Here is a 57,671-nt window from a genome sequence, read left to right on the forward strand (position 1 = left end):
CTGCGGTTTTCCTTCCTCTTTGAACTCCTGCCTTTCCCTTATTAGATAGTCTGGCGCAGACCAGAGACCGGCGACCGCTCCGAAAGAGGGGAACGGCAGTCGGGTTACCGCAGCGTTTGTTTTGCAACCTATTCGCAGTTCACAGACAGCGTACTGCTACACATAGGGGCTACTCTGCGCAGAGCGCGGCATAGCAGTGCCGCGCAAATCCTTGGCACGTTGTACCGCACGGCACCTACGAATTTAGACGTTTGGTACAATTTATCCTCGTAGGTGCTGTCTATCATAACGCGCTAACGAATTGCGCGGCACGGTCATGCCGCGCCTGCGTAGAGTAAACCACCTGTGTAGCAGTAATCTATCTGTGAACTACGAATATTTCACGAAAGACACGCAACGGTAACCCGACTGCCGTTCCCCCATTTCGGAGCGGTCGCCGGTCTCTGGTCTGCGCCAGACCCTCTAAGGGAAAGGGGAGATACACAAGAGGGTGGAAACCGCAGGTGTCTATCCTCTTGTGCGCCCGCGCGGCGTCAGCGCACATTTCGTTCGCTTCTCAAGCGGCGGCTATATATAATAGGAATAGGCGAAGAAAAACACTTGAAATTTCCACACAATATGATATAATGGAAAAAATTGAAATTTCAATGCCTTGCAAGCTTATGCTCGCAAGGCGTTCTTTTTTTGCCTTGCGGCATAGACGGTGCAGAAAAAACAATCCAAGTTAGACGAGTTAGGCTTTCTGCTGGCGTATCCGCTGCGGATTTTCGTGGTCGGTCCGTTCTGCTGCGCCGCATTCCGCAGCCGCATGGGCGCGCGCACGCACGCGGCTGATGAGGAGGAACAGGCGATTTCGGAAGGATTTGCTGAATAATGTCAGAAAATAGCGAAACTGGCAGAGTGCACAGAGATTGAATGCGCTGTTTGGTAATTTCGTTCAAAATCACGGAGTAAAAATTGAAATCTTAGCTGGTTCTTTGCGCGAAAAAGAGTATAATATTCTATGCAAAAGGTTATCACATTAAGAAAGGGTGGGAACAATGTCATATGACTTTCTGTTGACGATTGCGATCATCATGTTGTTCACAAAGGTATTCGGCCTTACTTCGGAGCGCGTGCATATGCCGCAGGTTGTCGGTGCACTGATTGCTGGTGTGCTGGTCGGCCCGAGCTGCCTCGGCTGGGTAGGCGAAACGGATTTTCTGGTAAAGGCTGCTGAGATCGGCGTAATCATCCTGATGTTCAACGCAGGCATGGATACCGATCTGGACGAGCTGAAAACCACCGGTTTTGCGTCCTTCGTTATCGCGCTGATCGGTGTTGTCGTGCCGCTGATCGGTGGCGTTGCATGCTATCTGGCGTTCGATAATGATCCGACCGACCCGATGAACATGTTGAAGGCTGCTTTCATCGGTGTCGTTCTGACCGCTACCTCGGTTTCGATCACCGTTGAGACCCTGCGTGAGATGGGCAAGCTGAAAAGTAAAGTCGGCACGGCCATTCTCGGCGCGGCCGTTATCGACGATATCCTCGGTATCGTGGTACTGACCGTCCTGACCGCACTGACTGACCCGTCGGTAAAGCCGGTTCTGGTGCTCGGCCGCATCGTTGCGTTCTTCGGTTTTGTGCTGGTTGTTGGTATCGTTATGTACCGCGTATTCCTCAAGATGGAGGAAAAGTGGCATCGTCATCGCCGTATCGCGATCTATGCGGTTGCATTCGCATTCCTGATGAGTTACGTTGCGGAGCGTTACTTCGGTATTGCAGATATTACCGGTGCATACTTCGCAGGCATCGTAATGTGCCGTCTGTCCTCTGCGCGCGACTATGTTGCAAGCAAGACCAACGTGCTCGGCTACATGCTGTTCTCTCCGCTGTTCTTCGCTTCCATCGGTATTAAGACCAACCTGGAAGGTCTGACCAGCACCATGGCGATCTTCGCAGTGGTACTGACCATCGTTGCAATCCTGACCAAGATCATCGGCTGTGGTCTCGGTGCCCGCGTCATGGGCTTCCAGACCTATGATGCATTCTCCATCGGTCTGGGCATGGTATCCCGCGGTGAGGTTGCGCTGATCGTAGCACAGAAGGGCGAGCAGGCCGGTCTGATCGACCCGCACATGTTCCCGCCGATCGTACTGGTCGTTATCGTTACTACGCTGGTAACGCCGATTCTGCTCAAGCTCGGCATGAGCAAGCAGACTCCGGCAAACACGGAGTTCAATGCACAGGAAAAGGTGCAGATGCCCAAGGTAAGCCAGCACTGATTGCTGTCGCAGAACCACGGCTCCGCCGGCAAGCAGGAACGGACCGCAGGCTGTTCCAAAGTTGTCTGAAAGTTCCCGTACGGAAATTTTCTCCCTCTCAAAGTCAAAAATCCTGCGCTATCCTTGCGCGGCTTCTCGGCCGCGCTGCGCCGGTACATGCTCCCGGATTTTTGGAATTTGCACGGCACAGTCTATTGAACACGCGCAATGCGCGAAACAACCGTCTGTTTTGAACAGGCGGTTGTTTTTATATGCAAATATCAATTATTCGCTGTATTGAAGCCTTGCGGCAAGTATGCTATAATAGTAGCGTTTAATACTATCTCTTACTGGAGGAAACAACATGAAAGCAACGAAGCTTCTGCCGATTCTGGCGGTCGTGCTGTGCGTTCCGGGGATTGCGCTGCGCGCGCTGCACCTGCTGAACGGTTTTGACGTAAGCACCGGCTTGCCGACGGCAGGCGATAAATGGATCTGGTTCGTGATCGCGCTGTTCGCTATCAGTGCAATCGTGTATGCTGTGCTGGCGCTGCCGCTTAAGACGCGCAATAAGGTACCGTTTGAGCAGCTGCTCGGCACGAAGGAGGCGCTGTTCCGCATGGCGGCTGTCGTTGCGGGACTGATTGTAGCGGGGGGCAGTCTGGGTTACCTGTATCTGACCATCACCACGGCAGAGCAGGACGTGGCTGCATGGGCGCGTGTTCTGGAGATCGTCTACGCAATCATGGGCGTGCTGACCGGCGGCTGCATGATTGGTCTGGCCAAGGCACAGGGCGTACAGATGACGGAAAAGAGCGCCGCAATGACGCTCGTACCGCTGTTCTGGAGCTGCCTGCATCTGCTGGTCAACTACCGCATGACCTGCACCGATCCGAAGCTGGCGTCGTTTGGCTTTGGACTGGTAGCGGATGTGATGATTGTGTTGGCGTTTTATGAGCTGGCGCGTCTGCTGTTTGGCAAGCCGGCTCCGGCTATGCTGGCGTTCTTTACCGCAGTGGCGGTCACCATGTCGGTGTCGGATATCGGCGGCTACGGTCTGGCTATGCTGATGGGCATCCCGTCCATGTGGTCGATCAAAATGGTGCTGCGCGGCATTCTGGCTGCAGCAGCGTGCGTTATGCTGGCTGCTGAGCTGTTCTGCCTGTGTCGTTCGAACGTGGCGCAGACGGCAGCTGAGGATTAACAGAGGAGGACAACGAAATGCTGTTTGTATGCTATCCCAAGTGCTCGACCTGCCAGAAGGCGAAGGCGTGGCTGCAGGAGCGCGGCGTGGCGTTTGACGAGCGTGATATCAAGCAGGACAATCCGACCGAGCAGGAGCTGCGTGCGTGGCATGAAAAGAGCGGTCTGCCGCTTAAGCGGTTCTTTAATACGAGCGGCCTGCAGTATAAGGCGCTGGGACTCAAAGACAAGCTGCCGGCCATGACCGAGGACGAGCAGTATGCGCTGCTCGCGACCGATGGCATGCTGGTCAAGCGCCCGCTGCTCATTGGAGAGGACTTTGCTCTTCCGGGTTTTAAGGTAAAAGAGTGGGAAGAAAAGCTGAAATAAGGCACAAAAACAGACGAACCCTTGTGGTTCGGCTGTTTTTTTGTTGGCAATATGAGTTAAGAGTGGAGAGTTAGGAGTGAGGAGTTGGAAATTGAGAATTGAAAATGGAGAATTAAGAGTGGAGAGATTTAACACCGAGCAGTGATTATACCCGCAGGAAATGGATAATCTGCACAAACCAACGAGTTGCGCGGCACTGTCATACTTCAGAGTACTTTCTCTTGCCCTTCGGGCAATTCACCTTGTGCCGCGCCTGCGTAGAGTAGCCGACCTGTGTAGCAGTACGGTAAGCGAAATGCGAATATGCGGATACAACGCGGAAGAAAAAATCCTCTGCCGTACTCCTTTTCCTGCTTACGCAGTCTACCATCTGCACCCAAGGTAGGCTACCAAGGGAAACGGGTGTTCAAAGAGGGTAGAAACCGCAGGTGTCTACCCTTTTTGCTCCCGCGGCGAGCGTCGCATCTCTGCATGAAATTGTGATAAGAAAAAAGTGAGAACAAATGTTCACATATGTGTTGACAAACACGAGGATCTGGTGTAAAATATATCTTGCTTATCGGGCAAGATACGGAACGGTATCGAAGTGGTCATAACGAGGCGGTCTTGAAAACCGTTTGTCCGAAAGGGCGCGTGGGTTCGAATCCCACCCGTTCCGCCAATCACGAGATTGCGCGCGGAGGGTTCGATCGAGAATAACTCCGCGCACAACTTAACACCTTGACATGGAGACATACCCAAGCTGGTGAAGGGGCTCCCCTGCTAAGGGAGTAGGTCGAGAAATCGGCGCGAGAGTTCAAATCTCTCTGTCTCCGCCATGGAAGCTGCACTTTTTATTGCGAAAAGTGCAGCTTTTCTGCATTTATAGATAGAAAACGATAACTTTTAGAATGACTTAATTTTTCTTGACAGCAATCGTGACAGCAATGGGCTAATTTACGGCTCCCAAACTGGAGATCAGCTCCTCCATACGGGCGGCACTGCTGCGCTGCATTTGGTCACTGACATGAGCGTAGGTTTTCAGCGTAAACGAAGCTGTACTGTGACCTAAATTCGTCTGCACGGTCTTAATATCATCGCCGTTTTCCAGCGAAATCGTAGCGAATGAGTGGCGCAGAGAATGAAACGTATAATCCCCCATACCGCAGGAACGCAGCAGACGCTTGAGGTGCTTGTATACGGTCTGGTGGTTGAGTGCGCGGCCAAATTCATTGGTGAAAACCAGATCAAACGGATTGTTCCACAGCGGTCCGGCGGCTAAACGCTGACGCTGCTGCTTGGTGCGCTGCTTCTGAAGCGTAAGCATAGCCGTTTCCGCCAGAATAATACGCCGCTGCTTGTTCTCTTTCGGGTCAATGAGCGTATAACTGTAATCACCTTTCTTGCATTTCTGCTGGAGCTGCTTGCGTACAACAAGGCTGTTCCGGTCCCAGTCAATGTCAGCCCAGCGCAAGCCGAGAATTTCGGACTGGCGCATACCGGAGAAAATATCGAGGAAGAACAGATAATAGAATTCGTCCTTGCGAATCAGATCGAGAAACTGATTCAGCTCGGCAGAGGTGATCGCTTTGGCGCGGGTTTGCGTTACACGCGGCAGAGAACAGAAGTCGGCAACATTGCGCTGTAAGATCTCATCGCGCTGTGCAGCGGTCAACAGGGCGTGCAGCGTGCCGAATACGGTGTGTACAGTCTTGGGGGCAAGCCCTTTACCGCCTGCGCCTAAAGACGAAGCAAAGCGCTGTACCTCGCGGTGGGTGAGGTCGGTCAAACGGCGAGTACCCAGTGCGGGAAGAATATGCAGCCGAAGATTTTTCTCGTAACTGCGCTGTGTGGAATCGGTCAGCGTGGCAACATGAGTTGCCATGTATTCTGCGGCATATTCGGCTACCGTGATTTTACGCGGTTCCTGAAAGGCGCCGTTGTCAATACTGGAGGTTGCAGCACGCAGTTTCTCTGCGACTTCTTTCTGTGTTTGGCCGTAAATGGTATGACGACGAGGCTTTCCGGTTTCCGGATCGTAACCGGACACATACTGACCCTGCCAGCGGCCGTCTTTCCGCTTGGTAATAGAGCCGCTTCCGGCTTCACGCTTTTTATTTTTTCGTGCCACAAGTAAAAGAATACTCCTTTCCGGCACATACAGTTCGGTTGTATGTAAATAGTATAGCACAGGTATGCAAGTTTTGCACAAGCTGGGGATAAATGCTGTGCGTGAGATAAGATGAGGGTAAGGTTTTAGACCTTGCCCTCTGCTGCATATTCAGGCACTTTTCTTGGCGGCGTCCTCTTTGAGCCATTGCATCAGTGCATCGTGTGTTACAAGCAGGCGGCGGCCTATTTTGAGTGTTGGGAAATCCTCGCGGTGAAAGAGCGCATAGGCAGCGCTACGGCTTATGCCGAGCAGTTCAGCCAGATCACGGGCGGATAAGGTGATACATTTTACTTGTGCTGTCATAGAATCAGACCTCCGTATTGCCTAAGTACTGCTGCATGAGCGACCGGACCGTGATAATACGGCCAAGCGGCAGTTCGAGTGGAATAGGAAGACCGGGTGCAATCTCTCTTAGGTGGTTCAGCGCATCGTGCTGTGCGTCTAAGTAAGAGCAATGTGAGATTTGACGTTTAGGAGAGCAGATGTACTTCTGGAAACATTCGTTTGCCTGATCCCAGTTGTAGGCGATCATAACGGCATTGCTGCCCTTGAGAACATAGTAGCGGCCATTTTTGCTTTTATAGTTATTTTTATGCTTACCCATAATTTGTTTCTCCTTATTGGTTCGATAGTTTAATTCCAATGTACCCATTGTGGGTCTTGTCACCGATCCGTATTTTTTTCGGCTCGACTTTATTCGCAAGCTGGCTGCGCAGTATGCGCGAAAAGCGTGTCCGATCGGTTATGATCGGCAAGTCGTGTTTCACGCAATAGGCGGTGCAGGCTTCATGCAGGTCTTGTGTAGAAGTAAAGCTGTTGTCACCGGTCAGGATACAGCAATCATTTAGAAATGCAGCGATATTATGGTTCTCGGCCACAGGCGATGCATAGGACTGGGATAACAGTTGATCGACTAAAGCCTGTCCTGCAAAAATGTACTTGTCCGCAAGCAGACGGTGATATGCGTGGATTGCGCGGAGAAAGATGCCGTCCCGCTCGGCGAGGATTTTCTGCGTGAGTAGATGATCCTGCTGTTCCGTAGGGATAGAGAACCGAAAAGGTATCACCACCATGCGGGATAACAGCGCCGTATCTTCTTCGGCCATCCGAATCGGAAAGTTCGATGCGAACACGAGATTGATCGCTGGTGCCATGGTTGCAAGCGGCTTATACTTTTCCTCCACTGTCATAAGATCGCGTCCTGTGATCTGTTTAAGCGTTGCAACGGCCTGTGCCGAGAGCGTACGATTAGGAAGATCACCGCAGATATTGAGCTTCTTTTCAATCAGGGCTGCACCGGAAAAACGATCGCCAAGACGGTAAAGATCAAGTGTGCTCACAGCTTCGGGATTGAACATAGAGCGCAGCAGCTCAAGCAGCACGCTTTTGCCGCTGTTGCTGACACCTTGCAGCAGGAAGAATACCTTACCATCGGTATCACAGGCAAAAATATAGCCGAGCATTTGCCAGATACGCATTTGCAGAGCGTAATCATTTCCGGTGATAAAACCTATGAAATTGTCAAAGTGCGGCGTACCATGGCACAGAGTAGGCAGCGATACATTCAGACAATGCGTGAAAAAGCAGGCAGGAGTATGTGGTGATATGGTGTTCGATACCATATCATAGATACCGTTCTGGATGCAGAGCAGCGAATGGTTGCCTGGTGGTTCAGCAAGCAGCTTGGAATTGCTGAGCAGGAAGACTTCGATGTCCTCGAAAACCCGCTTGCTGCTGTGTTTTTCAATGTCGGCAGTACAGAGAGAACGCATCAGGCGGCGCAGTTCACCGGTCTGCAGCAGATGATACCAGCCGTTCTCGTACCAGTAAACGTGCTCTTGATAGATTCGGATTTTACCGGTCGAGTCGATGCGTTTGGCGATTGCCGCTGCATTAGCCGCTTTGGGACGCTCTATTACGGGTGGACAAACGGCTGTTTCCGTTGGCGCAGGCTGATTCTGTGGAATCGAAACTGCTGCCTGCTGTGCAGGTGCACAGGAAACTGGTGCCAGAGCGGGAACGGATATAGCCTTCTCGGGACTGTCTGTATTGTTGGCACACTCCTGTTGTGATATAGTAATATCAGAGGAATTGGAACAAAATGCAGACAGGACATTGTTCATCACATCTTCTGGCGATGCTGTCGGTGAATCGGCGGGTATTGCTTTGTTGCTTCCGAAGTTGATCGCATCAAAGAGGATGGGAATAGCGTATCCGTTTTTGTCCAGTGGGTAATTGTTTGATGTCGTAGGAATACCTCCTTGTTTTGGTGTTAGAGGCCTCTTCGTGCTATATATTACATGATGTGATATGTGGTTTGCAAATTGTGAAAAACGCGAAAAACGATGATTTTTGAAACTTTTTTGGATGTGTGCGGCGTGTGATAAAAATAAAGTGGCAACAGTAATAATTGTGATGCTCAAAAAGTTTACAGTGCTCGCATAAAAGGTAATTTTTTTAAAAGTTGAAGGAAGCTAAAATTATGCTGGGTAATGAAGAAGAAAAGCAGAAAATGGCAGATAACGGTGAGGGCGATAAGTGTCAGAATAGCGAAAAAAATGCTGTCAATCCAGATGAGATTATTGATGACAGCGAGATGGAAAACAAGCAAGATGCGGCAGAAAGCGAAGCGGCTGTTGATGAAAATAACGAAAAAGGAAAACCTTGTTTAATACCAGAATTACAAGCAAAGTCGCGTAATATAGGAGTAGCGGTTCCGACAAAATTACAGATTGATGCAAAGACTTTTAGCGAACGGTACAGGATGTTAAGAGAAGAGAAAAATATCTCCAATGACAAAGTTGCGGCGAGGATAAAGGAGTTATCGGAAGAGGAGAAAAGGGTTGATGCATTGAAGCAGTCGTTGTGGAAGGTTGAACAGGGGAAGAGTAAATCTGAATGGATATGTCGTGGGGCTGCAAAGGTATTTGGGGTTAGTGCTGAATATCTGGGAGGACAGGTAGATTGTCCTCGTGTAGTTCGTACGAATAACGATGATACTATTGAAAGAAGTGATATATTACTGTTTGAGCCTATTATTGTTTCAGGTCGACCATCGGATAAGGTAAAAGAGGAGCAAAGGAAGAAAGAACAGGTTACTATTCAAGAATTTATTGAGAAAGAGGATGGTTTAGTAAATACTCAAGGGAATAACGAAAAAGTAGAATCAATATATTCTGATATTTTTTATCATATAGCGCACGCAGAACTTGAAGAACAGAAAAACTTTATTAAGTGTTGGAAATTGCAAAAGAAATATACCGATAATCCAGAGCAACTTACACCGGATGAACAAAAAAAGTTTAAGCGCAGATTAACATTTCATAAAAAAACTTCATTAGCTGGAGAGCATAAATATCATGTCATTTGGGATTTGATTTTTAGCAATGAAGAGTTGTTTGAGGTGTTGTATGAAATTGCTTCTGATCCGCTCAATAAAGAGCAGTTGCGTGATATGATGATAAGAAATTATGAATATACGAAAAAACAGTTCCAATAGTTCTTAAAGAATAAATTTGTTCCGCGTTCTGCGTTCCGCATAGATACTTTTTCCACAGTGTATAATAAGAATAATAGTAATAATAAGAATAATAGTAATAATAAGTATAAGTGTAAAAAGTATACCGTCAGAACGCGGAACGCGGAACACAGAAGATTTACCCCATTTATGTGTGCATAAATGGGGGATTTGTACTATTTCTGTAAATAAGCGTATTTTCAATTATATATTATCTCCATGAAGTATCAATAACCCAACAAATACTGAATGGAGGAAACCAAAATGAAAGATACTCGAATTTGTGCCAACTGCGGTGCTGAGCACCCGATCAGCAAAATGTTTGAGGTAGAGGGCGACTGGCTCTGTGAGGACTGTGTAGATCGTTTGACAGTAACCTGTGACCGCTGCGGCGATCGCATCTATCAGGAAAGCGCCATTGAGGACGATCATCACACGCTCTGCGAGGGCTGTTTTGACGAGCACTATGTCCGCTGCCACGACTGCGGCTGCATCCTGCGCAGCTACGATGCTTACTTCGATGACGACGATCATTCCTATTGCTCGGACTGCTGGGACGGTCACGAAGGCGCGATTCACGACTACAACTATACACCTGATCTTGTGTTCCACGGCAAGGGCCTGCGGCACTTTGGCGTAGAGCTGGAAATTGACGAGGGCGGCACGGTGAACAGCAACGCACAGAAGTTGCTCGACATTGCCAACGCAAACGCCGAAAACTTGTACATCAAAACCGATGGCAGTCTGGATGAGGGTCTTGAACTTGTTACACATCCCATGACGCTGGAATACCACCTGAACGAAATGCCGTGGGAACAGGTACTCTGTAAAGCACAGCGCATGGGGTATCTCAGCCATGCCGCCGGCACCTGCGGCCTACACGTTCATATTTCGCGCTTGGCTTTTGGCTGTACTTACGAACAGCAGGAGGCCGCGATCGCCCGCCTGCTCTACTTTGTAGAGAAATTCTGGGCTGAGCTTCTGCGGTTCAGCCGCCGCACGCAGTCGCAGATGAATCGCTGGGCGGCACGGTATGGTATCCGTCTTACGCCGTCCGAGCAGATGAGCCACGCGAAGAACTCTTGCGCCGGACGTTACACGGCGGTCAACCTTACGAACTCTGACACCGTAGAAATCCGGATGTTCCGCGGAACCTTGAAGTTAAACACACTGAAAGCCACCTTGCAGATGGTAAATCATCTGGTCGAGGTGGCTGTTTCTTTGTCCGATTATCAGGTGCAGGACATGAGCTGGTTTGACTTCCTCGACGAAATCAAGGAACCGGAACTCATTCAGTATCTCAAGGAACGCCGCCTGTATGTCAATGAACCTGTCACCGCAAGCGAGGAGGAATGAGTATGTGCAGTCTGTTCGGCTTAATCGACTTCAAAGGTGTGCTCAACACCCATACGAAAAATAAAATTCTGAATACTCTTGCAAGAGAGTGTCAGGTGCGCGGCACGGATGCGACCGGCATCGCGTATAACTTCAACGGCCGCCTGCGTATCTACAAACGTCCGATTCCCGCTCGGAAAATGAAAATCCATATTCCGCACGGCGTGAACGTTGTCATGGGACACACCCGTATGACCACACAGGGTAATGCACAGTTTAACCAGAATAACCACCCGTTCCTTGGTCATGTTGACAGCGGTGCTTTTGCACTCGCGCATAACGGCGTTCTCTGGAACGATAAGGAACTCCGCGCTACGGAAAATCTTCCGCTGACGAGCGTAGAAACAGACAGCTACATTGCCGTCCAGCTCTTAGAGAAGAACAAGACCCTCGACTTTGACAGCCTGCAAGCTATGGCTGAAAAGGTCGAGGGTTCTTTTGTGTTTACGGTGCTGGATAAGAACAATTCTATCTGGTTCGTAGTCGGAGATAATCCGCTGTGCATCATGTTTTACGACGGCTACCTACTCTACGCTTCCACACAGGAAATCCTGTGCAAGACCATCAAGAAGTTAAAGCTGACCGCACCCTCTGACATTCTGGAGCCAAAGGAGGGCGAGATTTTGAAGATCGACCGATTGGGACATATCACTACTAGCAGCTTTATGCCGAAAACCAGCTATGAACATTGGTGGCGACATTATCCATATTACCGCAGTTACTACGAGGACACGCCTGCGAACCACGATGATCTGTTCAGTGTAGCAAAGGCGTTCGGCATAACGGCGGATGAAATTCAGGCATTACTCGACTACGGCTGCTCCGAGGAAGAGATTGAAGAAATGCTCTACGATCCGACTCTGCTGCACGAAATGACCGGAGAGCTGTTATACGCATACTAAGAGAGGAGGGCGAACAACATGGGCTTATTCAGTGTAATCTGGGTACTCGGTGAAGTGCTGGAAGCATTGGACGATCTGCTCGATCTGACCGATGATGTGTAGTTTCAAAAACGCCTGACTTTCGGCACATTGATTTTGAAACGAGTTTTGGAACGAAAACTGCCCTCGGAATACCACATTCCGAGGGCAAATTTTTTTGTTTCATAAACGAAGATTTTTGCAACAGGAGGACGATATGAAGCACTATAAATTCGGATATGCCCGTGTCAGCACCGAACAGCAGAACCTTGCGCGGCAGCTTGATATGCTGACACAGTACGGCGTGGACTACATTTTCAATGAGAAAATGACCGGCACCAAACGCGACCGTCCGGAACTGAACAAACTGCTAGATCGCATGATGGAGGGCGATACGGTAGTAATTGAGAGCCTGTCCCGCTTGGGCCGCAGCACGAAAGACCTGATCGAACTGGTGGAGCTGTTCCGTGAACGCGGTGTGCATCTGGTCAGCCTGAAAGAGCAGATCGACACCTCCACACCGGCGGGAAAGCTGCTGTTTACGCTGATGAGCGCCGTTGCACAGTTCGAGCGTGATGTGATTGCAGAGCGCACCAAAGAGGGTTTGGATGCCGCCAGAGCACGCGGCCACATCGGCGGCAGACCGCGCACTAATGCACAAAAAGTCAAGCAGGCCGTGAAACTCTATCATACCAAACAGTATACCGTTCGGGAGATTGAGGAGCTGACTGGGGTGAAGAAGGCAACGCTGTATCGCAGCCTGCGCTCACTCTAACAACGGCTGGTTCTGTGCCTCCAATTTGGTATTGCACGCAATGATGCCGCATCGCTGATACAGGCACTCTATAATGACCACATCACGCGCATTGCGAGGATACAGAACGGCATGGCCTGCGGCTTTGAGAAGCATCTGCGTTTCCTCTACTGTAAGCTGAAAGCCAAATGCAAGCTGTATCAGCTTGTCCCGTGTCGGTGTATAAGTACCGTCAAAAAGCTGGTAGCCATAGGTACGCGCCAAGCCTGCCGCACGGATTACTGCCGCTCTTGCCAGCTGTTTACGTTCCAGCAAGTCCGCTAACAGCTCCGGTATGGTTTTATTCTGCAACTCGTCAGCGTTCTCCCGAACAAAGGCTGCTGCATCTGGCTTGCTGCGCAGAATATCCATCAATTCGCCTGTGGTCTTTTCCATCTGTATCACCGTTTCTGTCATCTATTGATTCCCATTATAACACAGAACCTTTTCCGCTTAAAATCAAATTCTAATCTGATCTGAACTCATCAGTAAAACCGCATCGGAGGCATTACAGATGAACAACAATAAGAAGACTAAGAAAAAGCGTCACAACGGTGAGGGCAGTATCCGCCAGAAACCGAATGGACGCTATGAAGTCCGTATCTCCGGCCGAGATATGGAAACCGGTAAATCGACTCGTATTTCCAAGTACGCCGATACACTTGATGAAGCTGTTGATATACAGCACGCTTTGAGTGTCGCTATGGTGCAGACACCGCAGTATTTACAGAACAATACGACCGTAGGCGAATGGCTGGATAACTGGCTGACGACTTATATGCAGCACACGCTCAAGCAGTCCACCTATAAGAGCTACGAAACCTATGTCCGCAAGCATTTCAAACCGTCGCTCGGCACTATCAAGCTGAAAGAGCTGACCCCGCGTACGCTCCAGATATTCTACAACTACAAGCAGGAGCAGGAGAACTTATCTCCCAAAACCATTTCCAATCTGAATATGTGCTTACATAAGGCTCTCGCACAGGCACAGTCAGAGGGACTGATTCTCTCCAATCCGTCCGGCAGTGTAAGCCTGCCGCCGCTCATCAAACCGCATATTGAGGTTTTGACCCGTGAACAGCAGGCCCGCTTGGTGCAGGCAAGCTATCAGTTCCGGTATGGCGTATTCGTGCGGATGACCTTGGTGACTGGCTTGCGATTGGGTGAGGTCGTCGGCCTGCGCTGGTGTGATATTGATTTCTATACGAATATGCTTCATGTCAACCAGACACTCAATCGTTTACAGCGCTATGATGATGACGAGGCCGACAGCAAAACCGAGATCGTTACGCAGACACCGAAATCGCAGAACAGCATCCGCAGTATCCCCATGCTGCCCGAACTAGTGATGGACCTCCAGAATTGGCGAACCGTGCAGATGCAGGATGCCGCTACGCTGGGCACTGCCTACTTCGACAGCGGTCTGATTGCTACGCAGGAGAACGGCCTCTATGTCGAGCCGCGCCTCATGCGTGAGTATTATCAGAAGATGCTGGCTGCGGCCAATCTGCCGAACTACAACTTTCATGCACTGCGGCACACCTTTGCGACCCGTGCAATGGAACAGGGAATGGATGCGAAAACGCTTTCGATCCTGCTGGGACATTATTCTGTTGGATTCACGCTGGATACCTATGCTCATGTGCTGACCGACCAGAAATGGACCGCAATGCAAACGATGGCGAATATGTATAATATGGAGCCGCCGCTGCGTCAGCCGATCCGGTTCTTTTGAGAGAGAAATAAAGCTGCCCGAGCGGGCAGCTTTATTTTTTTTGCCTAAATCTTATAGTAATTTCTTCAGCAATCGATCCATCTTTTCATACTGTCCTGCAGAATCTATTCCTTCTATTAAGGGGAATATTTCTATAAATGGATAGATTTCAGTGCCTAATATTTGCTTATCATATGCTGTTTGCAGTCGTTCCTTAGACTTGCATTTACCATACATAATACAAAGACCGCATACTAATTCATTTTCCTCGATTGGACTAATTGAAAATAAATACTTAAACACCAAATCTTTTACATAATAGCGTCGTACACTACTATAATCACTAAATTTTGCATCTACGATCATATATCGGGAATCGCCATTTTCTTCAATTTTAATCAGAAAATCTGGCACATAGTAATGACCGCCTTGCCTACAGTCATCTTCATTACCCGCATACACAGATATAGAATTATTTCTATACAACCCGATACCATTTACAGAGCGCTGATCTGTATCAAAAATTACAGGCTGATAATATAAAGTAATCCTTTTCTGACCATTTTTTAATACAAATGTATTTCGTACAGAAGTATTTTTGTATTTCCATCGTTTTGATACCGGATATACGCAACGTCTAGAAGACTCCAATGAATACCCTCTATCTCTGAAATAGCAAAGGAATTTCGCCAAAAGATAACTTTCATACAAAGCTGAAATTTTAATAAAGGAGAGCATAAAATGTTCTTTAGAAAAATTATATATTCCAAAACTAAACCATTGATGAATTCTAACGAATATTCGATTATATTGTGGAACGGAGAGAAAAATTGCAGTCGGTCTAGGGGGTACTATATGTTGATCTAGGGGAATACGAAGAATATCACTATACATTCCCCATAAATATGTAAATTTTTCAGACAATTTCTCCAACTGAGTCTTTCCATCTTCTATCATTTTTCTTGTTTCAGAAAACATAAAAAATGATGAATAAATGTACTCTGAGCTATAATCTTCATCATTGGGGATTTTACTTAATAGATTACAGCAATATCCTTGCAAAGATTGTACCGAATCAATCATATTCCTTAGAAATGCTAAAATCACTCTATTCTCATATATATCATATGAGCGTGTATTTTGAACAGTTTCTGTTTTCTGTGGTTGATACACACGATTTCCAATAAATATACCTTGCGTACTATTTACTTGCCGCAAGTACTCTGGATGCGTTGCTGTATATGACAGCGTTCCCTGCGTCACATATTGTATTCGCTCTAGTCTCTCAATTACAGACATCTTTTCCAACTTGAATCTGCTATTAGCTTTGAAATATCCATAACTACTCTCATATATAGCTGCAATCTCTTCTGCTAACAAAATCTGTGTCGCAAGACTACGGTACCCATTCTCTTTAAGCCCAGATGGTTTTTTCGGTTTGAGTTCTCCATTTAACAAAAGCCATTCTTGATTATTATAAACAAATCTAGCCATTGCTTCTACCGAATTATTAAGTTCCTCTCGTCGCACCAAAATCGGTAAATACTCTGAATTCAGCGTACATTCTTGTCCATCTACTAATATAAGCGTAATAGACAACTCCGCAAACCCATAACAATCTAGAAAAATTCGTCTATTGCTTATCCCTCGACTAGGAAAATAAATTCGTCCATTATTGTAAACAGAGGACTCAAGCACATCATTGACATATACACGAACATCAGCAATTCGGTTCAAATCTTCACAATTCAATCGCATTTCATAACTTAAATCAGCGAAAATTTTATTGTTATTGCCCGTAGAATTCTCTATAATATGCTCTAGTCCAGCTTGGCGATTATCTATCCACCTACAAACTTACCCCCAGAGAACTTGCAATGAAAATTATCCTGGATGTGATCGAGAATACCGGAATTACAGCCACCGCAGGTATTGGTACGAATCTTTATTTATGTAAAGTCGCAATGGATATCTTGGCAAAACATATCCCTGCGGATGAGAACGGCGTGCGCATCGCAGAGCTGGATGAGATGACCTACCGTCAAACCATGTGGTCGCACCAGCCACTCACCGATTTCTGGCGGGTTGGACGTGGATACGCCAAGAAGTTAGAGGCACACGGAATGTTTACCATGGGCGATGTTGCGCGAATGTCGGTATGCAATGAGGATCTTCTTTACCAGCTCTTTGGGAAAAACGCTGAGTTGTTGATTGACCATTCGTGGGGCTGGGAACCCTGTACCATCCAAGCGGTTAAGGCATATCATCCCAGTGAAAACAGCCTTGGTTCCGGTCAGGTTCTGCATTGCCCGTATTCCGCAGAAAGGGCTCGGTTGGTGCTGAGAGAAATGGCAGAGCAACTGGCACTGGATTTGGTGAGTAAGAAGCTGATGACCGACCAGATTGTTCTGACGGTCGGCTATGACATTGAGAACCTAACTGATCCGGCACGGCGAAATCGTTATCATGGCCCAATAGTCAAGGATCACTATGGCCGCTCGGTTCCAAAGCACGCCCATGGAACCGAGCGCCTGAACGATTATACCTCCTCTACAAAGAAAATCATGGGGGCAGCTACAGCGCTCTTTGATCGTATTGTGAATACCGACCTCATGGTGCGGCGACTTAACATCGTTGCGGGTCGGGTGATTTCAGAGAGTGAGGCGATGACCAGAGAGGGCGAATTTGAGCAGATGGATCTGTTCACCGATTATGCTGCCGTTGAGGCTCGTCGAAAACAAGAGCAAGCAGAACTGGATCGGGAGCGAAAAATGCAGGAGGTTATGCTCACTATTAAGAAGATGGTGCCCATACGAACTATGAATTATCGGCGCATAGACCGCACGGTTGCAGGACATATTCGACCCATCCGTTACATCTGTACCCTCAGTCTGTGAGGGGGAACATCGTATAGGAGAAGGCGGCAGCGGGATGAATCTGCTGTGGCTGCAGATAAACTTTGCGCGCTTCCAAGCTGAGGAGTTTACACTGAATTTGGGATGGCCGCTATGCCCGTGTCAGCCTGCCCAGTGGAAACTTCAGCAGCACACACGCTTCTGTAACGGCTGTGTCGGCTGACAGAAGCGTGGAATGGGCTGGAACTTTAATCAGTTTTTGTGGATACAGTGGTCAAAACATCCATAGACTCCCTTGAGCCGCTGGCGGCTCAAGGGAGTTTTTTACGATAAATTCAGATTCCTCGATAAATCTCGATTTGCCCTTGCATAAAGAAAAAAATAAATGTATAATTATTAGACACTTGATTGTGAGGAGTGCAGAGAAGAATGTCCATTGAAACGTCGAAAAAGAAAAAAGGCATCCAGATGCCCCACACGTACATTATTCTGTTTCTGATCGTGTTGGTTGTCTGCCTGCTGACCTACGTGATTCCTGCCGGCCAGTTTGAGCGCCAGGAGGATGCCAGCGGCCGTATGCTGATTGTACCGGGTACATACACTCAGGTGGAATCGTCACCGGTTTCACCGCTGGAAATCCCCATGGCTTTTGTGAGAACTCTGGGCAGCTCCAGCGTAAACGAGATCATCTTCTTTATTTTCATCATCGGCGGCGCCTTTGAGCTGATTATGCAGACAGGGATGATCACCGCCTTTTGTGCCAAGCTGGGCAAGATGTTTGCGGGAAAAGAAAAGCTGCTCATCCCCATCTTCATTACGGTCTTTGCCGTAGGCGGCTTCACCATGGGAATGTCTGTGGAGGTTCTGGTGTTTGTGCCTATTGGGATTGCAGTGGCCAAGGCAGTGGGCTATGGTACCATCACAGGTACAGCCATGATCGCCATGGGCTCCATCGTGGGCTTTACGGCGGGCATCTATAATCCCTTTAATGTGGGTGTGGCTCAGTCCATCGCGGGTGTGACTCCCATGTTCTCCGGAGCCTGGTATCGCTGGATTATCCTGGTGGCGTTTATTGTTGTGACCAGCCTGTATATTATTCATTACGCGGAGAAGGTAAAGAAGAATCCCTCCAAGAACCTGATGGGGAACGAGGATTCCAACCTGGAGGATGTGGATGTATCTGCGATTGAAGTGACCGGACGGCACAAGCTGATCCTTCTGGCCGTTGTCATCGCGTTTGCCGTTTTGATTTACGGCGTGGCCTACTTGGGATGGTTTATCACCGAAATGGCTACTTTGTTTTTGGTGCTGGGTGTGGTATGCGGTATTCTGGCCGGGTTCAGCGGCAACAAGATCTGCGATCTGTATGTGCAGGGCATGGCCAATATCACCTTCGGTGCGATGATTGTGGGAGTGGCCGGTACGATCAATACCGTTATGGTGGACGGCATGATCATTGATACCATTATCAATGCCTTGGCCAATGCGATTGTGGCACTGCCCAGCTCGGTAAAGATCATCGGTATGTTCCTGGTGCAGAACATCATCAACCTGCCCATCAACTCTGGTACGGGCCAGGCGGCAGCCACCATGCCGATCATGGCGCCTGTGGGCGATCTGGTGGGCCTGACCCGCCAGAGCACTGTGCTGGCCTTCCAGCTGGGTGACGGCCTGACCAATGCCATCTACCCCACTTCGTCCACCATGCTGGGATTTTTGGCTGCGTCCAAGATTCCCTATTCCGTGTGGCTGAAGTACGTCATTAAGCTGGTGATTTTGCTCAGCCTGGTTTCTATGGCCTTCCTGGCTTTGGCTGTGGTGATCGGTTACTGATCCGTTTAGAGCTGGCCGCCGCAACTGCATGGCGCGACGGCAGGATATTATAAATTTCAAAGATATAGGATGGGACATGCCATGGAAGAAATTCAGAAGCAAATTGCGAATATCGTTTCAGAGCTGATGCCGCAGCTGTGCGCGCTGAGCGACGAAATTTTTGATTACGCCGAGCCGGGCTATGAGGAGTACCGCTCCTCAGCTGCGCTGACAAAGTGGCTGCGAGCCCACGATTTTGAAGTAACCATTCCCTACGCCGGGCTGGATACGGCTTTTTGTGCCGTGTACCGCCACAAGGGAGGGCGGGCTGCCGGAGGGCGCGCAGTAGGATTTTTAGGGGAATATGATGCGCTGCGGGGCCAGGGACATGGCTGCGCCCACCATATGCAGACCCCTGCCATGATCGGCGCGGCAATGGCCCTGCGGGGAGTGCTGGAGTCTTCGGACCAGCCCTTTGAGATCCATGTGATCGGGACGCCCAGCGAGGAGTCGCTGGACGGAGGCAAAAACGAGATGGCCGCCCACGGCGGGTTTGACCATATTGATGTGGCCTTCATGGTGCACGGCAGCACATTGACCCAGCTGGAGACGCCCTCTCTGGCTCTGATCGAGATGGATGTGGAATTTCACGGCAAAACCGCCCACGCGGGTATTGCGCCTTATGCTGGGCGCAGCGCAGTGGATGCGGTGACCATGCTGCAGACAGGGCTTGGGCTCATGCGCAATCACCTCAAGGATTCCAGCCGGGTGAGCAATATTGTGCTGGCTGGGGGGACGGCAGTCAACTCCGTGCCCGATTTTGCCAAGGTTAAGGTAGAGATCCGCCACTCCTCCATGGCGTATCTGGAGAGCGTGGAGCAGTGGACCCGGGAGATTGCCCAGGCTGCTGCCATGGCTACCCAGACACAGGTACAAATTACCCCTGTGGCGCATATTTACAACACCACCATCAATGATGCCATGGGTGCGCTGCTGATGGAGTGTGCAGAAAAATTTGCGTGTGACGGAATTGCTCCGCCCCGGAAGGACTGCGGTTCTACCGATTTCGGCGCGGTGACCCACCGGCTGCCCAGCTGCTGCCTGCGGGTAAAGACCATCGAGACAGATGATCCTCCTCACACGGACGCATGGGTAAAGACCGGGAAAGAGGCGCGGGCTCATCAGGGCATCTATGACGGTGCTGTGTGCTGTGCACTGGCTGCCTTCCGCCTTGTGACGGATGAGGCTGCCTGGCAGGATGTGTACCAGTGTTTCCTTGCGCACCAAAAGGAGAATTGAGGAATGGAAGAACTCTCACGGGAATGCCTGATGGAGACACTGGATGTGTTTTCCGGGCTGAAGCGCATCGGCGGTTCGGAAGATGAGCACCGTGCCTGCGGCTATCTGATCAAGAAGCTGCAGGAATGGGGCATTCCATGCCGCGTGTATGAGTGTGACGGATATGTCTCCACTCCTATAGAAGCGTCAGTTACTGTAGAGGGGATGGATCAGACCTTTGAAGCCCTTCCCCGTTCCTTCTCCGCCCATTGTCCGGACGGAGTGACCGCCCCCTTGTTTTATGATGTCCATGCCCACGACCAGCTGAAGCCCAGACAGGAGCAGGATTGGTACGCGGGGGCGCGGGGCTGCATCGTGATTGGGGACAATTTTTATGAGGACTATGTTCAAAAGCTGCGGGGATACGGTGTAAAGGGCCTGATCCATCTGTGGACCAGCGAGGAGCCTGTGCTTCACTACGAGACGGTCAGCCCTGTGTGGGGCACCGCGGAGCCTGAAAACGGAAAAACCTATCCTGATTTTCCGGTGGTGGGCCTGAGAAGCTGTGACAGAGAATCCATACTGCCCTTGCTGACGCCTGGAGCCTGCAGCCGTACCGCGACGGTGCGCAGCGTACTGCAGTGTGGATGTGTGCGTCTTCAGATCCCTGTAGCCGAGCTGGCCGGTGAAACGCCGGAGTATGTGCTGGTGGGCAGCCACTATGACTCCTGGGATTATGGTGTGACGGATAATGCCACCGGGAATGCCGCTGTGTTGGAACTGGCACGGGTACTGTCCCAGAAGCAGCTGCGGCGGGGTGTCAAAATCGCGTGGTGGCCGGCCCACTCCAACGGACGGTATGCCGGGAGCACTTGGTACTGCGATGAGCAGTTTGAGGACCTGGATGCCCGTTGTGTGGCGCTGGTCAACATGGACTCTCCCGGCTGTATGGGAGCGCAGGAGATCGGGTTTTCCACGTCCGGTGTGGCAGGGGATACCCTTGGGGATATCCTGCGTCGGTGCACCGGGCAGGCTGAGGTGGTGATCCGCCCGCTGGGGCGGGGATCAGACCTGTCATTTTTCGGGCCGCGCATTCCCATCCAGGTGTCCTTTGACTTTTATCAGACGCCGCCCAACCGTGGCCGCTGGCACTGTGCAGGCAGCGGCGGAGGCTGGTGGTGGCATTCCGTGGAGGATACCATGGATAAGGTGGACCCCCAGCTTCTGATGAGGGATACACGGGTGCTGGTGGAGCTGGTAAAAGAGTTTGCTGATGAAGCGCATCTTCCCTTTGACGCGGCAGGGTGTCTGGCGCAAATGAGAGATACTGTGGCAGACATCCGGACCCATTGCGGCGATGACTTTGATTTCGCTCCTGTAGAACGGGCACTGGAGGAGCTGGACAAGGCCTGTGCCAGGCGTATCTGCTTTTCCAGTGACAGACAGGCGAAGGAGGCAGGAGGCCGGCTGACGAGACTGCTGTGCAGTGCCTGTGATGAATATCACTTTGACAACACATTTGCAGTGGGCCTGCTGCCCGGTCTGCAGCTGGTCAGGGGCAAGCACCGCAACGACCTGCCACCTCAGGAATTTTTGTATTGGCGGACAGCCTTCCGCCGGCAGGTGAACCGCTTTGTATCTGAGTGCACAAGCATTGTCCAAGCACTGAACAGCGACGCGGACAGTGTGGTATGATAGAGAAAGGGGATATGGATTATGCAGACCAATATCAAAGAGTATGACGAATCGTTTGATCTTACCCAGGCACTCCAAAAGAAGGGCACCAAGGAATATGGTTTTATTCATTTGGCCCAGCGGGCCAACGGTTCATGGGTGAATATTCCCATTATGCTGGCGGTGGGCGCCCAGGACGGTCCCACGTTGGTGGTGGATGCCTGCAACCACGGCGACGAGTATGAGGGTACTGAGGGAATTATCAAGACCTTTGAGGGGCTGGATGTATCCAAGATGAAGGGAAGCTTCATTGGAATCCCTGCCCTGAATGCAGAGGCCTTTGCCGAAATGAAGCGCTATAATACCCTGGACTTTGTGCCCCAGGATCTGAATCGCATCTATCCGGGCGGAACCGGCCCCATGACGGCTTATGTGTGCAGCTGGTACTGTGAGAACATCATCAAGAAGGCTGACGCGGTGATCTGCATCCACGGCGGCGGCAACAGCGAGTATCTGGAGCCTGTTGTGCTGTACTGCGGAGAGGAGTCTCCTGTGGCGTATAAATCCCGTGAAATGGCCCAGTGCTTTGGCTTTAAGGTCTTGTGGAAGAACACCCGCTACGCGGAGAACAGCGGAATTGAGGATGAGTATGCCTATCAGATGGGCATTCCCTGCATTACACCCGAGATCGGCGGACAGTGCACCCGCATGTATCAGCGGGATGAGCACAAGCAGATGTTGGAGACCGGAATTCGCAATGTGATGACCCTGCTGGGGATTCTGGAGGGCAGCGTGCCCGCCAATGAGGGCGTACACCACTATGACATTGATTATATCTATAACCGCAACGGCGGGATTCATGTGCCTGTGAAGAAGGCAATGGATTCTGTGCGTAAGGGCGACACGCTTTCCATCATTACGAACCTGTTCGGAGAGGAAGTGGATCGGGTCATTGCTCCCTTTGACGGTGTGGTCATCGGGTACTGGACATATTCTGTCTGTCCTCCTCATGGCTGGGTATACATGGTTGGCAAGCCTGTGGATGGGGAGTAAAGCGCCCAGATCCATGCATCCTGCAAATCGAAGTGCCAGTTGAGTATCCTAGATACGAACAGGGCAGAAGCAGAGTGGGCTGTACATGGCCTGCAGAAATGAAAAAGGGCACCCTTTTGGATGCCCCAGTCTGTCGAAAAAGTCCAGCGAAAGCTGGGCTTTTTCGTTTGTAAACGGGAAAAATGAGTGGTGAGGGATGCTGAAACGGGGAAAAATGGAGCACAATGACCGGGTGTCTGGACATGCTGACAGCCAGCTTAGCTGGTGGTTTTGACTTGAGCTTATGCAATCAACAGCTTCTTATTGTTGGATAGACAACTTGATTTTCTGATAGGTGTTCCAATCAATGAGGTTTTGTTTGCGAAGGACCTCATTGAAGTAATCAAACCAGATTCGTTTCGTCAAAGCCTCGCGGCTTGGTTTTCTCATACGCAGGCCCCCTTTGCTACAGTATGCCTGATCTTTTGGGCGGTCATACCTGGCATGATGATAAAAAATGAATCTGCTCATTTTCCAAGGAGCAGGGCCTGTGCGAGGGTAATTGGGCCCCTTTTGGTGATCGACTGCACTGAGATTGTTCCGTAGGGTAAGGTTGTATCTCATATACCGCTCTTGTTGCTTTGTGGATGGCGATGGAACATATATTCCAGATCTGGCTCTTTTGTGGACAGGATTCCCGCTTGTAATCTCTGGTTGCTTAACATATGCCAAAGCGACGAGCAAACGGGGAGGGAAATATCCGCAAACGAAAGGACGGACGCTGGGAGGGTCGGTACACAGTCGGTCACGATCCAGAAACAGGAAAGGCCATCATTAAAAACGTCTTTGGAAAGACGCAAGCGGAAGTCAAGGAAAAGCTGAAGAAAGCCATCGAGGAAAATGTGGGCATCGACTACGGACGGGCCAAGACCTACACCGTGGGTAACTGGTTAGAAGTGTGGTATGAGAACTATGCCAAAATCAAAATGCGCCCATCCACCTACCTGACCTATCATGGCTACATCGAAAACCACATCAAGCCGCAGCTCGGCAAGATCCCGTTGAATGATCTGACGACGCTGCATCTGCAACAGTTCTACAAGAAATTGTTGGCAGAAGGGCGGATAGAGCGAATCGAAGCACAGAAGCAGCCCAAGGGACTGAGCGCCAAAACAGTGCGCAACATCCATCAAATCATTTCCTCTGCCCTGAAGCTGGCAGTCGAGCAGCGGCTGATCGCCCACAATCCGGCAGACGGCTGTGCACTGCCGAAGGCGGAGCGCAAATCAGATTTGATCTTATCATCAATTCCGTTGATAGAATCTATATTTGTAGCTTTAGAAATCCAGCCTTTTGATTTCAGATATTCATAGATTTTCTTTTTAGTGACTTTGCCTTTTTGCTTGGAAACAGGGTGTATGAACATATCTTTAATCAACTGCTTTTTATGCTCTGTAGAAAGCGGTTGACCATCAATTTTTAATGGATTTAATTCGTTGAGCAACATATACTCGCTATATAGTAAAGAATCCTTAGGCAGAACAGGGTCACCTGTGTAAGTACAGCGACCGATTAAATTGACGAGAAATGCTTCAGCTGAATGATCAAGATCAATCAGTTGATTAAAGTTCCACGGATAAATTTTTTCTTTGCTATCAGTGTTAGAACGAACAGCCCAGTGATGTGCTGCTTTATCATTTAGTGGACCGACATAATACGGAACACGGAATTCAAATGTTTTTCTAATCTTCTCAGCGGGAGTGTAACCATCGCATTGCTGTTGTGCTAGAAATGGTAAATATAAAGAAGCGTTTTTCAATATTGCATCTAGTTCGCGCAGTTGAAGCTGATAGGGGATAACTCCATTTTCAGAGCTTCGCAAACGCGGCAGAAAAGAACCATCAACGATTTTTTGATATATAGTTGCAATGACAGGGGATTTGGATTCCGCCATTTCAGGCAAAGACTTTTTTAGGAATTTGCAAAAAGCCTCCTGTGAGCAAGTGTAATCGCCGCTTTTATGATGATATTGGCTATAGGCAGCATAATTATCAAGCTTGTCCTCTTTGTCACAAAAAATAGAGTTATATCGTTCAATGCAGTGCGCCTTAATATAATCTTTAAGTACTCTTAAGTCAATGTTATTTTGCTTATATACAGCAATTTTGGCATCGCAAAGGTATCTGTGCGTACCGATAATTTCCGCAAAGCGTGCGGCATCGTATACATCTTTGGCAGCAGTAACTACGGATATATGATCATCTAATACCTCACAAAGTTCATTGTAATTTGCGTCAAGATCATTTTGCAGCGTAATTTTCTTGGCATCTTTAAATCGGTCATCACCAAACAGATTGGAGAGTGCAACAGACCTTCCTGCCAGCAATTCAGAAATGTAAAAGGGAGAAATTCCGGCTTCATTTTTGCTGGGCTTCTTTAGACCTTCGGTAAGTAAAGCTGCCTTTTCCGTAACTCGCATATTAGGAGTTTTCAAAATGTTTAGATAATTATCCGTATTGTGCGGAACAAAATCCAATCCGTATGCATCTGATAAAAGAGTACAAAAATCATCGAACTTATCCCTTAAAGATGAGTCATTGTCCGATGTTTCCGATATTTCGTAGAGGAAATGTCCCCGTGATTTCATCAAATGATGTAGTGCAAGATAGACAAGACGGACATCATGCGAATCTGTGGAATGTGCTAATTCACTGCGAAGATGATATGTGGTTGGATACTGGGCGTGATAATCGCAGTCATTAAAATTGGAATCGGAGAATAGAGAATATTTAGAATTTATACTTTTATCTTCCTGCCATAAATCACTCTCATGCATACGGGCTAAAAATTGAGGATCCTTTTCATTTAATGCAGGAGCAAAGAGCATTTCTAAAATATCAAGACGTTGTTTTCTGCGCTGCAAGCGACGCCTTGCAGCACGATGAGTACGGCGCTCTGCAGCAGTTGATGCATCGGGGAACAGACGAACACCCCACATGGCTTTTCCTTTAGTTTTTAGAACATGATACATTGTATCCGTGACGGCCCAGCCGATAGAACTGCTGCCGGCATCTATTCCGAGATAATAAGGAATCTGTGTTTTTTCTTTCATTTTCTTTATCTCCCTGATTGACAAATTGATGATTGGGGTGGATAATAATAGTGTACCAATGATTTACTACCATTAGGTATTACACTACAAGTTCAAATAAGCTTTTAGCGCAAGCGCCGTGTATGCGGCTCCACAGTGTGTGGAACAAGAGATCTCTTAGGAGATCTCTTTGTATTTTGTCCAATTATTTTGCGACAATTTAACTTTTATTGGTTTAATATTACCACAATGGGCATCGAATAGCAATGTTTTACAATGTGTATAAACTACAAAATATAAAAGACTGACTGATACCACATAAGTATATCAGTCAGTCTTTTTGTTTTCTTCATCAAAACGGCGGCGGAATATGCGAATGATGCGCAGTATGTCCTTCTGCTCGTCCAAAGTCATGGAGGACAGCTGTGCGTCGATTTTCCGTTTGATCTCATTGGTTTCCGGTTGTTTCTGCGGGACTTCCTCGACCGAGCCGATCAGTTCATAAAACGATATGTCCAACGCAGTGGCGATACGGTTCAGCGTTTCAATCGTCGGATTGCGCAGACCGCGTTCGATTTGTCCCAAGTGTGCAGCGTTCAGACCTGCTTTGAAAGATAATTCTTCCAAGCTGATGCCCTGTGCGTTGCGGAAAGTCCGGATTCGTTTGCCGATTGCAGCCGAAATATCAGTCATTGGCAACACCTCTCATACCATCATAGAGGTAGTTGTTCCAATCGGCAAATTGATATATACACTGATAAATAGTGGTTGTTATATCATTTACAAATGAGGCTGGAAATGATATACTGTGCATAAGAAAGAAAGGGGGGAGAGGATCGCGTGAAGTGTCCAAAGTGCGGTTCGGAAAATACGCAGTATGTGGCTGTTCATCATTCTGGCAGCAGCGGATCGTTTACAGATGCCTGCTGCGGTATGATGATTTTCGGGCCGATCGGCATATTGTGCGGCCTGTGCGGAGCAAGTCCGGGATTTACCGATGATTACTGGGTGTGCCATTCCTGCGGTAAAAAGTTTCAAGCGGGGACTGCGAAAGCAGCGGAAAAGGCTCGGCAGGAGAAAATTCAACAAGAACTTAATGCAAAAGCCAGGCGAAAAGCATTGCTGTCGGCAGCGAATCCAGTAATACTCCAGAATATCGACAACGAAGTGATAGAAGCTGAAAACCGCTATAAGGCTTTGAAAGCTCGCCTGAAAGCGGATAAGCAGGCATTTTTGCAAGAGTACCCGGCGTGTAAGGTACAGAATACATTCCGGATGATTGGGAGAGGAATCATCATTGCATTGATGGGCTTTATAGCATTTCTGGCTATTGATATGGACGAACTGATTACGATAATTATCTGGTTTCTTGCTGCAATGGTGATTGGAGTAATGTGCATGATGCCGCCGTATTACATAAAGCTATCACCAGCCTTAACCGAGTTAAACGAAGCAGTCGAAAATGCAAAGAAATATCAAGAGTATTTGAGTAAACTGAAAAAGGCTCGTGATGAAGAAAACGGTGTATGAATGGCTGATGGCAGTCGGCCATCGAGCAGGCTGTCATCAACGCGCAGACAGGAGCTTTTACTGGAAAGGCAGGAAGTTTCCGCTGTGTGCCCGATGCACAGGCGTTCTGGTGGGATATATTCTTGCTGTGCCGATATATGCGGTCTGCAGAAAGAGCATGAGCGTGTACGCCGTCTGCTGTATTCCGCTGGCGATAGATGGTTTAACGCAACTGTTGGAGTGGCAGGTATCTACCAATCGCAGGAGATTTGCTACAGGCGTTTTAGCGGGATATGGTATAGGCTCTATGGCGATTATGCTGCTGTTGTTCGTAAAAAAATTAATACTAAGGAGTTGGTAAAAGATGTTCTGTCCAAATTGCGGTACGGAAATTAAGGAGAAGAAAACATTTTGTCCGAAATGCGGCTCTCCGCTGGGCGTAGAGGCAGTTCAAGAGGACACAAAGACGGTGGAAGCTGCTGCAAGCACAGAAAACGTTCATGAGAATGTAATACCACCACAGGGAGCGCCAGTACCATCGAAAAAGGGCGGTAAAAAGAAGTTTATCATCGGCGGTATTGTGGCGGTTGTACTGATTTTGATTGCAGTGATGATTGGTACGTCTGGTGGTAATACAGGCTCGACCAGCACGGACACTTATATCGAAACCGTACAAAATGGCTATCTCGGCGAATTTACCGATATGACGGTGCAGAAATTGCTCAGCAGCTACTATGAAGATCTGCTGGGGTGCACAGCCGAGTGGGACGGCGGAGAGAACGATGATGGTCAGCAGATTGTTGAAGTAAAATATACAGATGAAACTGTGGGCGACACAACGATTCAGTTCAAAATGCTGGACGAGCAGGTGTTCAAAATTTCTGCTTTTCATGATCCCAATACAGAGATTGAAAAGGCAAGCGACCTTGCGGCAGAGTTAAACAGTCTATACTTTATGGCTTACACCACAAAGCATGAAACAGAACTCGACAGCGCAGAGAAGATGAAAGTCTTTATTGATCAGCTGGATCAGATCTCCGGTTCTGCAGTGTTGTATGGTGCGGCAGCAAACTATACGGGTGATCGCGCACAGCTTTGCACGCTGTTTGGTGAGGACACACTGGAAACCTCGGTTTCGTGGGTACTGGATGCGTATGGCTATCTGGATATGAACGACTATGCACAGCAGGACACTGCTGATACGACAGCAGTAGAACCGGCATCGACTGCGGATGCTTCGTCGGCTGATTACATTTTTCCGAGTGATCGGCAGTACATCACCGAGGACGATATGGCAGGCTGGAATCAAAAGACGGCGCTGCTGGCCCGCAATGAGATTTATGCTCGACATGGTTATGTGTTCAAGACGCAGGAAATCCAGAATTACTTTGCGGCTAAATCGTGGTATACGCCAAATTCGTCCTATGATGGAAGCGATTTGAGTGATGTAGAAAAGGCGAATGTCGATACTATTTCTGCATATGAGCAGAAGATGGGCTGGACAGAGCAGGATGTTGCTCCTGCAAAGTTGGCACAAGGCGCAGTCAGCAGCTATGTGGAGAGCCAAGGCGATTACTGTACGGGTTTTGATTATGTTGAACCGTATGCAGAGAACGAATATCTGGTCTGTGCAAAGATTGGTGAGTATGAATGGGAAGCCGAATATATTGTAGAGGTCAACGGATCCAACGCATGGGTGATCGGCCGTCTGGACGGCGGTGTGTTTAGACCGGTATAAAAGTCAAAAGCCCGAGCGGGAAACCGCTCGGGCTGACAGCAACGTGACAGCAATCACGATAAAAACAACCGAAACTGTATGTGCTATATGTACTCAAAAAACGGGATGATGAACTGAATAAGACGGAATAACACAGAAAAAGATGCAAAAAATCAAAACTTTGCTTTTCAAATCTCTCTGTCTCCGCCATGAAAGCTGCACTTTTTATTGCGAAAAGTGCAGCTTTTCTGCATTTATAGATGGAAAATAATAACTTTTAGAACGACTTAATTTTTCTTGACAGCAATCGTGACAGCATTTGTTGTAAAACACCAAAAACATAGCATGGCTTTTATGAAAAAGATGAAACTTCAAAAACTTCGTAAAAAACAGTTGACAGCTGCGTGCTTATCGCGCTACAATAACATCGTCAGATAACGAGGACGTACTCGTAAAATAACGAGGACGTACACGTTAACCAATAAAGCACTGTTATGCCAATGAAAGTGAGGTGTCGTTCGGCATGGGAGTTACCATGAAGGAAATCGCCGAGCGCGCCGGCGTTCATCCGTCAACGGTCGATAAGGTCGTACATCACCGTGTAGGTGTCAGCGATGAGGTTCGCGCAAGAGTGCAGGCCATTATTAACGAGCTAGGCTATACGCCCAATCCGAGCGGCCGTGTGCTGCAGCGTCAAGGCAAGGTGTACCGCATTTCTGCCATTCTGGTGCAGGTGGATGCACTGCCGTACCTGAAAAAAGGTATCGAACGCGGTGTAAAAGAGCAGACTGGTTTCGATATTGAAGTCAGCTATGCAGTTACCGGGTTCCAGGAAGCCAAGAGGCAGAGCGAGTATATCGACAAGGCCATTAACGAGCAGTCCGACGGCATCATCCTCAGTCCGATCAACGCAGATTGTGTGCGTCGAGCGATTAACCGGGCGGCTGATGCAGGTATTCCTGTTATCACCACCGATTCGGATATCGCCGGTTCGCGCCGTACCTGCTGTGTCAGCATTGACAGCGCAAGAGCCAGCCGCATTGCCGGTCGGCTGATGGGGCAGTTTCTGAACGGAAACGGCAAGATTGCCATCATTTCGAGTGCGATTGAGACAGAAAACAACAACTACTATGTGCAGATGCGTGAACAGGGATTTGCGGATTTTCTGAAAGTGGAGTATCCGCAGATTGAGATCGTATCGCGCGTGGAGAGCTTCGAAAATCCGCAGATTACCTATGAAAAAACGGTGCAGCTGTTAGCAGAACAGCCGAATCTGCGCGGAATTTACATTACCTGCGGCGGCGTAGCACAGGTCGGCAGAGCGCTGATCGAAACCGGTCGTGCGAACGACGTTCGTGTGCTTTGCTACGAGGATTATCCCGAAATCGTAGAGCTGATGCGACAGGGCGTTGTAGATTGGACACTCGGCGGTGAAAAAGACGAGCAGGGCGCGCTTCCGGTCAAGCTGATCATGGATCAGCTCGTATTCGGTAGAAAACCCGTGATCGACCGTATTTTTACCGACATCCGTATTCTGGTCAAGGAATGTTTTTCATAAAAATATTTGCGAATCCCGCAGATATTTTTTTGTAGAGATTTACGAGTACGTCCTCGTAAATCGAAAAATCGGCTGATACAGCGATAAAAACATAAAATCCCGTCAAAAGATATTTGCTAAATAACAGCAGATATTTTTTATAGAGAATTACGAGTACGTACTCGTAAAGAAAAAATTGCATAAATGAGAAGAAATGACATACTTGAGGAGGAAATATCATGGAAGAACTGAAAATCGGTCTGGTAGGCACGGGCGCAATCGGCCGCACGCACATTGAGCGCATCAACAACACCCTGCAGGGTGCAAAGGTAGTCGGCTGCGCGGACGCAAATGTTGATTTCTGCAAGTCGGTTGCCGAGAAGTACGGCATCAAGGCTTGGGAGAGTGGCGAGGAGATGATCGCTTCGGACGAAATCGACGCCGTTGTTGTTACCACGCTCGATCCGTTTCACGAGCAGTACGTCATGGCGGCAATCAAGGCCGGCAAGTATGTATTCTGCGAGAAGCCGCTGGCTCCTGAGGCTGATGCCTGCAAGCGCATCGTTGAGGCCGAGATGACAGCCGGCAAGCAGCTGGTTCAGGTTGGCTTCATGCGCCGCTATGATCCGGGTTACGGCCAGCTGAAGAAAGCTATCGACTCCGGCAAGTACGGTCTGCCGCTCATGCTGCACTGCGTACACCGCAACTACGATGCACCGGGCTTCACCACCTCGATGCCGGTCGAGAACTCCATGATTCACGAAATCGACGTGCTCCGCTGGCTGCTTGGTGAGAACTACAAGACTGCCGAGGTCGTATTCCCCAAGACCACCCGCAACGCGGAAGGCGAGCTGCGCGACCCGCAGATCATGTATCTGACCACCGAATCCGGCGTGCGTATTGATGTAGAATCCTTCGTAAACTGCCGCTACGGCTATGACGTCCGCTGCGAGGTCGTCTGCGAGGAGGGCTGCATCAACCTGCCCGAGCCGGCAAACGCAATGATCCGCACCAACGATTCCCGCGTAACGCCCATCTGCCACGACTGGTCTGAGCGCTTCCCGGAAGCGTACAATATCGAATTCCAGTCCTGGATCAACGCCTGCAAGGAAGGCCGCGTAGACGGTCCGTCCGCGTGGGACGGATATACCGCACAGGTAACTGCAAAGGCCGCTTCCAAGGCGCGTGACACGCAGACCGTTGTTGAAATCAAGTATGACGCAATGCCGGACTTCTATAAGAAATAACTTATCTTCTCTTTTTATTTTCTACTTCTCTTTCGCGTGCCGCGGTGCATCGGACGCCGCGGCACGAGCGAAGAACACTCTGAAAGGATATGCAAAATGAGATTCTGCTTAAATACCGACTGTCTCGGCTACATGCCGTTTGAGGAAATGCTGGACACCGTTGCCGCTCTCGGCTACGAGTCCATCGAGATTGCCTGCGGCAACTGGTCCAAGGCACCGCACATTGATCTGGATGCCATGCTGGCAAGCGAGGAGACCCGCAAGAACTACATGGACGCGATTGCAAAGCGCGGTCTGGTGCTCGAAGTGCTCAACTGCTCGGGCAATCAGCTTGCGCCGAACGAGGAGGGCAAACAGCATCAGGAGGTCGTGGAAAAGACCTTCAAGCTGGCCGGTCTGCTCGGCGTCAAGAAAATCGTTATGATGAGCGGCTGCCCGGGCGGTTCGGCGGAGGATCACACCCCGAACTGGATCGTAACGAGCTGGCCGCCGATCACCACCAAGATTCTCAACTGGCAGTGGGAAGAGGTGCTCATTCCGTACTGGAAGAAAACCGTCGAGTTGGCAAAGACCAACGGCATCGAGAAGATCGCACTCGAGAATCACGGCTGTCAGATGGTCTACAATCCGGAAACGCTCATTCGTCTGCGTGACGCAGTCGGCCCGATGGTCGGCATGAACCTAGATCCGAGCCATCTGATGTGGATGGGCGGCGATCCGGTCGCCGCAGTACACAAGCTGGGCGCGGACCGCATTTACCATGTACACGCCAAGGACGTCCGCATCGAACGCAACTATATCGGTCCGGACGGCGTACTCGACACTAAGACCATCGACCAGTTTGCAAAGCGCACATGGAACTATGTTGCACTCGGTCACGGCCATGATGTCAGCTGGTGGAAGGAATTCCTGTCCTGCCTGAGCATGGAGGGCTATGACGGCCCGATCAGCCAGGAGATGGAGGATCTGACCATGCCGGCACTGACCGGACTGAAAAAGTCCACCACCGTACTCAAGGAAGCAATGCCCTGCGATCTGTAAAAAGTAACGCTTCGGCGCTATTGAATAAAAAAGAGAGACCCCTGAAGAGAAAAACGAGAGGAAAGAAAGGACAATTATCATGAAAAAGAGACTGTTAGCGATGACTCTGGCAAGCGCACTGTGTGCAGGTATGCTGGCGGGCTGCGGCGGCGGCACCTCTGCGAGCGACAACGGCGGCTCTTCCGCAGACAGCGGCAGCAGCGACGCTTACAACATCTCGGTTATCGTAAAGCTGACCGACGGCCACTTCAACAAGGTTATGGCAGGTGCAAAGGCATACGCCGATGAGCACGACAACGTAAACGTAGATATCCAGTCTCCGACGTCGGCAACGTCCTACGATGAGCAGGTCAACATGATCGAGACCTCGCTCGGCAACCCGAGCATTGACGCGCTGGTACTGGCTCCGCTGCAGTCGAATTCTGCTTCCACGCTGGTTGCGAATACCGATAAGGTTGTAATCGCACTCGATACTGACTTTACCTCGGACAAGAAGCTCGCGTTTGTCGGCACCGGCAACAAGGACGCAGCCAAGAGCGGCGGCACGGCAGCCGTAGAAGCCGCCAAGGCGAACGGTGTTGACAAGCCGACTGTCCTTATCGTTACCGGCGTACAGGGCGACGAGACGCACGAAGCACGTCTGGCCGGCTACAAGGAAGGCGTTGAGGAAGCCGGCGGCGAGGTCATTGAGGTGCAGTACTGCGACGGTCTGGCTGAGAAGGCTGCAACCGCAATGGAATCCGTTATGCAGATGTATCCGGACGGCATTGATGTTGTTCTTTCCTCCAACGATGACATGGCAATGAGCGTTGTTAAGATCATCAAGGACTCCGGCAACGCCAAGTATGCTGACACCATCGTCTGCGGCTTTGACGGCAATACCTCCGCTATCTCCGCCATCAAGGACGGTACGCTCGGCATGGATATCGCGCAGCTCGGCTATGACATGGGCTATAAGGCAGTGGAAGCTGCGGTAAAGGCTCTGGAAGGCGAACAGGTTGATTCCTTTATTGATTCCGGTTCCAAGGTCGTTGACTCCACCAACTGCGATGAGTACATCGACGACATGAAGGCTAAGGGTCTGTGGGAGTAATTCACAGACCGGCTGCACGCTGCTAAATCTCTTTTTCCTTTGGAAAAACGGTCGGATCTGACGCTCCAACGTTCCCAATCGTACCGCTTCGGGCGGCGGTATTTGCCCAAGGGTGATAATGCTGAAACACACAGCGCACGGAACGAAGGTTCTGTGCGCTGTTTCGGTTCTTTGCTTGCAAAGCGGACATAAACAAAAAGTATCCACAGCCTGTGGATACTTTTGCGGCCGCACATCATATTATAAAAAGGAATCAGCCGGCCGGCTGATTCCTTTTTGCTCAATATCCCGTTTTAAGCAGTTTTCGTGCAGCCGCAAACGCTCTTTCCTCGCCTTCGTCGCGCAGAATACGCAGCAGGGATTCCAGCGCGGCGGCGGTATCCGGATGGATGATATAGTGATCGACCGAATGTGCATAGTAATCATACGGATCGCTGTTGCGGTAGGCAGCACCGCGATAGGTCTTGCTGGCGGCTACGCGGTCGCAGAACATCTCTATTACATATTGAATGGGCATTTTCATGCCGCACATACCGGAGCCGTCGGCGGCGTAGTCGATCCAGTACTCCAGATGATGCTTATTCCGGCCCTTATGATGCAGCCATGCTGCGCTGTAGCCCTTTTCGCGGCGTTCGATCTCGTTCGGGCTGCGGTTGCCCTGATAATATTTTGCACCGGCGGAAAACTCCACCGGACTGAACTTGCTCAAATCGTGCGTCAGTCCCTGCCAGTATAATCCAACGCGCCAGCAGTGTCGGAGAACCAGAAAACGATGGTGCTGCACCGTGCGCAGATGTGAAAGCCATTTCATGGCATGCGCCCTCCTTTTTTCGGACTGATAGTATTCTACCATGCTGTGCGGAAAAAGAAAAGCAAAAAACAAGGTGCAATGTGTGTCACAGGGAACTCGCGCTTTACGTTTTTTGCGCATTGTGATAAACTATAGCAGTTCAGACAGATACTGCAGCGGGTGCATGCATACAGCACACAAATACCATTATCAATTTCATTTGCCATGCGGCAGCATGCCCGCGTAAAATTTCCGCGCTCTTCCTGTGCGGTGCACGCTGCTTTCATTGTGCGGTGTTGCCTTATATGAATGGAAAAAGAAAAATTCCGTGCATATGGGAAAATATATAGAATCGGATGAATTTGTTTACATACTATCAGGAGAAAAAGAGGAAACTATGAAGGCATACAAGCGGTTGATCGCCGGAACGGCGGCTGCAGTCATGCTGGCGCTGACATGCGGCGGCTGCGGTGCGGAAAAGGAGCCGGTGACGATCACAATCTGGAACTACTATAACGGTGAGCAGCTCGAAGCATTCAACCGGATGGTGCAGAATTTCAACGATACGGTCGGCAAAGAGCAGGGGATCACGGTGGAAAGCGCCAGTCAGGGCAGTGTAAATGATCTGGAGACTAACGTGCTGAACGCCGCGGAAGGCAAGGTCGGTGCGGAAGAACTGCCGAATATCTTCTCCGGCTATGCGGATACTGCGTATGCGCTCGATCAGCAGGGCATGGTCGTGGACCTGAACGACTACCTGACCGAAAGCGAAAAAAGCGAGTACATCGAAGGCTATCTCACCGAGGGCGACTTTGACGGTGATGGCAGCATCAAGATTTTCCCGACCGCAAAGGCTACCGAGGTGCTCTATCTGAACGATACCGACTGGCAGGCGTTTTCGCAGGCGACCGGCACGACCTATGACGATCTTGCGACGGTTGAGGGATTGACCGCAGCAGCCGAGAAATACTATAACTGGACGGACGCACAGACCGAGGCGACGGATGATGGCCGTGCTCTGTTTGGCAGAGATGCGATGGCAAATTATCTGCTCATCGGTGCAAAGGAGCTTGGCTGCACGATTTTTGACGTGAAGAACGGCAAAATGACGCTTGATTTTGATAAAAATGTTATCCGTAAGCTGTGGGACAACTACTATGTGCCGTTTATCAAGGGATATTTTGAGGCAAACGGCCATTTCCGCAGCGATGACATCAAAACCGGTACGATCCTGTCCTATGTCGGCTCCAGCTCGAGCGCGACCTTCTTTCCGGACAGCGTAATGACCAGTGATGACGACAGCCATTCGATCAAGCTGAAAGTGCTGCCGAATCCGCATTTTGCGGGCTGTGAACCGGTTTCCGTGCAGCAGGGTGCGGGCATGGTTGTCACCAAGGGCGATGAGGCGGAGATCAAGGCGAGCGTAACCTTCCTCAAGTATTTCACCGCACCGGAGAACAACATTCAGTTCTCGATCGGCTCGGGTTATCTGCCGGTCACCCGGGAAGCGAATAAAGAAGAAATGCTGGCTGACAGCGAGGTTGCTATGACACCCGAGGTCAAGTCCGTTCTGCAGATGGCGGTCAAGACGGTAAACGAGAATAAGCTGTACACCACCCGTGCCTTCGAGGGCAGCAAGGACGCGCGCAAGGTGCTGGAATACGCGATGAGTGATCTTGCTGTGGCAGACCGCGACACGGTGGAGCAGCGTATTGCAGCCGGGCAGAGCGCGGAGCAGGCCGAGGCGGAATTCCTGACAGATGCATATTTTGACAGCTGGTATCGGGATACGCTGGCGCAGCTTCAGGCATACGAAGGATAAGAGAAACAGCTCGAGAGATCAGGTTTGAACAGGCGGTGCGGTATGAAGGCTTGCAGTAAGCCAACAGAAAAACGGGAAAGATCAGTCTTTTCCACTATATTTATATCGGTACTGGTCATTCTGGCGGTCGAGGTCACACTGCTGATCGGCTCCATCGCGGTAAGCCGCGTGCCGCAGCAGCTGGACCGGAATGCGGAGGACATTTTAGCCAAACAGGTTGAGAACCGCAGCAGATATCTGGAGGATTTTCTCGTGCAGGCGCAGAATCTCGGCGATATGCCGAATCGGATCAACGAGAAGACCGAAGCGCTGCTGACCTCCGGTCAAATCTCAAAGGATACGCTGGGACAGAGCAGCGCTTCGAGCGAGCCGCTGCTTGAAGCGATTGCGGATGATTTGGTGACGCAGCTGCGCAGCTCGTCGGTGACGGGCGTATTCGTGGTGCTCAATACATGCGATCTGGATGCCCGCAAGACCAATGGGCGTCTGCCGGGCATTTATCTGCGCGATCTGGACCCGGATGCGGCGGCTTCCGAGCGCAACGAGGATCTGATGCTGTCGTTTGCACCGGCAGGAATCGTGAAGTCCATGCGTATTTCGACGGACTCCTGCTGGCAGCCCGCGTTGGACTATGAAGAGCTTGATGATTTTGTGTATCAGCCGTTCATGACCGCCTATCAGGACGGCGGCAAGCTGCTGATGGCGCAGTACGGCCGCTGGACGACCTCGCCGTATGTTTTGCCGGGAGACAAGCGGGAAGCAATCGCGTACGCGCAGCCGCTCATCCTGCCGGACGGCACGGTGTACGGCGTTGTCGGCGTGGAGCTGCTGTGCAGCTATCTGGAGGAGCAGCTGCCGCTGACCGAGCTGCAGAATGACGGTACCGGCGCATACCTGCTCGCCGTAATGACTGATGAAAAGCCGGTCGGCAGCATTCCGCTGCAGCCGGTGACGTTTTCTACGCAGGATCATTCGCTGAAAAGCGCGCAGAGCATTGTCATGCGGAACAACGGTGCTGCCGGCACCATTGTCATCAATAAGACAAAATACTTCGCTTGTGCGGAACCGCTGACGCTGTACAACCGCAATGCACCATTTTCGGATGAGCACTGGCTGCTGCTCGGCATGGTGCCCAACAGCACGCTGTATAAAATCTCCAACGATATGCAGAGTCTGCTGCTGGTGGCAGTCGTGCTGACGCTGGCCGTCGGTCTGGTATGCAGTTATCTGGTCAGCCGTGGACTGGCGCATCCGATCCGGCAGCTGTCCGACGAGATAGCCGCTATAAAGGATAAGAGAACGGAGATCCCAAAGCTCTCGCGCACCGGCATCCGCGAGTTAGACGGCTTTTCCACCGCAATCACCCAGCTCAGTCAGGATATTCTGGATACCTCCACGAAATTCCTGCGTATTATGGACATGGCAAGTATTGAACTCGGCGGCTATGAAATGCGTGAGGACAGCGATAAAGTATTCGTGACCGACAACTTTTTCTCCATGCTCGGCATGCAGGACATCGACCCGAATGATGTGACACGGGAGCAGTTTGAGATGCTGATGGAGAATCTGGTGCTGCAGAATGAGAGCTTCAGTCTGCAGGACGGCGGCTGTGTGTTCACCATTCCGCAAAAGGACGGCAGTGAGCGGTTTGTCATGCTGCGCATCACTGGCGAGGATGAGGTGCAGGTCGGTCTGGTCGAGGATGTGACTGCGACAACACTTGAGCGCCGCCGCATCGAGCATGAGCGCGATTACGATGTGCTGACCGGTCTGTACAACCGCCGGGCCTTTGATGCACGGGCGAAAAAACTGTTCCGTATGCCGGAAAAGCTGGGGCATGCTGCGCTGCTGATGATGGATATGGATAACCTCAAGCATATCAACGACACGTTCGGCCATGACTGGGGCGACCGATATATCAATCTGGCGGGTCAGTGCTTTGCACAGACGCTGCCCCAGAATACCATTTGCGCCCGTATGTCGGGAGATGAATTCATTGTGCTGTTCTATGGCTACGATGGACGGGACGAAATCCGTCAGGTGCTGAACAGGCTTTCCGAAGCAATGAAGGAGCGCACGGCGCTTCTGCCGAACGGCGACACTATGCGCATCAGCATTTCCGGCGGTATCGCGTGGTATCCGGAGAACGGCAGGGATCTGGCTACGCTCAAAAAGTATGCGGATTTTGCCATGTATCAGGTGAAGCATGAGTCCAAGGGCGAAATGGGTGAATTTGATATCGGTGCCTATAATCAGGAGGTCTATGCAGCACAGCTGCGCAGGGAATTCCTGCAGATGCTGCGTGAGAGCAGTGCAGGCTACCATTTTCAGCCGATCTTCTCAGCGCATACCGGCAGGGTAGAGGCGTATGAGGCGCTGATGCGTGTGAAAATGCCGCTTCTGAGTTCGCCGCTGACCGTGATGAAGCTGGCGCGTGAGATGGACAAGCTGTACGAGGTTGAGCGGCTGACCGCCTTCAAGGCGGCATCCACGTTTGTGATGATGCAGAACAGGGGGCGACTGCATAGGAACACTAAGCTGTTTCTCAACTCGATTGCCAGCAGCAGCCTGACGGATGAGGATGTTGCGGAATTCAAGGCACAGTTTGCCGAGCTGCTGAATAATCTGGTCATCGAGATCACTGAAGAAGAGGAGATCGACCGCGAGGCGCTGGAGCGCAAGCGCAGAGCACTGGGCGATCAGGGCGCGCTCGCGCTGGATGACTGGGGCAGCGGCTACAGCAACAGCAACAGTCTGCTCGAGCTGTCGCCGGACTATATCAAGGTGGATATCAACATCATCTGCGATATCGACACCGATGCGGATAAGCAGCAGCTGGTCAAGGATATTGTGGAATACGCACACGGACGCGGCATGAAGATCGTTGCCGAGGGCATCGAGACCGAAGCTGAGCTGCGCAAGGTTATTGAGTTGGGCGTTGATCTGCTGCAGGGATATTTTCTGGCGAAGCCGGCGGCGTCTCCGAGTGAGATCGCGCCGCAGGCGCTGAGCGTGATTCGGTGGATGAATCGGTGAGCGGGAGAAGCTGCGGTTTCCATCCGCAATTCCCGATGATGCAACCGGAACGAAAAAAACTTTACAATATGAAAAGTTCCCTCTTGACAAAAGAGCCGATATAGGATAGAATAATCACGTTCGATGTAAAGGTAAAACACTTTACACTTCGCAGGGAGGATCACCATGAAGGCAACACCGCTTGAAATGAGCCTGCTGTTTGACTTCTACGGCGAGACCCTCACCGAGAAGCAGCGCGAGCTGTTTGATCTGTATTACAATGAAGATCTTTCGCTTTCCGAGATCGCCGAGCACGCCGGCATCACCCGTCAGGGTGTGCGCGACAGCATCAAGCGAGCGGAGCACGCCCTTCATGAGATGGAGGACAAGCTCGGTCTGGTGGCCCGATACGGCGACACCGAGCGGTGCGCAGAGGAACTTCAGCACGAGGTTGAGCAGCTGCATGAATTGAACGCCGCACAACTGCACAGTGCCGAGGCGGACGAGATCGTTTCCCGCATGACGGCACTGCTCGAACAGCTCAGGCAGGAGGCTTAACATGGCATTTGAAGGGCTTACCGAAAAAATTTCATCTGCTTTTAAGCACCTGCGCAGCAAGGGAAGGCTGACCGAGTCCGATATCAAGGACGCAATGAAGGAAATCCGCATGGCACTGCTCGAGGCGGACGTCAACTTCAAGGTCGCAAAGGACTTCATCAAGACTGTTACCGAAAAGGCAACGGACGCGGAGATCCTCGAAAGCCTGTCTCCGACCCAGCAGGTCATCAAGATCGTAAACGAGGAGCTGGTTTCGCTCTTGGGCGGCCAGACCACTCGTTTGACCATATCGCCGAACCCGCCCACCATCGTGATGATGGCCGGTCTGCAGGGCGCCGGCAAAACCACCAACTGCGCAAAGCTGGCCGCTCTGCTTCGCAAGCAGCAGCAGCGCCGACCGCTGCTCGTAGCCTGTGACGTTTACCGTCCGGCGGCTATCGAACAGTTAAAGGTAGTTGGCAAGCAGCTTAACATCCCCGTTTTTGACGAAGGTCAGGGCAATCCGGTCGAGATCGCAAAGCACGGCATCGACTTTGCCCGCAAGAACGGCTATGATCTGGTTTTCCTCGATACCGCAGGCCGCCTGCACATCGACGAAAAGCTGATGGACGAGCTGAAAAACATCAAAGCAACGGTCAAGCCCACCGAGATCATCCTTGTGGTGGACGCAATGACCGGTCAGGACGCCGTAACGGTCGCACAGACCTTTGACGAGGCTCTCGGCATCGACGGTGTGCTTATGTCCAAGATGGACGGCGACGCACGCGGCGGTGCAGCGCTTTCGGTCAAGGCCGTTACCGGCAAGCCGATCAAGTTCATCGGCACGGGCGAGAAGCTCGGCGATATCGAGCCGTTCCACCCGGACCGTATGGCAAGCCGCATCCTCGGCATGGGCGATGTGCTGACGCTGATCGAAAAGGCGCAGGAGTCCTTCGATCAGAAGCAGGCAGCCGAAACCGCCAAGAAGATGATGGCCGGCAAGCTGACGCTGACCGATTTTTACGATCAGCTGCAGAAAATGAAAAACATGGGCTCGATGGAGGAAATGCTCGGCATGCTGCCGGGTGTGGACGCAAAAGCCCTCGCCGGTGCAAAGATCGACGAAAAGCAGATGGCACATACCGAAGCCATCATCCAGTCTATGACCCCGAAGGAGAGAGATAATCCCTCCATCATCAACTACTCCCGCAAGAAGCGCATTGCAAACGGCTGCGGATTGTCGGTCGAGCAGGTCAACAAGCTGCTCAAGCAGTTTGAGGCCATGCAGAAGATGACCAAGCAGCTTACCAGCATGGCACGCAGCAAGGGCAAAAAGCGCCGCGGCTTCCCGGGACTGGGCAACTTCAAGCTGCCGTTTTAATCGCTATTCGTTTGTAAAGTAAATTTACAATAGATAAATTTCTATAACAGGAGGTGAAATTTCAATGGTAAAGATCAGACTGCGTCGCATGGGCGCTAAGAAGACTCCGTTCTACCGCATCGTTGTCGCTGATTCCCGTTACCCGCGTGACGGTCGTTTCATCGAGGAGATCGGCACTTACAATCCGCTGGCAGAGCCGGCTGTTGTCAACGTAAACGCTGACCGTGCTCAGGAGTGGATCAAGAACGGCGCTCAGCCGACCGATACCGTTCGCGGTATTCTGAAGAAGGCCGGTGTGCTGAATTGAGTGAGGTCGTCGAAATGAAAGAGTTACTGACTTATATAGTCGAAAATCTGGTTTCCGATCCGGCTGCGATTGCCATCACTGAGGAGATCGACGGCGATAACATTACCTACTCGCTGCGTGTAGCACCGGGAGATATGGGTCGCGTTATCGGTCGCCACGGCCGCATCGCAAAGGAAATCCGCACACTCATGAAAGCGGCAGGCAATCGCGAGAACAAGCGCGTCACAGTTGATATTCTCGACTGAGCCTGCGCGGATCGCGCCGAAGTGTTAATCACTTCAACTTGAATGAAGAGCCGGTGCCGTCAGGCGCTGGCTTTTTCCGAAAATCGCCGCAGCGCGGCGATTTTTTGTTTTATCTGCACCGATCCAGCGGGGTGTACGAACTGCGTAAGCGTGTTCGTCCCTAACGGGCGGGGTGTTTTTCGCTGAACCTCAGCGAGGAGTGGCGCCGCCTGCGGGCGGCGAGGACGCTGCGGCTGCGCGCCGCGGGCGCACAAGAGGGTAGACAACCTGCGGTTTTCCACCCTCTTGTGAATCTCCCCTTTTCCCTTAGAGGGCACGGCGAAATTTGCAGAGTTGAGACTCGCAAAGGAGCGGCAGAGGATTTTTCCTTCCGTGTCTTTCTCAACCGTTTTGCAGTGCCAGATACCGGACTGCTACACAGGCGGGTTCATTAGCGCTGGGTGCGGCATAACAGTGCCGCACAAACTCTTAACGTGTTGTGTTGGAAGGCACCTACGCAGTTAAATGTGGTGAATGTCTAAATTCGCAGGTGCCGTGCGTAGTAACGGGCTAAAGAATTGCGCGCCCCGTCCGCAGACGGCGAAATCCCCGACAGATAAACGAATCACCATCAATCCAATATCGCAGGAATAAAAACGCTCACAGGCAGGAGGAAAGAACGAATATGCCGAAGAAATTTTTAGAGGCCGGCAAGATCGTCGGCACGCACGGCGTGCGCGGCGACTTGAAGGTGCAGAGCTGGTGCGACAGCCCTGAGGTGCTGTGTGACTTTGACACGCTCTATCTGGACGAAAAAACGCCTGTGACCGTCGAAAAGGCGCAGGTTCACAAGAATGTTGTGCTTATGCACATCAAGGGCATTGACACGGTCGAGGCCGCCGAGACGATGCGAAACAAGGTGCTCCACCTCGACCGCGAGGACGTAGAGCTGCCCGAGGATCTCGTGTTCATTCAGGATATTCTGGGCTTCAAGGTGTTCGATCTGCGCGTTGACCGCGTAATCGGCCGCATCCGTGACGTACTGACCAGTAATCCGGCGCATGATATGTACGAAATCGCCGGTGAGGACGGCCGCCTGATCTACATTCCGGCCATCAAGCCGTTCCTCAAGGAGATCGACATGGAAGCCGGCGTGATCTACGTTGAGAGCATCGAGGGTCTGATCGAATGAAAATCGACATTATGACGCTGTTTCCGGAGATGATCAACGCGGTTATGCGCGAAAGCATTATCGGACGCGCACAGGACAAGGGTGTTGTCGAGGTCAAGGCAACCAACATCCGCGATTATGCGCTCGACAAGCACCACAAGGCGGATGACGCGCCCTATGGCGGCGGACGTGGACAGGTCATGCTGGCTGAGCCGCTGTATCTGTGCCATCAGGCGCTGAGTGCCGGCGAGCATGTGCACACGGTGTTCCTCTCTGCACAGGGACAGCCGTTTAACCAGCAGAAAGCGCGTGAGCTGCTCGCAAAGGAGCATTTTATTCTGGTCTGCGGCCATTATGAGGGCATTGACCAGCGCTTTATTGACGAGTGCGTGGACGAGGAGATCTCCATCGGTGACTTTGTGCTGACCGGCGGCGAGATCCCCGCGATGGCAGTTGCGGACGCAGTATGCCGCATGGTGCCGGGTGTTCTGCCGGACGAGGAAGCGTTCACGGCGGAAAGCCACTGGGACGGTCTGCTCGAGCATCCGCAGTACACCCGCCCGGAAAACTGGCGCGGCAGGGAAGTACCGGAGGTGCTTCTCTCCGGCCACCATGCCAACATCGAAGCGTGGCGGCGCGAAATGAGCCTGCGCCGCACGAAAAAGGATCGACCCGACCTGTTTGCACAGTTTCAGCCGCAGGATAAGCGGGATAAGAAGATTCTCGATAAAATGAACAGCGATGAGCGGTAAAAAGAACCCTTCGGGGTTCTTTTTTGTTGCGCAAACGCGAAAAGAGAGCCTGCTTACACAGACTCTCTTTCCGGACAGCTCCAAAAGGAAAATTATGCGTTTTCGTCGGACGGCTGCTCAAGCGCAGCCTGTTCTGCCTCACGGGCAGCTTCGCGCTTTTTCTCCAGACGCGAGCCGATAAAGTAGCCGACAGCGGCCACAACGACCGCCCAGACGGTTGTGCTCGGGGATTTCGCCAGAATATCGCCCAGACCGGTACCCTGCATCTTCTCACCGAGAATACCGACCAGTCCGCACAGGATATAGCCGACAGCGGCGCCCAGACAGGTCAGCTGGAACACATGGCGCTTCATGCCGAAGATCTTCACATCGGCAGGATCAATATCTTCTTCTTCCTCTTCTGGTTCCGCGTCGAGGATGGCGGGTGCATTTTCATCCTGCGCAGCGGGCGGGGTATCTTCGGCTGCGGCAGGCAGGGTTTCCTGCTCCTGCACATCGGAAACCGCCTGTTCTTCGTCCAGCGGCTGCTGATTTTCGCTCATAGCGAGCACTTCCTCTCTTTTCCGGAGAAACGGCGATGGGTCACATCATATTGTTATTGCGCGTGCTCTCGGACGGAATGATGATCGCGGCGATAATATACGCCAGGATACCCGAACCGCCGAGGAAGCATACAAGCGCCCATGCCAGACGGATCAAAGTCGGGTCGAGATCAAAATATTCCGCGATGCCGGCACAGACACCGCACAGCATGCGGTTGGATTCACTGCGATACAATTTCTTGCCATTCATCGTAAAGTCTCCTTTTCTTTTATCATACGTTGTTTTGTGGATTTCGTCAAGTTACATCTTGACCCTGTGCATCTTGAGGAACAAGGCCGACCTCGTATTTGCTCAGCAGGTCGATGCGGCCGCTGCCGCCGACGGTCGCGTTCAGGTCGAGCGAGAAGTCGAGCCGATAGGACTTCGTTTCGGTATCATAGCGGTTGTCATACAGTGCCGTGCCGCTGCCGTCCTCGTTGAGCTGCACCAGAGAAGTGCCGTTCAGCGTGACCGGACCGCCGTTTGTGTGCGCCTGTATATGGCACCGGCCCAGATTGGATTCCAGCAGGGATGCCGAAATGTTTCCGGTGTTGGTGTGAAGACTGATGTTCTGTGCATACAGCCCGTTGGTCGTCAGCGTGCCGTCCTGCGTGGAGAGCTTGATGCTGTCTGCGCTGAGGTTATCCTCGATGAACAGGTTTGCGGACTGCGTGCAGGCAATGTCTATCTCACGGAACGATGTGCTGTCCCGCGGGATAATGAGGGTGACAGTGCCGCTGTTCGCCCAGATGTTTGCTGTCCATTTGCCGTTTTGGGTAAAAGAGCTGGTCGCAACGCTGTAATCGCCGTCCAGCGTAAAGTCCGTGCCCGCGCCGGATACATACAGTATCTCGAAATCGCCGCCCTTGAGCGTCAGGTCGATACTGGTGATATGGTCGAGCGACTGCTTGGGCAGGCTGTAACCTTCGATGGCATTTCGGCGGGTTTCGAGGTAATCCTGCACCCAGTCAGTGTCAAAATCGCTGTCATCATCTTCATCGGCGGTGACAAGGTGGTCGCTGATGTTCACAAACTTATCGGAAAAATTTTGTGCGGCATCGCTGAACGGGTGCAGCGCACCATTATAGTACACGCTGTAAAACTGTCCGCCGAGCACATGACCGACCGTTGTCAGTCCGAGTCCGAGCACCAGCACGGCAGCGCAGGCAATAATGAGCTTTTTCATACATTTCCACCTCCTGTACGGCGGCATCTGTTGCGAATCCAGTTAAACGGCGCACGCAGCACGGCGACAAAGGCGCGGAACACCGGCGGCACAAACAGAATACTCAGCTTGATGGACAGCAGTCCGAGCAGGATACCGGCGGCAAAGGCAGCCAGTCCGTTGCCGAGTGTGACGAGCGCGTTTGCCGGTGTCGCCCACAGTGTGCAGGACAGCACGGTAATCACGGCTCCGCCGCAAATCAGCGCAAGCGGAATGCCGTACAGAATGAGCAGTACAGCGAAAATCACCGCGAGCACGGTCGCAACGATCGCCAGAAGCACGCCAAGCACGGTTGCACCTGCGCCGAATACGAGCGGCAATCCAATCGGGATGGCGAGCAGCACCAGCACAATCAGCAGCAGCGGACTGATACCGCGCCAGCGGCGCTTCTCTTTTATCGGCTGTGTATGCGGTACAGCGGTCAGTTCGCGGTAGTCCGCAAGGATTTGCGCCGCAACTTTTGCCGGCTCGCCGAGTTCCTCGATGGCCTTCGCCTCGTTTTCTGGGCCTGCGTCATCAAAATATTCTTCGTAATAGCGCAGAGCGTTCGCGCGTTCCTCCTCCGGCAAAACCGAAAGCGCACGCCGCAGCGCTGCCATATAATCTGCTCTGTTCATTCGTTCACCCCTCCAAAAAAGATCGTGTCGATCCCGCTGCGGTAGTTCTGCCAGTCGATGCGGTGCTGCCGCAGAGCGGCTCTGCCGTGCTCGGTGATCTGGTAGTAGCGGCGGTTGCGGCCCGCATAGGCCTGATCGTAGGTGGTCAGGCAGCCGTCCTTCATCAGCCGCCGAAGTACCGGATACAGCGTAGATTCGGAAATATCCAGTACCTTTTGTACGTCCTGCGTGATACGGTAGCCGTAGGTGCTCTCTCGCTCGACTACGGCAAGCACGATGCCGTCCAGCAGGGAGGACGAGATGGGATAGGACATATGGAATCCTCCTCTCCTGTGTTTCTAATAATATTATATGAGATATAATATAGTCCGTCAACAGGTATATCAAAAATAACTATGAAGGAATTGTAAATTTTGTGGGATCAGTGCAGGAAAAACACTGTTTTCGCATTGTATTCGCGGAAAAGATAGCGTATAATGGTATCTGTATAAGTATGGGCAGAGGAAACGAACGAAAGGGCGAATCTGATAAATGAAACTGGCTGTATTATTCGGCGGTATTTCGAGTGAGCACGACATCTCGTGCCTGTCTGCCGCTTCTATTTTGCGAAACCTGAATAAAGATAAATATGAAATCTATCCGGTCGGCATCACCCGCAGCGGCGAGTGGTTCTACTGCCCGGACTGTGATCCGGACCGTGTAGAGAGCGGTGCGTGGGAGCGCATGACCGGCAAGGTAAAGGTCGTTCTCGCACCCGACCGCGGCATGCACGGCATGGTGCTGCTCCGCGAGGGAGAGATCGAGATTGTCCGTCTGGACTGCGTATTCCCGGTGCTGCACGGCGTCGGCGGCGAGGACGGCACGATGCAGGGTCTGCTCGAGCTGGCCGGCATTCCGTACGTCGGCTGCGGCGTAGCCGCAAGCGCGAACACGATGGATAAGGCGCTGACCAAAAAGGTCGTTGAGGGCACCGGCGTCCGTCAGGCGCGGTACTATCTGGCGCTGAGATATGACTTTGAGCGCAATGCCGAGGCAGTAATCGCCGCGGCTGCGGAAACGCTGGGTGCGTTCCCGGTATTCGTCAAGCCGTGCTCGCAGGGCTCGTCCGTAGGCGTTGCCAAGGCGAACAATCTGCTCGAGCTGGCCGAGGGCCTGACCGAAGCCTTTAAGCTGGATACCAAGGTGCTCGTCGAGGAGTTCATCGACGGTCACGAGGTCGAGTGCGCTGTGCTCGGCAACCTCGAGCCGCAGGCCTCCACGGTCGGTGAGATCGCTCCGACGCAGGAGTTCTACACCTTTGATGCCAAGTACAAGGACGAAAGCTCGCGTCTGTACATTCCGGCACACATCACCGAGGAGCAGATTGCGGCCGTCCGTCAGGACGCCGTCCGCGTTTACACCGCACTCGGCTGCCGCGGCCTGTCGCGCGTAGACTTCTTTGTCACCCACGACAGCGGTGAGGTCGTTTTCAACGAGCTGAATGCGATTCCGGGCTTTACCTCGATCAGCATGTACCCCAAGCTGTTTGACTACGAGGGCATCGGCTATGCCGAGCTGCTCGACCGCCTGATCTCTCTGGCACTGGAGGAGCATCATGGATAAGCGCGCCATCGGCGTATTTGACTCCGGCTTGGGCGGTCTGACCGCCGTGCGCCGTCTGCACGCCCTGATGCCGCAGGAGAATATCATCTATTTCGGCGATACCGGCCGTGTGCCGTACGGTACGCGCGGCCGCGATATCATTACCAAGTATGCAAGGCAGGATGTGGCGTTTCTGCGCCAGTTTGACCTGAAATCCATCATCATTGCCTGCAACACCGTGTCCGCTATCGCGCTTGACCTGCTTTCCGAGGAGAACGACATTCCGATCATCGGTACGGTAGAGCCTGCCTGCCGCCGCGCCATGACCATGACGCAGACCGGCAGAGTCGGCGTGATCGGCACGGCGGCCACCATCCGTTCGGGTGCATACGAGAAGTATCTGCACAAAAAGGACGGCACGCTCGACCTGTTTACGCAGGCGTGTCCGCTGTTCGTGCCGCTGGTCGAGAACGGCCGCGTGCATCGCGGCGATGTGGTCATCGAAACGATCGTGAAGGAATATCTCACGCCGCTGAAGGACGCAGGTGTGGATACGCTGATTCTCGGCTGCACGCACTATCCGCTGCTCGAGGAGGTCATCGGCGACTTTATGGGTCCGGATGTGACGCTCATAGACTCGGGCGCCGAGGCGGCAAACCTCGCTTCCACGCAGTTTGACCCGAACGAGGGTACGGGCACCACGCAGTATTTCGTTTCGGACGATCCGCAGGGCTTTGACCAGCTCGCCGAGCTGTTCCTGCAGGAAAAGGTCGATGTCGGTGCGGAGCTTGTGGATATTTCCCGCTATTAAGGAGCATAGAGATATGAAGAAGGACGTTTGGCTGACGATTTCCTCTCAGCAGCAGTTTGCGGGCTGTGACGAGGAGAACATCGACCTGCAAACCGCTGCCACGCTGTACGAGCGCGGCGGAAAATATTACATCGCATACGAGGAAAGTGAACTGACCGGACTCGAAGGCACCAAGACCACCGTCAAGCTGGATGGCAAAACGGTTGCCCTCATCCGCACGGGTACGTTTCCCTCGCACATGCTGTTCGCTGAGGACGAGCGCCATGTCGGTCTGTATCAGACGCCGGTCGGCAGCGAAATGGCTATCGCCACCCACACCTCGCGGGTGCACAACACCATCGGCGAGAACGGCGGACACCTTATCATCGACTACACGGTCGAGGTGGACAACTCTCTCATGGGAGAACACCACTTTGAGATGACGGTATCGACCAAACCGAACATTCAGGTCGTTTAATAAAGTAAAAATAAGAGATTTAGATATAGGAGTGTACACATGAACGCATACGAAATCGCACGCGCCGAAGCAACCCGCGTTGTAGAAGCGGCGTACCGCAAGGCTGTAGCCGCAGGCGAGCTGCCTGAGGGCACCATTCCTCCGGTTGCAGTAGAGACCCCGAAGGATTCCTCCAACGGCGACTGGGCATCCACCTTTGCCATGCAGTGTGCAAAGCCGCTGCACATGGCGCCGCGCAAGATCGCGGAGAGCATCGTGGCAAACCTCGACCTCGAGGGCAGCTGCTTTGACACCGTGACCATTGCAGGCCCGGGCTTTATGAACTTCACGCTGAATCAGGGCTGGTACGAGCAGGCTGTCCGCGGTGTATTCACCATGGGCGAGAATTACGGCCGTACCGAGAGCAAAAAGCCGGAAAAGGTCATGGTAGAGTTCGTTTCCGCCAACCCGACCGGCCCGATGCACATGGGCAATGCACGCGGCGGTGTTCTGGGCGACTGTCTGTCCTCGGTTCTGGACTGGTCCGGCAACGACGTTACCCGTGAGTTCTACATCAACGATGCAGGCAATCAGGTAGACAAGTTCGCGCACTCGGTTGAGGGCCGCTATATCCAGGAGATCCGCGGCGAGGACGCCATCGAGTTTGACGCTTCCTGGTATCAGGGCGACGACATTAAGGCGCTGGCGCATGATCTGGTAGAGCAGTACGGCGACAGCCTGCTCGAAAAGACCCCGGAGGAGCGTTTCGCCATCATCGAGGGCTACGGTCTGCCGACCAACATTGCCCGCATGGAGCGCGACCTCAAGCGTTACAAGATCAACTACGACGTATGGTTCCGTGAGTCCACTCTGCATGAGAGCGGCTACGTTAAGGAGACCATTGATATGCTGACCGCCAAGGGCGCAACCTACGAGACCGAGGACGGCGCACTGTGGCTCCGTTCGACCGACTTCGGCTGTGACAAGGACGACGTTCTGCGCCGTGCAAACGGTTTTTATACCTACTTTGCGGCGGATATTGCCTACCATCGCAACAAGTTTGAGAAGCGCGGCTTTGACCGTGTTATCAACATTTGGGGTGCTGACCATCACGGTCATGTAAAGCGTCTGCAGTGCGCTCTGGACGCACTCGGACTGGACGGCTCGCACCGTCTGGAGATCGTGCTCATGCAGCTTGTCCGCATGATGCAGGGCGGCGAGGTTGTCCGCATGTCCAAGCGTACCGGCAAGAGCCTGACGCTGACCGACCTGCTCGACGAGATTCCGGTCGATGCAGCGCGTTTCTTCTTCAATTCCCGCGCGGCAGAGACCCAGATGGAGTTCGACCTTGACCTTGCTATCAAGCAGGATTCCGATAACCCGCTGTACTATGTGCAGTACGCGCACGCGCGTATCTGCTCTGTGCTCAAGAACGCACAGGAGAGCGGCATTGCGCTGCCGGATACCGGCAAGACCGACCTGTCCGTGCTGACCGGCGCAGATGAGCGTCAGCTCATCAAGCAGGTTGCTCTGCTGCCCGAGGAGATCGTGCAGTCCGCTGTCAGCCGCGATCCGTCGCGTCTCAACAAGTACGCCGTTGCACTGGCGCAGCAGTTCCATCATTTCTACAATGCCTGCCGCATCAAGGATGCCGAGCCGGCTGTCCGTGATGCGCGTCTGACCCTGTGCCTGGCAGCAAAGCAGACCATTGAGAACGTGCTGAAGCTCATCGGCGTAGATGCACCGGAGTCGATGTGACAACGTATAGGGGACTTCAAAAGTCCCCTATATACGAAGTATGGTTCCGGAGAAACCATACTTCGATACCCGAATGACGCGCTCCAAGAGCGCTGGGTCGGGGTAACAAAACCCACGCACATGTCGCGGGTTTTGTTGCGGCGCATGCGCCGCTGATTGAAAGCCGCCGTGTAACGGCGGCCGTCTGCGGACGGGACCAATGGCTCGGTTTTTCGGTAAAAAACCTGCCATGCGGTTACGTTTTGCAAGCAAAACGGATTTTTTGCCGCGCTGAGCGCGGAGGAGAACCACATGAAAAAATTAGCCAAAAGATTAGCGGCACTGGCGATGACGGCGGCAATGATGACCGCCTCTGCCGGTGCGATCACGCAGGACGGACAGAGCGAAACGTGGTTTGACGGCGTTTGGGCGCTCATTGATGCTTTCGGCCTCAAGGCAGAGCATGATCCGTACGTTCTGCAGAACTATATCAATAAATATCTGGAAAAGCATCCGGATGAGATGTATGACGTGCTCAACGACATTCTCTCGCTGCTCGATACGCATTCCATGTATCTGTCGAGCGAGGAGTATTCGCAGGGCTTTTCGACGCTTGAGGGCTTTGTCGGCATCGGTGTCGGCCTGCAGGAGACAGAAAACGGCGTACAGATTGCTGAGGTCATGCGCTATTCAGCGGCGGAGGAAGCCGGTCTGCAGATTGGCGATCTTATCGTGAAAATCAACGGTGAGGACGCAACCAAGCTGAAAAATGCCGATGTAGCGTCTAAGCTGCGCGGCGAGGAAGGCACGTCGGTCAAGCTGACCGTGCGCCGCTACGGACGGGACATTACCGTTACCTGTGAGCGCCGTCAGGTCAACCGCGTGTACGTTTCCAACAAGACGATGGCGGACGGTGTGGAGTACATCAAGGTCAGCGCCATCGGCTCGCAGAACGACTGGTCGGCGTTTTCGGAGATTTGGGACAGCCTGCCGTCCAAGAACACCCGTGCGGTCATTCTCGACCTGCGCGGCAACGGCGGCGGCCTGATCGACGCGGCGCTCAAAATGGCCAATGTTATGACACCGGTCAAGGATGCAGAGCTTGCCGGCGTGCGCTACCGCGATGATATGGGCGGTCTGGAGCAGACCTATTCGACCGGCAATGCGCTGCCGCTTAACAAGATTGTCGTTCTGGTGGACGGCGGCACGGCTTCCGCGGCGGAGCTGCTGGCAGGCAGCCTGCAGGATACCGGCTCGGCGACGCTCATCGGCAGCAAGACCTACGGCAAGGGACAGGGGCAGTTCCACATTGATCTGGTAAACGGCGACAAGCTGGTCATCACCACGCTGGAGCTCGAGCTGCCCAAGCAGGGCTGCTGGGAAGGTGTCGGCCTGACGCCGGATATCCAGCTGGAAAACCGCAAGGTTACGGTCAATACCAAGGATCTCAAACCGCTCGATACGAGCACAACCCTGCGTTTTGGCGACAGCTCGGACGTGGTTTACGCCATGACCGAGCGCCTGTCGCTGCTGGGACTGCTCACCGAAGCAACCGGCAGGTATGACGGCGACGTAGCGGACGTGGTAGCGTCCTTCCGGGCGGCTTACGATCTGCCTGCGGCGCTGTATGCGTCTCCGGAAATGCTGAGCGCACTGGATGAAGCGGTTACTGCGCTGAACGGCCAGACCTATCTGGTGGACGATCAGCTGCAGAGCGCACTTGAAATGTGCAGGCTGGCGGCGGCAAAACCGCAGCAGTATACCGCTAAGAGTGACGGCAGCTGGACGAAAAAGTAAACTTTATCAACTGAAATATGAATATTTTTCATCTTCTTAGGAGGAAGAACAACCTTGGATATTCCTTTATGTCAATCCGAGCATAAACCGCAGCTTTTGCTGAACAATCCGGCGGCAATTTCGCTGTATCATACCGCGCCCGAGCAGTTTGCAGGCGCGCTTGCACCGAATGCTGAACTGTGCGATGCATGGGCTGAAGAGCTGGCGCCGCTGCCGGTCGGTCTGGCGCTCGAGTGCCCGCCCGAACCCGATGCGGAGCACTGCGAACGCCCGATCACCATGCACTACATTGAGCAGTGCAAGGAGGTCTTCCGTCCTCTGCTGCACGATGATGCGGCGTTCTATTATCTGCATGGCGCGCCGACGTTTCCGGCACTGCGTGCCGCTGTGCTGGCTCTGGGCGATCTGTGCGGCCGAACGGTAATTGCGGAGCTGCAGGTGGAGGACGATGAAGGCCATCTGCCGGACGGCACGGATGTGCGGGCGGCTATCGGTGTGCTGCAGCGCATTGGCGTTACGACTGTGCTGATCAGCGCACACGATCCCGAATCGCTGACGCAGGCGCTCGAAATCGCAGCGCCGTATGCGCGGCTGTCGCTCGGCGTGTGCATGCACGCGGACTGGCTGTCTCAAACCACACTGTACAACACCGAGGTCATTATGCCCGACATTACGGAAGCATTTGTCGCAGCGCTGCGCGGCAATCAGGTGGCGTGCAAAACGCTGCCGCGCGATCACGATGATTTTATCTGTGCGCCGGATGGCAAGCACGCGCATTTTATCGCTCCGACCATCGACATTTCGGACGAGATCGAGTGCGGTCCGCATCTGGATGAGGATCTCATCGAAGCCGAGGATGATTCGGGTGCGTTCAAGCTGCTGCTCGAAACCGAAGAGGATGTTGTCACACTGGAGGAATCCCGCTATATGATTTCGCGTCCGCTGTGCCTGTGCGCGGAATCTGCCGACCTGCTGGAGCAGGGTCTGCGGGTATTTCCGGGACTTGCACTGTATGACGGCACATGGGAGCAGGAAGACGCGGTCATTTCGTACTTCGAGACGAAATACGGCATGATCCGCTTATAGGGGACTTCAAAAGTCCCCTATATACGAAAGACGGTTCCGGAGAAACCGCCTTTCGATACCCGAATGACGTGCCCCAGGGGCACTGGGGCGGGGAAACAAAACCCACGCACATGTCGCGGGTTTTGTTGCGGCGCAATGCGCCGCGGATTGAATGCTGCCGCAGAGCGGCAGTCGCCTGCGGGCGGCCGCTATCCTTGCGCGACTTCTTGGTCGCGCTGCGGGACCAAAGACTCGGTTTTCTGGACGAAAACCGGTCTTGTAGTTGCAATTATGCAAGCAAATTGTTATTGAATACCGCGCGGAGCGCGGTTATCTGGATAGGAAAGGCAGGGTGGAACCTATGGACTGGAGAGAAGTTACGATCTACACGACGACCGAGGGCATCGGTCCGGTCGAAGCACTGCTCGAGGACAATGGCGTAGAAGGCTATGTGCTTGAGGATGCGGCGGATTTTGAAGAATTTCTCAAGGACACCGAAATATACTGGGACTATGTAGACGAGGACCTGGTGCGCGAGAAGCGTGCACAGGAGACCTGTCTCAAAATCTATCTGCCGGACAGCGACGAGGGTGCAAAGCAGTACGCGGATATCCGTGCCGCGCTGGAAAACCTCAAGGCGCGCGATGAGGAGCACGCCTGGGGCCGACTGTGTACCGAAACCGCGCTGACCCGTCAGGAGGACTGGGAGTGGGGATGGAAGCAGTATTTCAAGCCGTTCCCGGTGGGACGCGGCTTTATGATCAAGCCCTCGTGGGAAACGGTTGAGGATCCGCAGGGCCGCCGTATTCTGGAGATCGACCCGGCGTCGTCCTTCGGCACCGGCAGCCACGACACGACCCAGCTGTGCATGATGGCGCTCGAGGATGAGGTAAAGCCGGGCGACAAGCTGCTCGATATGGGCACTGGCTCGGGTATTCTGGCCATTGCGGCGGCTATGCTCGGCGCGGATGTGCAGACCATCGTCGATATCGACGAGAACTGTCTGAAAACTGCACATGAAAATGCGGAAAAAAATCATGTCGAGATCGGCAGAGGTCTGTGCGGCGATGCGCTGCGCGACCCGAAGCTCGCCGAGGACATCGGCAGCGGCTACGACGTGATCGTGGCGAATATCGTGGCTGATGTCATCATCGGCATGTCGCCCATGTTTGCGGATAAGCTGGTCAAGGGCGGCACACTGATCTGCTCCGGCATCCTCAACGAGCGTGCCGAGGAGGTGCGCGCGGCGCTGGAAAAGAGCGGATTTACGATTCTTTCGCACGAGAAGAGCGATGACTGGAGCGCTTTTGCTGCGAAAAAGTGATTTGTTTCAGGATTCACGGAATGTTCACTTGCCAAACGGCTGTTTTTTTGCTAAAATAGGAAAGGTTATTTGATTATTATGCCTCGATTTTTTGTCGATCAGCAGCCGCAGGACGGCGTGCTGACCCTTACCGGAGAAAACGCGCATCATGCGGGACGTGTTCTGCGTCTGCGTGTCGGCGAAGGTGTTACCCTGTGTGACGGTGCCGGAATGGATTTTGACTGCACGGTGGAAGCCGTGGAGAAGGAAGCCGTGACCTGCCGGGTCGTAAGCTGCCACGCGGCGGATACCGAGCCGAAGCAGTCTATCACGCTGTTTATGGCGCTGCCCAAGGGCGACAAAATGGAATTTATCGTGCAGAAGGCGGTAGAACTCGGCGTCAGCCGTATCGTGCCGTATCTGTCCAAGAATTGCGTTTCCCGACCGGATAAGACCGAAAAGAAGGTGGAACGCTGGCGTAAAATCGCTGCCGAGGCAGCAAAGCAGTGCGGCAGAGGACGTCTGCCGGAGGTGGCAGCCGTTGTACCGGTCGCTCAGGCAATCGCGCAGGCGGCGGAAAGCGAAACGGCACTGTTTTTCTACGAAAACGAGAAGCGGACCGGTCTGCACGATGCGCTTGCAGGCGGTGTCAGGGACACGGTTTCGCTGATGGTCGGGCCGGAGGGCGGCTTCGATCCGGCTGAAGCAAAGGCAGCCGTGGACGCGGGACTGCAGAGCGTTTCGCTCGGTACACGCATCCTGCGGTGTGAGACTGCGCCGATTGCGGCGCTTGCGGCCGTGCTCTATGCCGGCGGCAACATGTGAGAAGAAATAAAGGGAGTGTTAAACATTGGCAAAAAACAATGTGGGTAAAAAGCCAATTTCTCAGGAAGAGTATACCACCAACAAGGTGCTCGCAGTATTCAGTGTGTGCCTGCTCGGCGTGCTGGTACTGATGATTCTCGAGCGCCTGCTGGGCTACAGCAACACCTGGAAGACCGGCGTGCTGGTAACACGGGTGCTGCTCGGTGTGGGCATTGTCGGCGCGGTAGCCGGCATCATCATGCTGGGACAGGAGCATGCAGGCAAGCGCAGCAGCGTGCGCCGCATCGTGTGCGGACGCAATATGCTGATTGCAAGCATCGTTGCCATCGTGTTCCTGACCGCGATCAACTACTACGGCACCATGCCGATCAAGGCGATGTATGTTGTTCTGCCGGTTCTGGCAGTGTATTATCTGGTGTATCATTCTTATGCGCCGGAATTTTTCCTGATTGCAGTAGATACCGGTGTGGGTGTTGCGGCGATGCTGGTGATTCACCGTGCACTGGTTTCGGCTAACCATACGTGGATGTCCACCGTGGCGGTAGCGGGTACCGCGGTGCTGGCGCTGATCCAGATCGGTGTTACGGCTTCTCTGCGCCGCAAGAAGGGCAAGTTCACCTTCCGCGGCAGCAAGATCGACACCCGGTTCAGCAAGAACGCGTACCTGATGCTCACCATTACGCCGATCGTGATGGTAGCGCTGACGGCGGTCGTTGTACTTGCGGCAAGCCATGTCATGATCGCACTGGGTGCGGCAGCGGCATATCTGTTCATCACTGCGGTATATTACACCGTGAAGCTGATGTGATAATTGCATTTTTGTCGAAGCGCGGCGCGTTTTGACGGTTAGACAGCGGGCGGCGCAGCCGCCCGCTTTGTCATACCCGAAGGAGGGGACGTATGAGACGATTTTTCGGCTTTCTGCTGACCATGACTCTGCTTGGCGGCGGTGCATTCTGGCTGCCGTATCTGCAGGCGAAGCCGGTGGATAATGTCTATCAGGCGGCAGATCTGCTCCGGCAGGACGCGGAGAACGGCGGAAACGGCGTTGCCTTCCGCGAGGACAACGTGGACGCGGACGAGGTGTACCGGGCACTGGAGGCGCAGTATCCATACGCATTCGCGCTGCACGCGGTAACACGGCCGAACAAGACCATTGAGCTGAACACTGAGGTTTCTCGGCAGGCGCGGCAGGAGCAGGCGTGGGAGTACGCCAGGGCTCTGGCGGCAGGCTCGGTTTCGCAGACCATGACGGCAGAGGAGAAGCTGCGTGCGCTGCATGATACCCTTATCCGCCAGTGTGAGTACGATGTGAATACGGCAGAGGAGGACGCTCCGGACGGCTCGGCACCCGCTTTCGCGGCAGACGGCGCGCTGCTCGATCATAAGGCTGTGTGTGCCGGTTACGGCCGTGCGTATGAGATGCTGTGCAAGGCGGCAGGCATTCAGGTCATCTATGTCGCATCCGAGGAAATGAATCACGGCTGGAATGCTGTGC

At 52.3% G+C, this 57,671-nt stretch carries 52 protein-coding genes, 2 tRNA genes and 2 pseudogenes (1 of these 56 cut by a window edge); 42 read left to right on the plus strand and 14 right to left on the minus strand.

What is annotated here, in order from left to right; translation table 11 throughout:
* Positions 1-703: 703 nt before the first annotated feature.
* The 6 genes from PG722_RS07540 to PG722_RS07565 all read left to right on the plus strand — a co-directional run bounded on the left by PG722_RS07540 (position 704) and on the right by PG722_RS07565 (position 4,636).
* Positions 704-874 carry a hypothetical protein gene (locus PG722_RS07540; RefSeq protein WP_270580157.1) on the plus strand — a complete coding sequence of 57 codons (171 nt, stop codon included), beginning with the start codon at positions 704-706 and terminating at the stop codon, positions 872-874.
* A gap of 166 nt (positions 875-1,040) precedes the next feature.
* Entirely contained in the window at positions 1,041-2,267 is a 1,227-nt protein-coding gene (locus tag PG722_RS07545; protein WP_270580158.1) for a cation:proton antiporter, read from the plus strand.
* 343 nt (positions 2,268-2,610) lie between these two features.
* The gene (locus PG722_RS07550; RefSeq protein ID WP_270580159.1) at positions 2,611-3,450 is read left to right on the plus strand and encodes a hypothetical protein; all 840 of its coding nucleotides are present in this window, start codon (positions 2,611-2,613) and stop codon (positions 3,448-3,450) included.
* A 17-nt stretch (positions 3,451-3,467) separates the two neighbouring features.
* The gene (locus tag PG722_RS07555; RefSeq protein ID WP_118729629.1) at positions 3,468-3,818 is read left to right on the plus strand and encodes an arsenate reductase family protein; all 351 of its coding nucleotides are present in this window, start codon (positions 3,468-3,470) and stop codon (positions 3,816-3,818) included.
* A 572-nt stretch (positions 3,819-4,390) separates the two neighbouring features.
* Positions 4,391-4,479: transfer RNA gene (locus tag PG722_RS07560), tRNA-Ser, on the plus strand.
* 66 nt (positions 4,480-4,545) lie between these two features.
* Positions 4,546-4,636 (plus strand) — tRNA-Ser (locus tag PG722_RS07565).
* Positions 4,637-4,749: 113 nt separating this feature from the next.
* Here the strand turns inward: PG722_RS07565 and PG722_RS07570 are convergent.
* From PG722_RS07570 to PG722_RS07585, 4 genes are all read right to left on the minus strand, one after another.
* Positions 4,750-5,928, minus strand: coding sequence for a tyrosine-type recombinase/integrase (locus PG722_RS07570; protein WP_270580161.1), 1,179 nt, complete (start codon positions 5,926-5,928; stop codon positions 4,750-4,752).
* 150 nt (positions 5,929-6,078) lie between these two features.
* The gene (locus tag PG722_RS07575; protein WP_118361125.1) at positions 6,079-6,273 is read right to left on the minus strand and encodes a helix-turn-helix domain-containing protein; all 195 of its coding nucleotides are present in this window, start codon (positions 6,271-6,273) and stop codon (positions 6,079-6,081) included.
* 4 nt (positions 6,274-6,277) lie between these two features.
* Positions 6,278-6,574, minus strand: coding sequence for a hypothetical protein (locus PG722_RS07580; RefSeq protein WP_110435436.1), 297 nt, complete (start codon positions 6,572-6,574; stop codon positions 6,278-6,280).
* A gap of 13 nt (positions 6,575-6,587) precedes the next feature.
* The gene (locus PG722_RS07585; RefSeq protein WP_270580163.1) at positions 6,588-8,393 is read right to left on the minus strand and encodes a DNA primase family protein; all 1,806 of its coding nucleotides are present in this window, start codon (positions 8,391-8,393) and stop codon (positions 6,588-6,590) included.
* Positions 8,394-8,452: 59 nt separating this feature from the next.
* On the opposite strand from PG722_RS07585, the gene PG722_RS07590 reads away from it, so the two are divergent.
* From PG722_RS07590 to PG722_RS07605, 4 genes are all read left to right on the plus strand, one after another.
* Entirely contained in the window at positions 8,453-9,469 is a 1,017-nt protein-coding gene (locus tag PG722_RS07590; protein WP_270580165.1) for a hypothetical protein, read from the plus strand.
* 282 nt (positions 9,470-9,751) lie between these two features.
* Positions 9,752-10,843: an amidoligase family protein gene (locus PG722_RS07595; RefSeq protein WP_270580166.1), complete on the plus strand. Its 1,092-nt coding sequence runs from the start codon at positions 9,752-9,754 to the stop codon at positions 10,841-10,843.
* Between the two features lie 2 nt (positions 10,844-10,845).
* Complete coding sequence (locus tag PG722_RS07600; protein ID WP_270580168.1) at positions 10,846-11,784, plus strand: class II glutamine amidotransferase; 939 nt, start codon at positions 10,846-10,848, stop codon at positions 11,782-11,784.
* A 235-nt stretch (positions 11,785-12,019) separates the two neighbouring features.
* Entirely contained in the window at positions 12,020-12,577 is a 558-nt protein-coding gene (locus PG722_RS07605) for a recombinase family protein (RefSeq protein ID WP_270580170.1), read from the plus strand.
* Here PG722_RS07605 and PG722_RS07610 read toward each other — a convergent pair.
* The gene (locus PG722_RS07610) at positions 12,569-13,012 is read right to left on the minus strand and encodes an XRE family transcriptional regulator (protein ID WP_270580172.1); all 444 of its coding nucleotides are present in this window, start codon (positions 13,010-13,012) and stop codon (positions 12,569-12,571) included. The genes PG722_RS07605 and PG722_RS07610 overlap by 9 nt on opposite strands.
* Before the next feature lie 97 nt (positions 13,013-13,109).
* Here PG722_RS07610 and PG722_RS07615 point away from each other — a divergent pair, with 97 nt between their 5' ends.
* Positions 13,110-14,330 carry a tyrosine-type recombinase/integrase gene (locus tag PG722_RS07615; RefSeq protein ID WP_270580173.1) on the plus strand — a complete coding sequence of 407 codons (1,221 nt, stop codon included), beginning with the start codon at positions 13,110-13,112 and terminating at the stop codon, positions 14,328-14,330.
* Between the two features lie 51 nt (positions 14,331-14,381).
* Here the strand turns inward: PG722_RS07615 and PG722_RS07620 are convergent, their stop codons facing one another.
* Positions 14,382-16,046 carry a hypothetical protein gene (locus tag PG722_RS07620; RefSeq protein WP_270580174.1) on the minus strand — a complete coding sequence of 555 codons (1,665 nt, stop codon included), beginning with the start codon at positions 16,044-16,046 and terminating at the stop codon, positions 14,382-14,384.
* Between the two features lie 98 nt (positions 16,047-16,144).
* On the opposite strand from PG722_RS07620, the pseudogene PG722_RS07625 reads away from it, so the two are divergent.
* The 6 genes and pseudogenes from PG722_RS07625 to PG722_RS14185 form a co-directional block, all read left to right on the plus strand.
* Positions 16,145-17,206 (plus strand): annotated as a pseudogene (locus PG722_RS07625) (DinB/UmuC family translesion DNA polymerase); the annotation flags it as partial.
* Between the two features lie 387 nt (positions 17,207-17,593).
* Positions 17,594-18,997 carry a YfcC family protein gene (locus PG722_RS07630; RefSeq protein WP_270580176.1) on the plus strand — a complete coding sequence of 468 codons (1,404 nt, stop codon included), beginning with the start codon at positions 17,594-17,596 and terminating at the stop codon, positions 18,995-18,997.
* 81 nt (positions 18,998-19,078) lie between these two features.
* Complete coding sequence (locus tag PG722_RS07635) at positions 19,079-20,275, plus strand: amidohydrolase (RefSeq protein ID WP_158574692.1); 1,197 nt, start codon at positions 19,079-19,081, stop codon at positions 20,273-20,275.
* A 3-nt stretch (positions 20,276-20,278) separates the two neighbouring features.
* Positions 20,279-21,949 carry a M28 family peptidase gene (locus PG722_RS07640; protein ID WP_118729642.1) on the plus strand — a complete coding sequence of 557 codons (1,671 nt, stop codon included), beginning with the start codon at positions 20,279-20,281 and terminating at the stop codon, positions 21,947-21,949.
* Positions 21,950-21,970: 21 nt separating this feature from the next.
* Positions 21,971-22,981 carry a succinylglutamate desuccinylase/aspartoacylase family protein gene (locus tag PG722_RS07645; RefSeq protein ID WP_110435970.1) on the plus strand — a complete coding sequence of 337 codons (1,011 nt, stop codon included), beginning with the start codon at positions 21,971-21,973 and terminating at the stop codon, positions 22,979-22,981.
* 965 nt (positions 22,982-23,946) lie between these two features.
* Positions 23,947-24,150 (plus strand): annotated as a pseudogene (locus PG722_RS14185) (N-terminal phage integrase SAM-like domain-containing protein); the annotation flags it as partial.
* Here the strand turns inward: PG722_RS14185 and cas9 are convergent.
* Positions 24,150-26,072, minus strand: coding sequence for a type II CRISPR RNA-guided endonuclease Cas9 (gene cas9, locus PG722_RS07655; protein ID WP_270580178.1), 1,923 nt, complete (start codon positions 26,070-26,072; stop codon positions 24,150-24,152). The pseudogene PG722_RS14185 and the gene cas9 overlap by 1 nt on opposite strands.
* Before the next feature lie 306 nt (positions 26,073-26,378).
* Entirely contained in the window at positions 26,379-26,744 is a 366-nt protein-coding gene (locus tag PG722_RS07660; RefSeq protein WP_118361098.1) for a helix-turn-helix domain-containing protein, read from the minus strand.
* 186 nt (positions 26,745-26,930) lie between these two features.
* Between PG722_RS07660 and PG722_RS07665 the strand changes: the two genes are divergently transcribed.
* The 7 genes from PG722_RS07665 (at position 26,931) to PG722_RS07690 (ending at position 34,195) form a co-directional block, all read left to right on the plus strand.
* On the plus strand, positions 26,931-27,581 hold the full coding sequence (locus PG722_RS07665) for a hypothetical protein (protein WP_270580179.1): 651 nt from the start codon (positions 26,931-26,933) through the stop codon (positions 27,579-27,581).
* A 7-nt stretch (positions 27,582-27,588) separates the two neighbouring features.
* The gene (locus PG722_RS14190) at positions 27,589-27,921 is read left to right on the plus strand and encodes a DUF2085 domain-containing protein (protein WP_442867838.1); all 333 of its coding nucleotides are present in this window, start codon (positions 27,589-27,591) and stop codon (positions 27,919-27,921) included.
* 3 nt (positions 27,922-27,924) lie between these two features.
* On the plus strand, positions 27,925-29,298 hold the full coding sequence (locus PG722_RS07670; protein ID WP_270580180.1) for a YARHG domain-containing protein: 1,374 nt from the start codon (positions 27,925-27,927) through the stop codon (positions 29,296-29,298).
* A 502-nt stretch (positions 29,299-29,800) separates the two neighbouring features.
* Entirely contained in the window at positions 29,801-30,835 is a 1,035-nt protein-coding gene (locus PG722_RS07675) for a LacI family DNA-binding transcriptional regulator (protein WP_118361088.1), read from the plus strand.
* Positions 30,836-31,053: 218 nt separating this feature from the next.
* Positions 31,054-32,061 (plus strand): Gfo/Idh/MocA family protein, encoded by a 1,008-nt coding sequence (locus PG722_RS07680; protein ID WP_270580182.1) that lies wholly within the window; start codon positions 31,054-31,056, stop codon positions 32,059-32,061.
* 96 nt (positions 32,062-32,157) lie between these two features.
* The gene (locus PG722_RS07685; protein WP_270580184.1) at positions 32,158-33,102 is read left to right on the plus strand and encodes a sugar phosphate isomerase/epimerase family protein; all 945 of its coding nucleotides are present in this window, start codon (positions 32,158-32,160) and stop codon (positions 33,100-33,102) included.
* Between the two features lie 79 nt (positions 33,103-33,181).
* Positions 33,182-34,195: a sugar ABC transporter substrate-binding protein gene (locus PG722_RS07690; RefSeq protein WP_270555064.1), complete on the plus strand. Its 1,014-nt coding sequence runs from the start codon at positions 33,182-33,184 to the stop codon at positions 34,193-34,195.
* A 280-nt stretch (positions 34,196-34,475) separates the two neighbouring features.
* On the opposite strand, the gene PG722_RS07695 is transcribed toward PG722_RS07690, so the two are convergent.
* Positions 34,476-35,006: a DUF5662 family protein gene (locus PG722_RS07695; protein ID WP_270385167.1), complete on the minus strand. Its 531-nt coding sequence runs from the start codon at positions 35,004-35,006 to the stop codon at positions 34,476-34,478.
* Positions 35,007-35,382: 376 nt separating this feature from the next.
* Here PG722_RS07695 and PG722_RS07700 point away from each other — a divergent pair, with 376 nt between their 5' ends.
* The 8 genes from PG722_RS07700 (at position 35,383) to trmD (ending at position 44,194) form a co-directional block, all read left to right on the plus strand.
* Positions 35,383-36,807, plus strand: a complete 1,425-nt coding sequence (locus tag PG722_RS07700) for an extracellular solute-binding protein (protein WP_270580186.1) — start codon at positions 35,383-35,385, stop codon at positions 36,805-36,807.
* Between the two features lie 42 nt (positions 36,808-36,849).
* Positions 36,850-39,843, plus strand: a complete 2,994-nt coding sequence (locus PG722_RS07705; protein WP_270580188.1) for an EAL domain-containing protein — start codon at positions 36,850-36,852, stop codon at positions 39,841-39,843.
* A gap of 165 nt (positions 39,844-40,008) precedes the next feature.
* Entirely contained in the window at positions 40,009-40,380 is a 372-nt protein-coding gene (gene ylxM / locus PG722_RS07710; protein ID WP_110435979.1) for a YlxM family DNA-binding protein, read from the plus strand.
* Between the two features lies 1 nt (position 40,381).
* Positions 40,382-41,740 (plus strand): signal recognition particle protein, encoded by a 1,359-nt coding sequence (gene ffh, locus PG722_RS07715; protein ID WP_270580190.1) that lies wholly within the window; start codon positions 40,382-40,384, stop codon positions 41,738-41,740.
* Between the two features lie 64 nt (positions 41,741-41,804).
* Positions 41,805-42,047, plus strand: a complete 243-nt coding sequence (rpsP, locus tag PG722_RS07720; protein WP_110435981.1) for a 30S ribosomal protein S16 — start codon at positions 41,805-41,807, stop codon at positions 42,045-42,047.
* 14 nt (positions 42,048-42,061) lie between these two features.
* Positions 42,062-42,292, plus strand: coding sequence for a KH domain-containing protein (locus PG722_RS07725; RefSeq protein ID WP_110435982.1), 231 nt, complete (start codon positions 42,062-42,064; stop codon positions 42,290-42,292).
* A 664-nt stretch (positions 42,293-42,956) separates the two neighbouring features.
* Positions 42,957-43,463 (plus strand): ribosome maturation factor RimM, encoded by a 507-nt coding sequence (gene rimM / locus PG722_RS07730; RefSeq protein WP_270580192.1) that lies wholly within the window; start codon positions 42,957-42,959, stop codon positions 43,461-43,463.
* Positions 43,460-44,194, plus strand: a complete 735-nt coding sequence (gene trmD / locus PG722_RS07735) for a tRNA (guanosine(37)-N1)-methyltransferase TrmD (protein WP_110435984.1) — start codon at positions 43,460-43,462, stop codon at positions 44,192-44,194. Before rimM ends, trmD begins: the two co-directional genes overlap by 4 nt.
* A gap of 92 nt (positions 44,195-44,286) precedes the next feature.
* Here trmD and PG722_RS07740 read toward each other — a convergent pair whose 3' ends face one another.
* Genes PG722_RS07740 through PG722_RS07760 form a run of 5 tightly spaced genes read right to left on the minus strand, consistent with a single transcriptional unit; the run spans position 44,287 to position 46,932 of the window.
* Positions 44,287-44,736 (minus strand): hypothetical protein, encoded by a 450-nt coding sequence (locus PG722_RS07740; RefSeq protein WP_270580193.1) that lies wholly within the window; start codon positions 44,734-44,736, stop codon positions 44,287-44,289.
* Between the two features lie 40 nt (positions 44,737-44,776).
* Positions 44,777-44,986 (minus strand): PspC domain-containing protein, encoded by a 210-nt coding sequence (locus PG722_RS07745; protein ID WP_110435986.1) that lies wholly within the window; start codon positions 44,984-44,986, stop codon positions 44,777-44,779.
* 46 nt (positions 44,987-45,032) lie between these two features.
* Positions 45,033-45,962, minus strand: a complete 930-nt coding sequence (locus PG722_RS07750; RefSeq protein ID WP_270580194.1) for a DUF4097 family beta strand repeat-containing protein — start codon at positions 45,960-45,962, stop codon at positions 45,033-45,035.
* Positions 45,959-46,618: a DUF1700 domain-containing protein gene (locus PG722_RS07755; RefSeq protein WP_119189524.1), complete on the minus strand. Its 660-nt coding sequence runs from the start codon at positions 46,616-46,618 to the stop codon at positions 45,959-45,961. Before PG722_RS07755 ends, PG722_RS07750 begins: the two co-directional genes overlap by 4 nt.
* A complete protein-coding gene (locus PG722_RS07760) occupies positions 46,615-46,932 on the minus strand; it encodes a PadR family transcriptional regulator (RefSeq protein ID WP_110435989.1) in 318 nt (105 codons plus the stop codon). Before PG722_RS07760 ends, PG722_RS07755 begins: the two co-directional genes overlap by 4 nt.
* A gap of 217 nt (positions 46,933-47,149) precedes the next feature.
* Between PG722_RS07760 and PG722_RS07765 the strand changes: the two genes are divergently transcribed.
* From PG722_RS07765 to PG722_RS07810, 10 genes are all read left to right on the plus strand, one after another.
* Positions 47,150-48,220 carry a D-alanine--D-alanine ligase family protein gene (locus PG722_RS07765; RefSeq protein WP_118480915.1) on the plus strand — a complete coding sequence of 357 codons (1,071 nt, stop codon included), beginning with the start codon at positions 47,150-47,152 and terminating at the stop codon, positions 48,218-48,220.
* Entirely contained in the window at positions 48,213-49,010 is a 798-nt protein-coding gene (murI, locus tag PG722_RS07770; RefSeq protein WP_117752043.1) for a glutamate racemase, read from the plus strand. The genes PG722_RS07765 and murI overlap by 8 nt, the downstream gene beginning before the upstream one ends.
* 13 nt (positions 49,011-49,023) lie before the next feature.
* Positions 49,024-49,467: a DUF1934 domain-containing protein gene (locus PG722_RS07775; protein ID WP_118361062.1), complete on the plus strand. Its 444-nt coding sequence runs from the start codon at positions 49,024-49,026 to the stop codon at positions 49,465-49,467.
* Positions 49,468-49,506: 39 nt separating this feature from the next.
* Positions 49,507-51,204: an arginine--tRNA ligase gene (gene argS, locus PG722_RS07780; RefSeq protein ID WP_270580196.1), complete on the plus strand. Its 1,698-nt coding sequence runs from the start codon at positions 49,507-49,509 to the stop codon at positions 51,202-51,204.
* A gap of 291 nt (positions 51,205-51,495) precedes the next feature.
* Complete coding sequence (locus PG722_RS07785) at positions 51,496-52,980, plus strand: S41 family peptidase (RefSeq protein ID WP_270580197.1); 1,485 nt, start codon at positions 51,496-51,498, stop codon at positions 52,978-52,980.
* 54 nt (positions 52,981-53,034) lie between these two features.
* The gene (locus PG722_RS07790; RefSeq protein WP_270580199.1) at positions 53,035-54,066 is read left to right on the plus strand and encodes a hypothetical protein; all 1,032 of its coding nucleotides are present in this window, start codon (positions 53,035-53,037) and stop codon (positions 54,064-54,066) included.
* A gap of 340 nt (positions 54,067-54,406) precedes the next feature.
* Positions 54,407-55,369 (plus strand): 50S ribosomal protein L11 methyltransferase, encoded by a 963-nt coding sequence (prmA, locus tag PG722_RS07795; RefSeq protein ID WP_270580201.1) that lies wholly within the window; start codon positions 54,407-54,409, stop codon positions 55,367-55,369.
* 78 nt (positions 55,370-55,447) lie between these two features.
* Positions 55,448-56,173 (plus strand): 16S rRNA (uracil(1498)-N(3))-methyltransferase, encoded by a 726-nt coding sequence (locus PG722_RS07800; RefSeq protein ID WP_118648203.1) that lies wholly within the window; start codon positions 55,448-55,450, stop codon positions 56,171-56,173.
* 25 nt (positions 56,174-56,198) lie between these two features.
* Positions 56,199-56,981, plus strand: coding sequence for a hypothetical protein (locus PG722_RS07805; RefSeq protein WP_117752048.1), 783 nt, complete (start codon positions 56,199-56,201; stop codon positions 56,979-56,981).
* 92 nt (positions 56,982-57,073) lie between these two features.
* Positions 57,074-57,671: the 5' portion of a transglutaminase domain-containing protein gene (locus PG722_RS07810; RefSeq protein ID WP_270580203.1), read on the plus strand. The gene runs 179 nt beyond the window's last position; the window shows 598 of its 777 coding nt (coding positions 1-598); it begins with the start codon at positions 57,074-57,076; the stop codon falls past the right edge of the window.

Source organism: Butyricicoccus sp. OF27-2pH9A (assembly GCF_027693185.1).
Lineage (GTDB): Bacteria > Bacillota > Clostridia > Oscillospirales > Butyricicoccaceae > Agathobaculum > Agathobaculum butyriciproducens.

Coding starts and splice junctions, on each gene's coding strand:
- PG722_RS07615 (WP_270580173.1), top strand. CDS start 13,110: ATGAACAACAATAAGAAGACTAAGAAAAAGCGTCACAACGGTGAGGGC.
- trmD (WP_110435984.1), top strand. CDS start 43,460: ATGAAAATCGACATTATGACGCTGTTTCCGGAGATGATCAACGCGGTT.
- PG722_RS07690 (WP_270555064.1), top strand. CDS start 33,182: ATGAAAAAGAGACTGTTAGCGATGACTCTGGCAAGCGCACTGTGTGCA.
- PG722_RS07675 (WP_118361088.1), top strand. CDS start 29,801: ATGGGAGTTACCATGAAGGAAATCGCCGAGCGCGCCGGCGTTCATCCG.
- PG722_RS07760 (WP_110435989.1), bottom strand. CDS start 46,932: ATGTCCTATCCCATCTCGTCCTCCCTGCTGGACGGCATCGTGCTTGCC.
- PG722_RS07745 (WP_110435986.1), bottom strand. CDS start 44,986: ATGAATGGCAAGAAATTGTATCGCAGTGAATCCAACCGCATGCTGTGC.
- PG722_RS07580 (WP_110435436.1), bottom strand. CDS start 6,574: ATGGGTAAGCATAAAAATAACTATAAAAGCAAAAATGGCCGCTACTAT.
- PG722_RS07740 (WP_270580193.1), bottom strand. CDS start 44,736: ATGAGCGAAAATCAGCAGCCGCTGGACGAAGAACAGGCGGTTTCCGAT.
- PG722_RS07765 (WP_118480915.1), top strand. CDS start 47,150: ATGAAACTGGCTGTATTATTCGGCGGTATTTCGAGTGAGCACGACATC.
- PG722_RS07600 (WP_270580168.1), top strand. CDS start 10,846: ATGTGCAGTCTGTTCGGCTTAATCGACTTCAAAGGTGTGCTCAACACC.
- PG722_RS07785 (WP_270580197.1), top strand. CDS start 51,496: ATGAAAAAATTAGCCAAAAGATTAGCGGCACTGGCGATGACGGCGGCA.
- PG722_RS07550 (WP_270580159.1), top strand. CDS start 2,611: ATGAAAGCAACGAAGCTTCTGCCGATTCTGGCGGTCGTGCTGTGCGTT.
- PG722_RS07660 (WP_118361098.1), bottom strand. CDS start 26,744: ATGACTGATATTTCGGCTGCAATCGGCAAACGAATCCGGACTTTCCGC.
- PG722_RS07555 (WP_118729629.1), top strand. CDS start 3,468: ATGCTGTTTGTATGCTATCCCAAGTGCTCGACCTGCCAGAAGGCGAAG.
- ylxM (WP_110435979.1), top strand. CDS start 40,009: ATGAAGGCAACACCGCTTGAAATGAGCCTGCTGTTTGACTTCTACGGC.
- PG722_RS07705 (WP_270580188.1), top strand. CDS start 36,850: ATGAAGGCTTGCAGTAAGCCAACAGAAAAACGGGAAAGATCAGTCTTT.
- PG722_RS14190 (WP_442867838.1), top strand. CDS start 27,589: ATGGCAGTCGGCCATCGAGCAGGCTGTCATCAACGCGCAGACAGGAGC.
- PG722_RS07750 (WP_270580194.1), bottom strand. CDS start 45,962: ATGAAAAAGCTCATTATTGCCTGCGCTGCCGTGCTGGTGCTCGGACTC.
- argS (WP_270580196.1), top strand. CDS start 49,507: ATGAACGCATACGAAATCGCACGCGCCGAAGCAACCCGCGTTGTAGAA.
- PG722_RS07725 (WP_110435982.1), top strand. CDS start 42,062: ATGAAAGAGTTACTGACTTATATAGTCGAAAATCTGGTTTCCGATCCG.
- PG722_RS07775 (WP_118361062.1), top strand. CDS start 49,024: ATGAAGAAGGACGTTTGGCTGACGATTTCCTCTCAGCAGCAGTTTGCG.
- PG722_RS07635 (WP_158574692.1), top strand. CDS start 19,079: ATGGAAGAAATTCAGAAGCAAATTGCGAATATCGTTTCAGAGCTGATG.
- PG722_RS07755 (WP_119189524.1), bottom strand. CDS start 46,618: ATGAACAGAGCAGATTATATGGCAGCGCTGCGGCGTGCGCTTTCGGTT.
- PG722_RS07640 (WP_118729642.1), top strand. CDS start 20,279: ATGGAAGAACTCTCACGGGAATGCCTGATGGAGACACTGGATGTGTTT.
- PG722_RS07595 (WP_270580166.1), top strand. CDS start 9,752: ATGAAAGATACTCGAATTTGTGCCAACTGCGGTGCTGAGCACCCGATC.
- PG722_RS07700 (WP_270580186.1), top strand. CDS start 35,383: ATGAAGGCATACAAGCGGTTGATCGCCGGAACGGCGGCTGCAGTCATG.
- PG722_RS07680 (WP_270580182.1), top strand. CDS start 31,054: ATGGAAGAACTGAAAATCGGTCTGGTAGGCACGGGCGCAATCGGCCGC.
- cas9 (WP_270580178.1), bottom strand. CDS start 26,072: ATGAAAGAAAAAACACAGATTCCTTATTATCTCGGAATAGATGCCGGC.
- PG722_RS07605 (WP_270580170.1), top strand. CDS start 12,020: ATGAAGCACTATAAATTCGGATATGCCCGTGTCAGCACCGAACAGCAG.
- PG722_RS07685 (WP_270580184.1), top strand. CDS start 32,158: ATGAGATTCTGCTTAAATACCGACTGTCTCGGCTACATGCCGTTTGAG.
- ffh (WP_270580190.1), top strand. CDS start 40,382: ATGGCATTTGAAGGGCTTACCGAAAAAATTTCATCTGCTTTTAAGCAC.
- PG722_RS07590 (WP_270580165.1), top strand. CDS start 8,453: ATGCTGGGTAATGAAGAAGAAAAGCAGAAAATGGCAGATAACGGTGAG.
- PG722_RS07695 (WP_270385167.1), bottom strand. CDS start 35,006: ATGAAATGGCTTTCACATCTGCGCACGGTGCAGCACCATCGTTTTCTG.
- PG722_RS07545 (WP_270580158.1), top strand. CDS start 1,041: ATGTCATATGACTTTCTGTTGACGATTGCGATCATCATGTTGTTCACA.
- murI (WP_117752043.1), top strand. CDS start 48,213: ATGGATAAGCGCGCCATCGGCGTATTTGACTCCGGCTTGGGCGGTCTG.
- rpsP (WP_110435981.1), top strand. CDS start 41,805: ATGGTAAAGATCAGACTGCGTCGCATGGGCGCTAAGAAGACTCCGTTC.
- prmA (WP_270580201.1), top strand. CDS start 54,407: ATGGACTGGAGAGAAGTTACGATCTACACGACGACCGAGGGCATCGGT.
- PG722_RS07630 (WP_270580176.1), top strand. CDS start 17,594: ATGTCCATTGAAACGTCGAAAAAGAAAAAAGGCATCCAGATGCCCCAC.
- PG722_RS07610 (WP_270580172.1), bottom strand. CDS start 13,012: ATGACAGAAACGGTGATACAGATGGAAAAGACCACAGGCGAATTGATG.
- PG722_RS07670 (WP_270580180.1), top strand. CDS start 27,925: ATGTTCTGTCCAAATTGCGGTACGGAAATTAAGGAGAAGAAAACATTT.
- rimM (WP_270580192.1), top strand. CDS start 42,957: ATGCCGAAGAAATTTTTAGAGGCCGGCAAGATCGTCGGCACGCACGGC.
- PG722_RS07800 (WP_118648203.1), top strand. CDS start 55,448: ATGCCTCGATTTTTTGTCGATCAGCAGCCGCAGGACGGCGTGCTGACC.
- PG722_RS07645 (WP_110435970.1), top strand. CDS start 21,971: ATGCAGACCAATATCAAAGAGTATGACGAATCGTTTGATCTTACCCAG.
- PG722_RS07575 (WP_118361125.1), bottom strand. CDS start 6,273: ATGACAGCACAAGTAAAATGTATCACCTTATCCGCCCGTGATCTGGCT.